Here is a 56505-nt window from a genome sequence, read left to right as displayed (position 1 = left end):
CAGGGGGCACTCCCGCATCGACAGCGCGTCCGCCGCCAGCTCCGGGTCGATGTAGCGGCCGCCCTCGTGCACCTGCCTGATCACCTTCGCCAGCGCGGCCGCCGGGTTGTCCTTGCCGACGAAGCCGCGCACGCCCGCCGCCATCGCCCGGCGCAGGTAGCCGGGCCGCCCGTGCCCGGTCACGATCACCACCTGGCAGCCGGGCGCCTCCTGGTGGATCCGCTCGGCGGCGGTGAGCCCGTCGAGTCCCGGCATGTCGATGTCGAGCATCGCCACGTCCGGCCGCAGCTCCACGGCGAGCCGCACGGCCTCGTCGCCGCGTCCGGTCTCGGCCACGACCTCGATGTCAGGCTCGGCGCCCAGCAGCGCCACGAACGCGCCCCGTACCAGGTGGTGGTCCTCGGCGAGCAGTAGCTTGATCACGCCGCCTCCAGAGGGACGGTCGCGCTGATCCGGAACCGGCCGCCACCCGACTCGGCGACCAGCGTGCCGCCGGCCGCCTTGACCCGTTCGGCCAGGCCGGTCAGCCCGTTGCCGTGGGCGAACCGGGCGCTGTTCGGCCCGCCGTCGTTCGCCATCTCCAACACCACGTTCCCCTCCTCGGTGTGCACGGTGACCTCGCACCAGGTGGCGGTGCTGTGCCGCAGCACGTTCGTGACCGCCTCCCGCGCCACCCAGCCGAGCGGTTCGTGCACGTGGCCCGGCAGACCGTCGGGGAGCTCGGGCTGGTCGCAGGCGATGCCGGCGGCCCGGAGTACGGCCGCGACCCCGTCCAGCTCGGTGGCCAGCGACGTGGCCCGGTAGCCGCGGACGACCTCCCGCACGTCGTGCACGGCGGTGCGGGCGATCCGCTGGATCTCGGCCAGCTCCGCGCCCGCGCCGCCGGGGTCCGTGGTGATCAGCCGCTCACCCAGCTCGGCGCGGAGCGCGATGGCGTGCAGCGTGTGGCCGAGCGTGTCGTGCAGGTCGCGGGCGAAGCGGACCCGCTCCTCGTCCACCGCCCCGCGCGCCAGCTCGGCGCGCGCCTCGCGCAGGTCGTCGATCACGTGGCAGAGCCAGGCCACGCCGTACGTCATCGGCGCGATGAAGGGCAGCACCCCGAGCCCGTAGAGCAGCGCCAGCGGCAGCGGCAGGCCGACGAAGAGCAGCAGCGGCGGCGCGGCGGCGATCGAGGCGAGCGTGACGGCCCAGGTGACGGCGGGTCTGGTGAACACGACCGTGGCCACGGAGATGAACGCCATCGGCAGCGCGATCCACTCCGGGCCCGCCATGAGCGGCATGCCGTAGGCGAAGACCCCGACCACGCTCACGTCGAGATAGTGCCGCCAGGTCAGCCGGCGCAGGAACGCCGCCCACAGCACCCGCGAGTAGCAGGCGGTGAGCAGCACGCCGAACACGCCTGCCATCGGCAGAGCCGAGCCCACTCCCGCCTCCATCGCAAGGGAGACGGTGGGCAGGGCGAGCGCCGTGACCATGGAACCGGCGAACAGGGCCACCGCCGCGGCGGCGATGACCCTGGTACTCACGACTGGTGCAGTCATTGGTCGCATTATGACGGTCATGCCCGGCGGGGATCCCACCGGAAGTACTGACGGGTCAGCCACAATCCCAGCCCTATCCAGAGCAGGCCGATCCCCACTCCCGCCGCCGAGACCTGGAAGGACTCCAGGAAGTCGATCGCCGGAGCGCCTTCCTGGGCGAAGTCGCGGCCCAGGAAGGCGGTCCGCAAGATCGACACGACCGGGGTCAGCGGCAGCCGCTCCGAGATCTGCTGCCCCCACTCGGGCAGCATCGACAGCGGGAACATGACCCCCGCGGCCACCAGGCTGATGAACAGCACCGGCAGCGCCACGAGCTGGGCGACCTCGTAATTGGGGATGAACCCTGCCGTTCCGATCGCCAGCGCCGCGAACACCGCCGCGCCCAGGAGGAAGGCCAGCAGCATCAGCGGGATGTTCCGCGGCATCGGCGCGTCCACCACGGCGACGGCGTACACCAGGATGACCACGGCCTGCACCGCGCCCACCAGCGTCGCGTGCAGGATGTCACCCGCGAAGATCGCGCTCGTGGGCAGGGCGCTGCCGCGCAGCCGCTTGTAGACGCGTTCCTCGCGTCGCACCACGATGCTCGTCGCGATCGTCATGTACGAGAACGGGAAGACCACCGCGATCGCCCCCACAGCCGCGAACGCCGTGGCGGGCACGCCGTTCACCAGGTCCTGCGACCGCGCGTTGGCCGTGTTGACGAACGCCAGGAACAGCGGCAGCAGCAGCACGCTGAACGCCATGCCGCGCTGCCTCAGCAGGACCGTCTGGTTGAGCCTCGTCTGCGCCCACACCATCGACAACCAGCTCATGCCGCGACCCTCTCCGTCTCCGCGACCTCCAGGAAGAGCTCTTCGAGCGACGGCCTGCGCACCTCTAGGCCGCCGAGCTCGAAGCCCTTGTCGTACGCCCACGCCAGCAGCGTGCGCAGGTCCTCCTGCGGCTCGTGGGTCTCGACGGTGAACGCCTCGCCGTCCTGCTTCACCGAGCGCGGGGCCAGGCCGGGACCGTACGGCAGCTCACTGGGCCGCACGGCGGGCAGCCGGAAGGTGATGCGGGTGCCACGCGCGGCGAGCACGTTCGCGAGGGTGCCCTCGGTGACGATCCGGCCCTCGTGCATGATCGCCAGGCGCTGCGCGAGCTGCTCCGCCTCGTCCAGGTAGTGGGTGGTGAGCAGCACGGTCGTGCCCTGGGCGACCATCGTGCGCACCAGCTCCCACACGTTACGCCGCGCCTCCGGGTCCAGGCCCGTGGTCGGCTCGTCCAGGAAGAGCACGTCAGGCTGCCCCAGCACCGCCAGGGCCAGGTCCAGCCGCCGCTTCTCCCCGCCGGAGAGCTGGGAGACGCGTACCGGCAGCCGGTGCGCCAGCCCCACCCGATCCAGCACCTCGCCCCGGTCCAGGGCGTGCGGCGTCCACCGCCGCCAGGCGTCCACGGTCTCGGCGACCGTGAGGTCCTTGTAGAAGCCGGCCTCCTGGAGCACGATGCCCATCCGGTGCCGCACCTCGGCCCGCTCGGTGAGCGGGTCGTGCCCGAGCACCCGCACCTGGCCGCTCGTCGGCGCGTGGTAACCCTCCAGGACGTCCAGGGTCGTCGTCTTGCCCGCGCCGTTGGTGCCCAGCAGCGCGTACAACTCGCCACGGCCGACCTCGAAGCCGATCCCCTTGACGGCTTCGAAGTCGCCGTACTTCTGGTGCAGATCCCGCACCTCGATCGCTGTCGTGTTCACCTGCCCCACACTGCCGGTGGGCCGCCACCCTCCGGCAGTGTGCGATCTCAGCTATGAGCAGGGAGGTTCGCAGCGTCGCGCCATGACATTCGTCACCGTTCAGCCGACCGTCGCGGGCTCGCGCAGCGGAACCGGCGGCGACGCCACCGGCTCCTCACGCGGCAGGAAGCGCGCGGCCGCCGCGATCAGCAGGCCCAGCACGACCGCCAGCCCGAGCGCGGTACGCAGCGACGTGGCGTCCGAAAGGAAGCCGATCACCACCGGACCCAGCAGCAGCCCCGCATAGCCCATCGCGCCCGCCTGCGCGATCGCCGGGCCGGGGGTGTCGGTGGCGGTGCCCGCCAGCGAGAGCGTCAACGGCGAGATCGTCGCCACGCCCAGCCCGACGAAGAACACCGCGCCCAGGGCCACCATCGGCCCGGGAGCGGCCAGCACGACCGCGAAGAACCCGGCCGTGGCCAGGCCGGAGACGGTCAGCATGCCCCGCACGCCGAACCGGGAGCGCAGCCGGTCACCGCTGAGCCGGGCGATCAGCATGCCCGCCTCGAAGATCGGGTAGCCGAGCGCGGCCAGCGCCTCCGGCGCGCCGAGCGTGTCCCGCATGAACAGGCCGTTCCAGTCCGCGACCGTGCCCTCGACCATGAACGCGAAGAACATCAGCGCGCCCAGCAGGTAGACGACCGGCGGCAGCCGGCGGCGAGCCGCACCGGCCGACCCCGCCACCGGGGCGTCCGGCAGGTAGGTGCGGCCGAGCATGACCATGACCGGCAGCGACACCAGGCCGATCAGCGCCACGTTGGCGGTGAACGACAGGCCCAGGGCGATGGACAGGCTGCCCGTCGCCCCCGCCGCGATCGCGCCGACGCACCAGCCCGCGTGCATGCCGTTCATCAACGGCCGGCCGTGGGCGCGCTCGACGGTCGAGCCCTGGGCGTTCATCGCGATGTCGATCATCCCGAAGGCCATGCCGAAGAGCGCCGCCGCGGCCAGCAGCAGGGGGAGGTTCGGCGCGAACGCCACGGCCACCAGGCCGATCGCGGTCGCCGGGCCGCCGACGCGCAGCACCGTCCTGCTCCCCGCCCTGGCCATGACACGCCGCATGGCCTGCATGGTCACCAGCGCACCCAGGCCCCAGACCAGCAGCACCGTGCCGACCATGGCCTCCGACAGGCCGAGCTTGTCGGTCAGAGCCGGGATGCGGACGGTCATCGTGCCGACCATCAGGCCGCCGAGGAGGAAGGTGAGAACGGCCCCGTTGCGGGCTGTCCTCAGGTCGCGCGTCATAAGGCACACCTCATTCGTGATCAGGATTCGTCAGGAGTCGTGAAGCGCCGCGCCGGGCGCAGCGGGACGGCCCGGCGGGTGGCCGGGGCGTCAGGGGGTTCAGGGTGCTCGGTCCAGAGGGCGGGCCGGCGTCGGCGGGCCCCTACCGGGTCCGTACGTCTCGGGAGGGTCGTGTTTCTTCCGGCGCGAGCCGTACGAACACGGAGTCGTGCGATCGTGTTCCCGTTCGGCACGGGTCGGCGTCGGCACGGGCGGCGCGTCGTAAGAGGCAGGCGGTCGGCCGGATCAGGCTTGCTGGATCAGGCGTCCGGATCAGGCAAGCCGGATCAGGTAGGCGGTTCGACCAGCGCCCGCAGCCTGGCCTCCAGGGCCTGCAGGTCCTTCTCGGTGTTGAGCTCCGGGTCGTGGCTCGCCACGTCCCACAGCCCCTCACACGCCAGCCGCGCGATCTGCGACGCCAGCTGGTCGGGCTCCTCGCTCAGTCCCTCGCGATGCCAGCGGGTCATCGCCTCGCGTAGCGGCGCGAGGAGGAACAGGTTGCCCGAGGCGCCGGTCACCACGGCCCATCGTCGAAGCCTGCCCGAGCGCACCGCGGCCAGCGTGGCCCCGATGTAACGCTCGGTGTAGGTGTCGTCGTGCTGGGCGGCCATGAGATCGTCGAAGTCGTCGATCAGACGCTCGACCATGGCCTTGATGAGGGCTTCCTTCGTCCCGAAGTGGTAAAGGAGGCCGCCCTTGCTCACGCCCGCCCGGTCGGCGACCGCGGATAGGGTGAGTGCGGCCGAGCCCTGGTCGCAGAGGAGATCCTCCGCGGCGTCCAGCAACTCGTCCCTTCTCATGCCACTACTGTACCGTCCGGACGGTACACCGGCAAACGAGATACCCTAGCCAGGTGAGCAGACCGTCGGCCTATCTTGATCACGCGGCGACCACGCCCATGCTTCCCGAGGCGATCGAGGCCATGACGGAGCAACTCGGCCGGGTCGGTAACGCCTCCTCCCTGCACGCCGCCGGGCGGGAGGTGCGCAAAGTGGTGGAGGAGTCGCGCGAGGCCATCGCCGGCGCGCTCGGCGCCAGACCCAGCGAGGTCGTGTTCACCTCGGGCGGCACCGAGGCCGACAACCTCGCCATCAAGGGCCTGTTCTGGGCGCGCAGACCCAGGAAACGCGTGCTGATCAGCTCCGTCGAGCACCACGCCGCCCTCGACCCGGCCGCGTGGCTGGCCGACAGCCAGGGCGCCCAGGTGGAGCTCCTCAAGGTCGACGAGCACGGCCGGGTGCATCCCGACACGCTGCGCGCCGCCATCGCCCGCGACCCCGGCGACGTCGCCATGATCAGCATCATGTGGGCCAACAACGAGGTCGGCACCGTCCAGCCCGTCCACGCCCTCGCGGCCGTCGCCGGCGACCACGGCATCCCCTTCCACACCGACGCCGTCCAGGCCATCGGCCAGCTCCCGGTGTCGTTCGCGGAGTCCGGCGCCGACGCCCTCACCCTGACCGGCCACAAGATCGGCGGGCCGATGGGCGCCGGCGCGCTGCTGCTGGCCAAGGGCGTGACCCCCGTCTCCGTGCAGCACGGCGGCGGCCAGGAGCGCGACGTGCGCTCCGGCACCCTCGACGCCCCCGCCATCGCCGGCCTCGCCGCCGCCGTCCGCACCGCCGTCAAGGAGCAGCAGGCCCAGCACCGCCACCTCACCGCCCTGCGCGACGAGCTCATCGACCGGGTGCGGCGGGCCGTGCCCGACGTGGTGCTCAACGGCGACCCCGTCGACCGGCTGCCGGGCAACGCGCACTTCTCCTTCCCCGGCTGCGAGGGCGACGCCCTGCTCATGCTGCTCGACGCCCGCGGCATCGAGTGCAGCACCGGCTCGGCCTGCTCGGCCGGCGTCGCCCAGCCGTCACACGTGCTGCTGGCGATGGGCGCCGAAGCCGCCGCCGCCCGCGGCTCCCTCCGCTTCACCCTCGGCCACACCTCGACCCACGACGACGTCGACCGCCTGATCGAAGTCCTCCCTGCAGTCGTGGAGCGCGCCCGCAGGGCAGGACTCACCTGAGGAACCCGCCGCCGCGCTCCTAACCGCTCAGCTGAGAAACGCTGCTACGGCGCTCCACGCTGGGTCGGTGGACACGTCCACCCGGGGTTTGCCCTCTCGCCAGTCGGCGGTCAGCTCCTTGGCGTGGCCGGCGCCGTCGCCGGACGGGTCGGCGTAGACGTGGATGACCCGGTGGCGCTCCGCGCTCAGCTGCGCGACCAGCACCGCGTCACCCCGTGGTTTGAGCAGCCGGGCGGTCAGTCGTTCCTCGAAGTCCCGCAGGGCTGCAAGGGAGTCGCCGGTGGGCAGGCCGTTCTCGTCGCGGTGCTTGTAGGGCAGGGTGATGGCGATGTGCTGGTCGAACAGCGGATAGTCGACCGGCCGCAGCGGATAGCGGGCCGTGGCGGCCAGCGCCGCGCCGCCGGCCGTCTGCCCTTCCAACTGCGCCCACTGCTCCTGGCTGAACTCGGAGGCCAGGTCGGCGACGATCGCCGGCAGGTGAACGGCGGGCACCGAGTCGATCGGCTGGAAGGTGGCCGGCGAGATCTCGCCCACCCAGCGAGCCACGTCGTCCTCGCCGAGCAGCCAGTCGAGGGCGAGCAGCGTGGCGTCCATCCGGGCGTCCTCGCCGAGCTCGCCGAAGATCGGATGGTAGGCCGCCACGTCGACCCGCGGCGCTCCCCGGGGCACCCGCAACCCCAGCGCCAGCTTGTCCAGCCCGAAGGAGAAGCCCTCCACGTCCAGCGAGAGCTCCGCGGCCTGCGGATGGGCCGGGCGTGAGGGGTGGAACTCCCATAGCAGGTCGGCCGGCGGCGCGGCCCTGGCCCACCGGTGCGCGCGCGGTCTCAGCTCGGCGTCGCCCGCGGCGGTCACCACCAGCGCGTGCGCCGCGTTCCGGCCCGGAGCCACCTCCCAGACCAGCCCCTCATGCACCGCGCTCACCGCCGGCCCGAGCAGGTCGGGCAGGCGCTCCGACTCCCCGGCCGCCACCATCGCGTCCAGCTGCGGCCTGGCGTCGTCCCACCACGCCCAGAATCCGGCGATGGCATCGTCGGCCCCGGCCGGCTCCTCATCATCGTCCTTGCGCCCGAACAGTCGCATGCCAGAATCCTCCCAGACGCCGCCCCCACTCGTGCCTCCTTACGCGCTCGGCGCACGCCCGACCGCGTCGCCCGCGCCCACGCCTCCTTGTAGGGCCGCCTGGCGCCCGGCCCCGCGAGGAGGCTTGCGGGTCCGGGCGCTCGGCACCGCCGGGTGGACAGTAGGGTGGAACGGTCATGAAACTGCGTGTGCTTGCCGCCATGTCGGGCGGCGTCGACTCGGCCGTGGCCGCCGCTCGGATCGCCGAGGCCGGGCACGACGTCACCGGTGTGCATCTCGCCCTGTCGGCCAACCCTCAATCCCACCGTACGGGCGCCAGAGGGTGCTGCACGGTCGAGGACTCGCGCGACGCCCGGCGGGCCGCCGACGTGATCGGCATCCCGTTCTACATCTGGGACATGGCCGAGCGTTTCCAGCGCGACGTGGTCGAGGACTTCGTCGCCGAGTACGCCGCCGGCCGCACGCCCAATCCCTGCCTGCGGTGCAACGAGAAGATCAAGTTCGAGGCGGTGCTCGACCGGGCGCTGGCCCTCGGCTTCGACGCGGTCGCCACCGGGCACCACGCCAAGGTGATCGACGGCGTGCTGTCCAGGAGCGTCGACCCGGGCAAGGACCAGTCCTACGTGCTGGGCGTGCTCACCCGCGAGCAGCTCAGCCACGCGATCTTCCCTCTCGGCGACTCCACCAAGGCCGAGGTGCGCGAGGAGGCCGCCAGGCGCGGCCTGACCGTCGCCGACAAGCCCGACAGTCACGACATCTGCTTCATCGCCGACGGCGACACGCGGGGGTTCCTGGCCAAGCGGCTCGGCTCGGCGGAGGGCCCCATCGTGGACGAGCGCGGCGACGTGGTCGGCAGCCACCAGGGAGCCCACGGCTACACCGTCGGCCAGCGCAAGGGCCTGCACATCGACCGCCCCGCCCCCGACGGCAGGCCCCGCTACGTGCTGTCGATCGAGCCGGTGTCCAACACGGTCACCGTGGGCCCGCGCGCGGCGCTCGAGGTCACCTCGATCACCTGCGTACGCCCCCTGTGGAACGGCCCGTCGGCCCAGCGGGACGTGACCGTGCAGCTCCGCGCGCACGGCGAGGTGTACGGATGCCGCTTCGAGGAGCGGGACGGCGCCCTGGTCATCGACCTCGACCGCCCGGCGACCGGGGTCGCGGCAGGACAGGCGGCGGTCCTCTACTCCGGCTCCACCGTGATCGGCTCGGCGACGATCGACTCCGCCGCCTAGGACCTTCTTTCCGAAGGCGACTCGCGGGTCGCTGTCCGGCCTGGGTGGCCGGAGAACAGCTCGCGGTTCCGCTCCAGGAATTCCCGCAAGGACGTCGCCGGACGGCCCGTCACCGCCTCGATGGTGCCGAAGACGCCGTCCGGCTCGATCAGGGAGCCGTTCCGCGTTCGTTCGAAAACGTTTCGGACACACGCCATGTAGACGGGGTCGGCGCCGGCCCGGACCATGGCGTCGTAGAACACCTGTGGTTCTGCCGACTCGTATCGCCACGGCCGCCGGAGTACGTCGCCCAGCAGTTCGGCGATCTCGCTCAGCGACGCGGCCTCGGCGGCCAGGTCGTAGGCCCGCCCGTCGTGCGGTCCGGGATCGCGCAGCACAGTGGCCGCGACCCCGGCGATGTCGGCGACGTCCACCCAGTTCGGCCGCGCTTCGCCGACGAAGTGCGTGAGCACGCCGGGCGTCCCGACGCTCAACCGCAGGTTCTGCATGAAGGAAGCGGGGCGCAGGTGCGTGTGGCCGAGCCCCGAACGTTCGATGTACGCCTCGACGAGTTGGTGCCAGGCGAAGTGGACGATGGTGGTGTCCTCGGCGGCCGACACCCCGACATGGACCACATGACCGACACCCTCGGCCTTGGCCGCGTCCACGGCCGCCTTGGCTTGCGCCAGCATCCGCACGTCGTATCCGGTGAGCAGGAACACCCGATCGACGCCCGCGAACGCGGGCCGCACCGCCTGTAGTCCGGCGGTCTCGGCCTCGTCCAGATCGAGATGGCGTACCTCGACCCCATGGTCCCGCATCCGGGCCGCGGCATCCGGGCGGCGGGTGGTGGCGGCCAGGCGCAGGCGCCCCTCCTGGTGATCAGGAAGGAGCGTGTCGACGAGCGCGGAGCCGATCGCCCCGGTGGCCCCGATGACCAGAACGGTGGCCGGTGACATGTTTCCTCCCACGTTGGGCTTGATGGGTTGACCTGGGGGAAACGTAAGGCCTCACGTCGGCGTGAGGGTCAAGCGCTTAGACTCCCGCGTATGCGGATCGGTGAGCTGGCGCGGCGCACCGGCGTGAGCGTGCGGGCGCTGCGCTATTACGAGGAGCAGAACCTTCTGGTGCCGGCGCGGGCCGCCAACGGCTACCGCGAGTACGCAGGGGCCGCCGTGGACGTGGTCGCCTGCATCCAGCTGCTGTACGCGGCGGGCCTGTCCAGTGCCAAGGTCGCCGAGGTGCTGCCCGCCGCGTGCCGCGACGCCGAAGGGGTCGTGCTGTCCGGCGAGCTGACCGGTGAGCTGGAGACGGTGCGGACACGGCTGGTCGCCGAGATCGAGGAGCGTCAGGCGTCGCTGAGCCTGCTCGACGAGGTGATGGCCGCCGCATGCTGGGACGGCGCGAACCGTTCTGGAGGAGAACCCCGTCCCACGCGGCAGGACCTCCCGCAGGCGCCCGGGTGGGGGCCGGCGGTCAGCCGAGTGTGACGGACTCGCCGATGGCGAGTCTGCGCATGTCGGCGCCCTGCTTCTGCGACTCCAGCCGCAGATAGTTGTCCACCAGCGAGAGGCCGTAGTCGTTGAGCAGGCCGTCGTGGGTGGAGAAGGCGCGGCCGGGCCGGACGGCGCGCACGTAGTCGACCATCTCCATGAGCTTGAGCCAGGGCGCGTTGGTGGGGAGAAGCAGGGTGTCGACCTCGACGTCGGGGACCGTCAGGGCATCGCCGGGGTAGAAGAGCTGGTCGTCCACCAAAAAGCCGATGTTCTGCACGATGGGGACGTCAGGGTGGTTCTTGGCATGCCATTCGCCGAACACCTTGATCGAGAAACCGGCGGCCTGGAATGAGTCCTCGAACTCCACCACCTCGACCCTGACGGGCAGGTCGGCGAGCTGCGCGGCGACGCCCTCGCAGGTGAACACCTCCAGGCCGGGGGAGGCGGCGGCAAGGCGGTCGATGTCGAAGTGGTCGCCGTGCTCATGAGTGATCAGGACGGCGTCGGCGCCGTCGAGCACCGGGTCGGCGGTGAAGACCCCCGGGTCGACGACCAGAGCGCGGCCGTTCTTCTCCAAGCGTACGCAGGCGTGGCCGTATTTGGTGAGCTCCATCTCAGACAGCCTACGCTGGTGCCCATGTTGACGTGGGAAGCCACCGGGGTCGGATCGCATCCGGGCGTAGATCATTTCGAGGCGATGCGGGTGGTGTTCGGGGAGGTGCCCGGGCTGCCCTATCTGCCGGAGCTGCCTGCCCGGGGAGTCGGGGCGGACATGGTGGGCCGGACCGCGGCGCTGCTGGTCGAGTTGCCGGTGGAGGTGCAGCCCTCCGGATGGCGGATGGCGGGGCGGCCGGGGCGTGACCATCAGCGGGCGGTCGACCATCTCCGGCGTGATCTCGACGCCCTGGAGGAGATCGGGCACGACTACGCGGGGCCGCTGAAGCTGCAGGCGTGCGGGCCGTGGACGCTGGCGGCGTCGATCGAGCTGCGCCACGGCGACAAGATGCTGTCGGACCCTGGGGCGGTGCGCGACCTGATCGGGTCGCTGGCGCAGGGGGTGGCCGATCACTGCGCCGAGGTGCGGCGGCGGCTGCCCGGCGTCACCGAGATCGTGCTCCAGCTCGACGAGCCGGGCCTGCCGGGGGTGCTGACGGGGACCGTGCCGACGGCCTCCGGGTTCGGGCGGCTGCCCGCCGTGGAGGGGTGGCGGGTGGAGGAGTCGCTGCGCAGCTTCGACGCTCCGGTGGTGCACTGCTGCGCGCCTTCGGTGCCGTTCAGACTGCTCCAGAGAGCGGGTGTACGCGGGATCTCCGTGGACGCGTCCCTGCTGCGGCGCCGGGATGACGAGACCATCGGAGACCTGGTCGAGGCCGGGGTCGGCCTGTTCCTCGGCGTGCTGCCGGGGACCGGTACGCGGCCGCCGGACGCGGGGGTGGTGGCCAAGCCGGCGCTGGAGCTGTGGCGGCGGCTCGGGTTCGCGCCCGAGCGGCTGGGCGGGCAGGTCGTGCTCACTCCGGCCTGCGGGCTGGCCGGGGCCACACCCGGTTACGCCAGAGCGGCGCTCGCGGCGTGCCGCAAGGCCGCCAAGGTGCTCCGGGAGGATCCCGAGCACACCTGAGCGATAGCGTTTTCCGCAAGGGGAAGGAGCATCTTCGTGAGCGAACAGGGGACCGACGCCGGGGGCGTCCCCGGCACCGCGTCGCAGCGGCACGCCGAGCTGAGCGAGCTGGTCGAGGACGCGCGCTATCGCTACTACGTCGAGGATCGGCCGACGGTCAGCGACGCCGAGTTCGACGCGTGGTTCAACGAGCTGCTGGCGCTGGAGCAGGCCTATCCGCCCCTCCAGACGCCCGACTCGCCGACGCAGAAGGTCGGCGCGCCCGCCTCGGGTGACTTCGCCAAGGTCGAGCATTTGGCCAGGTTGGAGAGCCTGGACAACGTCTTCGACGCTGAGGGGATGACGGCCTGGCTGGCCAGGGCGGAGCGGCTGGCCGAGCACGACCCGGGCCCCTACCTGTGCGAGCTCAAGATCGACGGGCTGGCCATCGCGCTGGTCTACCGCGACGGCAGGCTGGAGCGCGGGGCCACCCGCGGCGACGGGCGCGTCGGCGACGACGTCACGGCCAACGTGCGCACCATCAAGGGCATCCCGCACCGGCTCACGGGCGATGACGTGCCGAGCCTGGTGGAGGTGCGCGGGGAGGTCTACATCCCGGTCGAGGGCTTCAACAAGCTCAACGAGGAGCTCGTCGAGCAGGGCAAACCGCCCTTCGCCAACCCGCGCAACTCGGCCGCGGGCACGCTGCGGCAGAAGGACCCGCGCGTCACCGCGCGGCGGCCGCTGCGCATGCTGGTGCACGGCGTCGGCGTCTGGGAGGGCGCGGCCGAGCCGCAGGCGCAGTCGCAGGTGTACGACCGGCTGCGGGAGTTCGGCCTGCCGGTCAGCGACCTCTACCGGGTGGTCGGCGGTCTCGACGAGATCAACGACTACATCGAGCACTACCGCCGTCACCGGCACGACCCGGCCTACGAGATCGACGGCGTGGTGGTCAAGGTCGACCGGTTCCGCGAGCAGCGTGAGCTGGGCTCCACCTCGCGGGCGCCGCGCTGGGCGATCGCCTACAAGTATCCGCCGCAGGAGGTCAACACCAAGCTGCTCGACATCCAGGTCGGTGTCGGCCGCACCGGGCGGGTGACGCCCTTCGGGGTGATGTCGCCGGTCGTGGTGGCCGGCTCGACGGTCGTGCGGGCCACGCTGCACAACGCCTCGGTCGTGGTCAAGAAGGGTGTGCGTATCGGCGACACGGTGGTGCTGCGCAAGGCGGGCGACGTCATCCCCGAGATCATCGCCCCGGTCACGGACCTGCGCGACGGCAGCGAACGCGAGTTCGTGATGCCGGACACCTGCCCCGAATGCGGCACCACCCTGGCCTACGAGCGGGAGGGCGACGCCGACCTGCGCTGCCCCAACGCGCGCGGCTGCCCGGCGCAGATCCGTGAGCGGCTGTTCTTCGCCGCGCATCGCGACGCCCTCGACATCCGGGGTCTCGGCTACGTGGCGGCCACCGCGCTCAGCCAGCCGCTGCCGCCGCAGGAGCCGGTGGTGCGCACCGAGGCCGACCTGTTCGACCTCACCCTGGAGCGGCTCGTCCCCATCCGGTCCGTCGTCCGCGACCAGGACTCCGGCCTGCCCAAGCTCGACCCCAAGACGGGCAAGGAGAAGGTCGTCTCGCTCTTCTCCAACGCCGACGGCAAGCCGAGCCAGAGCGCCTACCGGCTCATCGAGCAGCTGGAGCTGGCCAAGAAGCGGCCGCTGGCGCAGATCCTGGTGGCCCTGTCGATCCGCCACGTCGGCCCGCCCACCGCCCGCGATCTGGCCGCCGCGATGGGCTCGATCGAGGCCGTCATGAACGCCTCGGAGGAGGAGCTGGCCGCCGTCGAGGGGATCGGCCCGCGTGTGGCGGCCACGATCAAGCAGTGGTTCGAGGCCGACTGGCACCGCGAGATCGTCACCCGCTGGCGGCAGGCGGGCGTCCGCATGCGGGACGAGCAGCCGGTCGGCGCCGAGCAGGTCGCCAAGACGCTGGAGGGGCTCACCTTCGTGGTGACGGGCACGCTGTCCCAGCACACCCGCGACCAGGCGTCCGCCGCCCTCACCAGCCGGGGCGGCAAGGTGACGGGCTCGGTGTCGAAGAAGACGTCGTTCCTCATCGCGGGGGCGGACGCCGGGTCCAAGTACGACAAGGCGGTCAGCCTGAAGATCCCGATCCTGGACGAGGAGGGCTTGCGGGTGCTGCTCGACCGGGGCCCGGAGGCCGCGGCGGAGCTGGCGGTCACCCCGGAGGAGTGAGCTGTCAAGCAGGCGGCGCCGTACACAACCGATTCCGGAACCCGGGAAGGTCTCGCGCACACGTAGCGTTCACCTAAGAGCTACACAGGGTGGGTATATCCGGAAAGCGACGTGACGCAACGTACGCGCTTGGTTTCGCGAAGTGGGGTTAAGGTCGTACCCTCCCATAGTGACCTAATGGGGGTTCTGTTACCGATGACTGACCCAACCGACACCCGCGACACAGGACCACGCGTCGGCACGCCCCTGTGGGCGTTCCTCGCGGGTGTCATCGTGATCGGCTTCACCGCGCTGGTCGTCGCCCTGCTGAGGCTGGACACGACCGGGCTCGTGGAGCTGGGCCGCACGGCGCTGTTCTGGGTGGTGACGGCGCTGGTCATCCTGGGGGAGCTGCGGCCCGTCATGGTGTCCTCGGCCGCCGCGGTGGGGGGCACCTATCCGTCGGCCATGTTCACCTTCGCCGTCCTGCTCCACTACGGGCTGCCCGTCGCCGTGCTCCTGCAGGCCGTGGCCATCGCCGTCAACGGGGTGGCCACCCGCAAGGCCTGGCACCGGGTGATGTTCAACGTCGCCCAGTCGACGCTCGCCCTCACGGCCGCCGCCGTGGTGCTCGGCGCTTTCGGGATCATGCCCAGCGCCGTGGCGCCCTGGGTGCCGTCCGGTGCGGACCTGCCGGCGATCGGCCTGGCCGGGGTCGCCTACTTCGCCACCCGCGCCATGCTCGTGTGCGGCGCCGTCGCGCTGCACGAGCGCAGGTCCATCGTGCGCGTGCTGCGGGCGACGGTGGGGCCGCAGAGCCTGGTGTACGCCGCGCTGCTCGGGCTGGCGCCCCCGGTCGTCGTCGTGATGGCGCACTCACCGGGGATCGTGCCGCTGTTCGTGGCGCCGCTCGCCGCCGTCTACTTCACCGCCACGCTGTCGATGCGCCGCGACCACCAGGCGCTGCACGACGAGCTGACCGGCCTGCCGAACCGCAAACTGCTCATCGTGAGCACCGAGGAGGCGCTCGCCGAGGCCCGCCAGGACGAACGGGTCGGCCTCTTCCTGCTGGACCTCGACCGGTTCAAGGAGGTCAACGACACGATGGGCCACCCGGTCGGCGACCGGCTGCTGCAGATGGTCGCGCACCGGCTCACCCACTCCGTACGGCCCGGCGACGTCGTGGCTCGGCTGGGCGGCGACGAGTTCGCCGTGCTGCTGCCCTCGATCAGGGACGCCCACGCCGCACGCGAGGTGGCGGCCAGGCTGCGTGCCGCGCTCACCGAGCCGGTGCGGCTCGAAGGCATGACGTTCGATCTGGACGGCTCCGTCGGCATCGCCCTCTACCCGGACCACGCGCCCGACTTCGAGATGCTGCTCCAGCGCGCCGACGTGGCCATGTACCTGGCCAAGGAGGGCCGTACGGGCGTGGAGCTCTACCAGGCGGACAAGGACCGTAACTCGCCCGAACGGCTCAACCTCCTGGGAGACCTGCGCCGCGGGCTCGACAACCACGAGCTCAAGCTGCACTACCAGCCCAAGGTGAGCCTGGCCGACAGCACCGTGCACGGCGGGACGGTGCATGACAGCACTGTGTACGGCACTGTGCACGGTGTCGAGGCGCTGCTGCGCTGGCGGCACCCGGTGCACGGGTCGATCGCGCCGTCGGAGTTCATCCCGCTGGCCGAGCAGTCCTACCTGATGCGCCAGCTCACCGAGTACGTCATCAACGAGGCGCTGGAGCAGGCCGCCAGCTGGTGGCACACCGGATTGCCGGTGCAGATCTCGGTCAACATCTCCGCCCGTGACCTGCTCGACTCGGCGCTGGCCGAGCAGCTCGAAGCCGGCCTGGCCCGGCTCCAGCTGCCGCCGACGGCGATCCAGCTGGAGGTCACCGAGCGCATCCTGACCGGCCAGCAGGCCTACACCCACGACACCATCAAGGCCCTGGCGACCCTGGGCGTCCCGCTGGCGCTCGACGACTTCGGCACCGGCTACTCCTCGCTGATCAGGCTCCAGCGCCTGGCGGTGTCGGAGGTGAAGATCGACGCCTCGTTCGTCCGCCGGATCGCCGAGTCCGAGGACGACGACCGGATCGTCCGCTCCATCGTGGACCTGGTGCGCTCGCTCGGCCTGCGCTCGGTCGCCGAGGGCGTCGAGTCGGACGCGGTGGCCGTCCGCCTCGCCGAAATGGGCTGCGACCTGGGCCAGGGCTGGCTCTTCTGCCAGCCGATGCCCGCCACCGAAGCCACGGCCTGGCTCCGCGAGCGCCACACCACCGGCCCGGAGGCCGCCTACGCCCTTCGCCCAGAGGTCACGACGGCCTGAGGCGACATCGAAGTACAGTTCTTGGAGGCGCTGATTGAGCACGCCGGTGCCGAGGTTCCGCATCGGTTCGCGAGCTGGGACGAGGCGGTGCGGCAACTCCTCGCGCTCAGCGCCGAGCGGCGCGAGATCATGGTGATCGACGAGTTCCCCTACCTGTGCAAGGTGTCCCCCGCGCTGCCCTCGATCATTCAGCGGGAGATCGACCGGGCCGTGTCCTCGAACACTCCCGTGTCACTGTTGCTCTGCGGCTCGGCGATGTCGGTCATGGGCCGGCTCCTGGCGGGCGACGCGCCGCTGCGCGGCCGCGCGTCGATGGAACTCGTGGTGCGCCCCTTCGCATACCGCCAGGCTGTGGACTACTGGCGTGTACGTGACCCGCGCCTGGCCGTGCGGACCCATGCCGTGGTCGGTGGCACGCCGGCCTACCTCCGGTTCGTCGGTGGCGCCGTGCCACAAGGCCCAGAAGACTTCGACGACTGGGTGCGCCGCACCGTGCTCGACCCGGGCACGCCGCTGTTCCGTGAGGCCCGCTACCTCCTCGAAGAGGAAGCGGACGTGCGCGACTCGCCCTCTACCACTCCGTGCTGGCGGCGGTGGCGACCGGCAACTCCACACTACAGCGGGGTGGGCTTCGACGGAGAGCTGAGTTCGGAGCCGGACGTGCGGGCCATCGGGCTCGCTGAGCTCTACGGGTGATGTTTCCAGGTGGTTAAGGGTTCGGGGGCGTTCCGTCAAGGCCCCTAGGATGTGAGTGTCCAAACTCCATCCACGAAACGGGTTCAACGACTCATGTCCGCCATAACCCGCGACGAGGTCGCGCATCTGGCCCGGTTGTCCAGGCTGGCGCTCACCGACGACGAGCTCGACCACTACGCCACGCAACTCGATGCCATCATCGAGTCGGTCGCGAAGGTGGCAGAGGTCGCCGCCGAGGACGTGCCGCCATCGTCGCACGCTCTTCCGCTGACCAATGTTTTCCGTCCCGACGAGGTGCGACCGTCCCTGACGCCCGAGCAGGCCCTGTCGGGCGCTCCCGCCGTCGAGGACGACCGCTTCCGGGTGCCGCGCATCCTCGGGGAGGAGGCATGAGCCTGATTCGTAAGACCGCAGCCGAGCTGGGCGCGATGATCGCCGCCGGTGAGGTGAGCGCCGCCGAGGTGGCCGGGGCGCATCTCGACCGGATGGCCGAGGTCGAGCCCAAGGTGAAGGCCTTCCTGCACGTTGACAGGGAGACCACCCTGGAGCAGGCGCGGGCCGTCGACGCCAGGATCCGGGCGGGCGAGAAGCTCGGCCCGCTGGCCGGGGTGCCGATCGCGCACAAGGACATCTTCGCGACCCGCGACATGCCGACCACCGCCGCGTCCAAGATTCTTCAGGGCTGGCATCCGCCGTACGACGCGACCGTGACACGCCGGTTGCGCGAGGCCGGGCTGGTCATCCTGGGCAAGACCAACCTGGACGAGTTCGCCATGGGCTCCTCCACGGAGAACTCCGCCTACCAGCTCACGCACAACCCGTGGGACCTGACCAAGGTTCCCGGCGGGTCGTCGGGCGGGTCGAGCGCCGCCGTCGCCGCCTACGAGGCGCCGCTGTCGACCGGCACCGACACGGGCGGCTCCATCCGCCAGCCCGCCGCGGTGACCGGCATCGTGGGCATGAAGCCGACCTACGGCGGCTCGTCCCGTTACGGCCTGATCGCCTTCGCCAGCTCGCTCGACACGCCGGGCCCGTTCGCCCGTAACGTGCTGGACGCCGCGATGCTGCAGGAGACGTTCTCCGGCTACGACCCGATGGACTCCACCTCGATCGACGCCCCGGTGCCGTCGGTCGTCGAGGCGGCCAGAAACGCCGACGTGTCCGGCATGCGGATCGGCGTCATCAAGGAGTTCGCCGGAGACGGCGCCCAGCCGGGCGTGCTGGCCCGCTTCAACGAGGCCGTCCAGCTGCTGGAGTCGCTCGGCGCGAAGGTCGTCGAGGTCTCCTGCCCGTCGTTCGAGACCGCCCTGCCGGCCTACTACCTCATCGCGCCGTCGGAGTGCTCGTCCAACCTGGCGCGCTTCGACGCCATGCGCTACGGCCTGCGCGTCGGCGACGACGGCACCCGCAGCGCCGAGGAGGTCATGGCGCTGACCAGGGCGGCCGGTTTCGGCCCCGAGGTCAAGCGGCGCATCATGCTGGGCACGTACGCCCTGTCGAGCGGCTACTACGACGCCTACTACGGCCAGGCCCAGAAGGTCCGTACGGTCATCTCGCGGGAGTTCGAGGCCGCCTTCCACCAGGTGGACGTGCTGGTCTCGCCCACGACGCCGACCACGGCGTTCCCGATCGGCGAGCGCGCGGACGACCCGATGGCGATGTACCTCGCCGACCTCTACACCATCCCGTCCAACCTGACGGGCAACGCGGCCATCTCGGTGCCGTGCGGCCTGGCGGACGAGGACGGCCTGCCGGTCGGTCTGCAGATCATGGCCCCGGTCCTGGGCGACGACCGCTGCTACCGCGTCGGCGCCGCCGTGGAGAAGGCCCTGGAGAGCCGCTGGGGCGGCGGCCTGCTGGCCAAGGCCCCGGCACTCTAGGAGAGGGAGGGGGATGGCGTGCTCACGCGGATGCTGGACGTGCTCGACTTCGTCGCGGCCACGGCGCGCTCGGGGCAGGACGCTTTGCTGACCGCCGAGCGTGGGCGCGCCCATCAGCCGTTCCACCAGGCCGTCGAGGGTGCTCGCCGACAGGCAGGTGTGGATGCGGTTCAAGCGCAGTGATCTTCGGCCGCTCCCGGCGAATCCCCGCGATGTGGAGAGGATCTCCGATCCGAAGCAGGTCCTGGACCAGGTGGTGCTTCGCCAGAACCAGCACGTCCGTGACTATTTCGAATCCATAGGCAGAATATCGATCTTGACGTCTTGGCGCAGATTCCCGCCTACGCGGCGTGGGCGGCCGAGACGGAGAGCGCACTGAAGGGACTTGGTTACTTGTGAGCACTGACACGCTCATGCCGTACGACGAAGCGCTCGATCGTTTCGAGCCGGTGCTCGGGCTGGAGACGCACGTCGAGCTGGGCACCCGGTCGAAGATGTTCTGCGGTTGCGAGGCGGTCTTCGGCGCGCCGCCCAACACGCACGTCTGCCCGACCTGCCTGGCGCTGCCCGGGGCGCTGCCCACGGCCAACGCCATGGCGATCGAGTCGACGATCCGCATCGGCCTGGCGCTCAACTGCTCCATCGCCGAGTGGTGCCGCTTCGCCCGGAAGAACTACTTCTATCCGGACATGCCGAAGAACTACCAGATCTCGCAGTACGACGAGCCGCTCTGCTTCGACGGCTACCTCGACATCGAGGTCGACGGCAAGCCGGTGCGGATCGAGATCGAGCGGGTGCACCTGGAGGAGGACACCGGCAAGTCCACCCACATGGGTGGCGCGACCGGCCGCATCCACGGCGCCGACTACTCCATCGTCGACTACAACCGTGCGGGCATCCCGCTGGTGGAGATCGTCACCAAGCCGATCCCGGGGACCGACCGGCTGGCGCCCGAGGTGGCCAAGGCGTACGTCACCGAGCTGCGTGAGGTGATGCGCTCGCTGGGCGTCTCCGACGTGCGCATGGAGGAGGGCTCGCTGCGCTGCGACGTGAACGTCTCGCTCATGCCGCGCGGCGCCTCCGAGTGGGGCACCCGTACCGAGACCAAGAACGTCAACTCGCTGCGCAGCGTCGAGCGGTCGGTGCGCAGTGAGATCGAGCGGCAGGCGGGGGTCCTGGCCGCCGGCGGCCGGATCGTGCAGGAGACCAGGCACTTCCACGAGGACACCGGCACCACCACGTCGGGCCGGTCCAAGGAGGAGGCGCAGGACTACCGCTACTTCCCCGAGCCCGACCTGGTGCCGATCGCGCCGGACCCGGCCTGGGTGGCGGAGCTGAAGGCGGCGCTGCCGGAGCTGCCGTCGGCCAAGCGTCAGCGGCTGAAGGCCGAGTGGGGGCTGTCCGACCTGGACATGCAGGCCATGCACAACGCCGACGCGATCGACCTGGTGGAGGCCACGGTCACGGCGGGCGCGCCGGCCGCGGACGCGCGTAAGTGGTGGATGGGCGAGCTGGCCCGCCGCTCCAACGAGAGCGGCGTCGCGCTGGCCGACCTGCCGATCACGCCGGAGCAGATCGCCCGGGTCACCGTGCTGGTGGCCTCCGGCTCGCTGAACGACAAGCTGGCCCGCGAGGTGCTGGAGGGCGTGCTGGCCGGCGAGGGCTCGCCGGACGAGGTGGTGGAGAAGCGCGGCCTGAAGATCGTGAGCGACGACGGCGCGCTGTCGTCGATCATCGACGAGGTGCTCGCGGCCAACGCCGACGCCGCCGACAAGGTCCGCTCCGGCAAGATCGCCGCCGCCGGTGCGCTGGTGGGTGGCGTGATGAAGGCCAGCCGGGGCAAGGCCGACGCCGCTCGGGCGCGCGCGCTGATCCTGGAGAAGCTGGGCGTCTCGGAGTAACGACGACGCACGCAGGGGCCCCGTCACGCTGGTGACGGGGCCTTTTCGCGGCACCCGCCGGTGATGGTCCTAGGTCTATTCTCGTGCATGGACCTAGGACCAGGGCGGGAGGCGCCGCGCCGGGGCCGTGTCCTAGCGTCGCAGGCATGACACGGAAAGCATTGACGGCAGGTCTGGTGGCGATGGTGTCGCTGGTGGCCTTCGAGTACGTCGCGGTCGCGATCGCCATGCCGGTGGTGGCGGACGATCTCGGCGGGATCGAGCTGTACGGGCTGGCGTTCAGTGGGGCGATGGCGGCCGGGGTGGTGGGGACCGTGCTGGGCGGCCGATGGGCCGATCTGCGCGGGCCGCTCGCCCCGTTGTGGACGGGTGTGGCCGCTTTCATCGCCGGGCTGACCCTGGCCGGGACCGCGCCGTCCATGGAGGTGCTGATCGCCGGCCGGCTGGTGCAGGGGTTCGGCGGGGCGCTGGTGAACGTGGCGCTGTACGTGGTGGTGGCCCGGGTCTACCCCGAGGAGCTGCACCCGAAGATCTTCTCGCTGTTCGCGACCGCCTGGGTGGTGCCGTCGATGGTGGGCCCCGGGATCGTCGGCGTCATCGTCGACGTGCTGGACTGGCGCTGGGTGTTCCTGCTGGTGCCGTTCCTGACGGTGGTGGGCGGCCTGCTGCTGCTGCGCGGGCTCGCGGGCCAGCCGGTCCGGGGCGGGCAGGGCATGCCCGCCCCCGGCTTCGGGGCGATGCTCGGGTGGGCGGCCGTCACCGCCGTCGCCGCGGGTCTCATGCAGTACGGCAGCAACGGGCAGGTCGTCCTGCTGGTCATCGGCCTGGTGATCCTGGCCGTGGCGCTGCCCAGGCTGTTGCCCGCCGGGACGCTCAGGGCCGCCCGGGGGCTGCCCGCGGTTGTGGTCGTGCGCGGCCTGGCCACCGGGGCGCTCTTCGCCGCCGAGGTGATCATCCCGCTCATGCTCATCAACGGGCGCGGCCTGTCGCCGCTGTGGGCCGGGATCGCGCTCACCGGAGGCGCGGTGACCTGGTCCTTCGCCTCGTGGTTGCAGGGGCGTGAGGTGTTCAGCCAGATCACGAACCTGCGGCTGGGCGGGGCCATGCTGGCGGCGGGCGTCCTGCTGATGGGGGTCGTGACGTTCGCGGCGGTGCCCGTCGCGCTGGCCTATCCGTCGTGGATCGTGGCCGGGTTCGGCATGGGGCTGATCTATCCGACGCTGTCGGTGCTCACCCTGGAGCTGTCCGAGCCCGGCGAGGAGGGGGCCAACAGCTCGGCGCTGCAGGTGGGGGAGTCGGTGTTCTCGGTGGTGGCCGTGGCCGTCACCAGCGCGCTGTTCATCGCCGTGGGCTCCGGCTACTGGGCGGTCTTCGCGGCCACGCTGGTCATGGCCCTGGCCGGGCTGGCGATCGCGCCGCGCGCCGTCAGGGTGGCCGTACCGGCTCTCAAGGGCGCGTGAACGGTCGTGAGGGGGTGCGTGAACAGACCTGAGGGGTGCGTGAACGGTCCGAGGGGGCGGAGGCCGCCCCCTCGGGGTCAGTCCTCCCGGGAGAGGGGCAGTGACGGCCCGCCGGTCCGCCGGGTCAGCGCCTTCCTGAACAGCGGCGTCAGCAGTGCCAGCGCCGACAGCACCAGCAGGGTCACCGCGATCGGGCTGCGCACCAGTACGCCGACGTCGCCCGCCCCGATGGCCAGGGCGCGCCGGAGCTGGATCTCCGCCATCGGCCCCAGGATCATCCCGATCACCGCCGGCGCGACCGGCAGCCCGAACCGGCGCATCGCGAACCCGAGCACGCCGAGCAGGTACAGCACCACCAGGTCCACCGCGCTGGCGTTGAGCGCGTAGACGCCCAGCGCCGCGAACATCACGATCCCGGCGTACAGGTACGGCCGGGGGATGCGCAGCAGTTTCGCCCACACCGGGGCAAGGGGCAGGTTCAGTACGAGCAGCATCGTGTTGCCGATGAACAGCGACGCGATCATGCCCCACACCAGAGCCGGGTTGTGGTCGAAGAGCTGCGGTCCCGGCTGCAGGCCGTACTGCTGGAAGGCGGCGAGCATGATCGCGGCCGTCGCCGACGTCGGCAGGCCCAGGGTGAGCAGGGGGACGAGGGTGCCGGCGGCCGAGGCGTTGTTGGCCGCCTCGGGCCCCGCCACGCCCTCGATGGCGCCCCTGCCGTACTCTTCGCGGGCCACGCCGCGCGCGAGGCGCTTCTCGGCGGCGTACGACAGGAACGTGGGGATCTCCGCGCCGCCGCCGGGCAGGGCGCCGAACGGGAAGCCCAGCGCGGTGCCGCGCAGCCACGGCCGCCACGAGCGGCCCCAGTCGGCGCGGCCCATCCAGGCCCGGCCCACGGGCACCACCTCGGGCGGCGCGTGGCGTAGCCGGGAGGCCACGTACAGCGCCTCGCCCACCGCGAACAGCCCCACCGCGACGATCACCACGTCGATGCCGTCGAGCAGCTGGTCGATGCCGAGCGTGAGCCGGGCCTGCCCGGTCTGCTGGTCGATGCCCACCAGCCCGATCATCAGGCCCAGCCCGAGCGAGGCCAGGCCGCGCACCACCGAGCGCGACAGCACCGACGACACCGCGGTGAACGCCAGGATCGCCAGCGCGAAGTAGTCCTCCGGCCCGAACGAGATGGCGAAGCTCACCACGGCCGGCGCGGCGAACACCAGCAGCGCGGTGGCGAGCGTGCCCGCCACGAACGAGCCGATGGCCGCCGTGGCCAGCGCCTGCGCGGCCCGCCCGCGCCGGGCCATCTTGTTGCCCTCCAGCGCAGTGATCATCGAGGACGACTCGCCGGGCGTGTTGAGCAGGATGGAGGTGGTCGAGCCGCCGTACATGCCGCCGTAGTAGATGCCCGCGAACATGATGAACGCGCTGGCCGGCGGCACGGTGAAGGTGATCGGCAGCAGCAGCGCCACGGTCATCGCCGGCCCGATGCCGGGCAGGACGCCGACCAGGGTGCCGAGTGTGACGCCGACGAGGGCGTACAGCAGGTTGACCGGGGTGAGCGCCGAGGCGAACCCGTCGAGCAGCAGTTGCAGCGACTCCACCTAGATCACCCCCTGCAGCAGCCCGCCGGGCAGCGTGACGCCCAGCCCCTTGACGAACAGCAGGTACGTCGAGACGCCCAGGACCACCGCGATCCCCGCCGCGCGCAGTTTGTGCTCGGCGCCGAGCACCGCCGCCACTCCGAAGAACAGCAGGCTCGCCGCGATGATCCAGCCGAGCACGTCCAGTACGGCGACGAAGGCCAGGAAGACGCCGCTCACCAGGCCGACGCTGCGCCAGTCCGAAGGCGCGTCGACGTCCACGTCCTCGCTCTCCTCAGGATCGCCCCGCCCGCCGCGCAGCACGTCGGCCACGTAGAACAGGCCCACGACGATCATGGAGCCGCCCACCAGCATCGGGAAGAACCGGGGGCCCAGCCCGAGCTGGGAGGCCGCCGTGGACACGTCCAGCGTGCCGAGCATGACGAAGGCGCCCAGGCCCAGCACGACCAGCGCCAGGCCGAGCTCGGGACGCCACCGCCGCCGCTTGCCGTCCGGCTGGACCTCGTCCGGCGCGATCCCGTCCGGCGCGGCCCCGTCCGGTGCGACCTCGTCCGGTGCCGGCATCAGGAGACGAGCCCCATCTCGGCGATGATGGCCTTGACCCGGGTCTCCTCGGACTTCAGGTAGCCGGCGAACTCCTGACCGGCCATGAAGGAGTCGATCCAGCCGTTCTTGGCCACCGCGTCCTTCCACGGCTGCGAGTCGTGCATCTTGGTCACCAGGTCGATCAGCGCCTTGTGGTCGGCGTCGCTGAGGCCGGCCGGGGCCACGAAGCCGCGCCAGTTGGCCAGCTCCACGTCCATGCCGCCCTCCTTCAGCGTGGGCGCGTCCAGGTCGGGCAGCCGCTCGGCGGAGGTGACCCCGAGCGCGCGGAGCTTGCCGGACTTGACGTGCTCGGCGAACTCGCCGACGCCCGAGATGCCGATGGTGACGTTGTTGCCGAGCAGCGCGTTGAGCGCCTCACCGCCGCCGGAGTGCGCGATGTAGTTGACCTGCTTCGGGTCCACGCCCGCGGCCTTGGCCATCAGGCCGGCCACGATGTGGTCGGTGCCGCCCGCCGAGCCGCCCGCGACGGAGACCTTGGCCGGGTCCGCCTTCCAGGCGGCGGTCAGGTCCGCCAGCGACTTCAGCGGCGAGTCGGCCGGGACCACGATGATCTCGTACTCCTCGGTCAGTTTGGCGATCGGCGTCGTCTCGGCCAGCGTGACCTTCGACTTGTTCTGCTCGATCGCGCCGACCATGACCAGGCCCATGGTCATCAGCAGGTTGCCGTTGCCCTTCTCGCCGGCGAGCTGGGCCAGCCCGATCGTGCCACCGGCGCCGGGCACGTTGAAGACCTCGACCTGGCGGTCGGGAGCGGCGGCCTTGATCGCCTGCTCGGCCACGCGGGAGGTCTGGTCCCAGCCGCCGCCGGGAGCGGCGGGAGCCATGATCCGCAGCGCGCTGGTGCCGCCGCCGGACCCGGTGTCGCCGCAGCCGGTGAGCACGGTGACGGAGAGCGCCGCGAGTGCGGCGAGTATGCGCAGACGCATGATCACTCCAAGGGTGGGGGGTTTCACATGATGAGAACTGGATGGTGATGTCCCCCTACCCTCACGGTCGAGTCTTTGTGGGTAGCCGTCGTAGTGGTCGTATTGGTCGCAATCCCCCCGTGACCTGGGAGTGTTTCCATGTGTCCCGTGAGACGGGTACGTGACCCCTCCCTGGGCACCCAGTTGTTCGTGCTCCAGATGGCGATCGTGCTGCTCGCTGTCGGCAGCACGGCCGGCGTGTGGGCCCAGCACACTCGCGCCCAGCTCGACTCCCTCTACCAGCAGCGCGCCCTGGCGATCGCGCAGTCCGTGGCGGGCCTGCCGGAGGTGCGCGAGGCGTTCGAGCTGCAGCGGCCCGAGGTGGTGCTGCAGCCGCTCGCCCTCAGCGTCCAGCAGACCACCGGCGCCGACTACGTGGTGATCGCCAACGACGACCAGATCCGCTACGCCCATCCCAACGCCTCGCTGATCCGCAAACGGCTGTCCACCGACGGCACCTACGTGCTGACCACCGGCAGGAGCTGGGTCGGCACCGAGAAGGGCACGATCGGCATCACGGTCCGGGGCAAGACCCCGGTCCTCGACGAGTACGGCACCGTCATCGGCCTGGTCTCGGTCGGCGTCCTGGAGACCACGGTCGTCGACGCGGTCGCCGGCGCGCTGCCGCCGCTGCTGTGGACCGCGCCTGCCGTGCTCATCGCCGGGCTGGCCGCCGCCGCGCTGATCACCGCGCGGGTGCGCAGGCAGACGTTCGGGCTGGAGCCGCGCGACATCGCCGCGCTGCTGGAGCAGCGCGAGGGTGTGCTGCACGGCGTCAAGGAGGGGGTGCTGGCGCTCGACCTCGACGGCAGGGTGACGCTGGTCAACGACGCCGCCCGCGAGCTGCTGGGCGACGTCGGCGACGACCTGACGCAGATGGCGGTCTCCGACCGGATGCGCGACGTGCTGGGTGGTGCCGATCCGGGCGAGGACCGGATCGTGCTGCACCGCGACCGGGTGCTGGTGCTCAACCGCACGCCGGTCTCCGTACGCGGCCAGCACCGCGGCTGGGTGATCACCCTGCGCGACCGCACCGAGCTGGTACGCCTGGCGCGCGAGCTGGACGACACCAGCAGCGCCACCGGGGCGTTGAGAGCCCAGGCGCACGAGTTCGCCAACCGCATGCACACGGTCGTCGGGCTGCTGGAGATGGGCGAGCACGAGGCGGCGATCAACTTCATCACCAGCACCACCCGCGGCACCTACGCCAGCGACCTGCACGAACGGGTACGCGACCCCACGCTCGCCGCCCTGCTGCTGGCCAAGTCGGCCGAGGCGGCCGAGCGTGGCGCCCGGCTGGTGCTGGCCGAGGACTCCGCCGTGCCCGAGGGCGTGCTCGGCGACCCACAGGACGCCGTCCTGGTCGTCGGCAACCTGGTGGCCAACGCGATCGACGCGCTCGACGGCAGGGGCGGCACCATCGAGGTGTCCGTCGCGGCCGACGAGCAGGGGTTGCGGGTCCGGGTCGGCGACTCCGGGCCGGGGATCACGCCCGAGCTGGTCGAGGAGGTCTTCAGGGAGGGCTTCACGACCAAGGCCGCGCGCTCCGGCACCCGCGGCCTCGGCCTGGCGCTCACGAGGCAGGCGTGCCTGCGCAGGGGCGGCTGGGTGAGGGTCCGCAACTCGGGCGGCGCCGTCTTCACGGCCCTGCTGCCGGCGGCGGAGGTGACGGTGTGAACGGTCAGAGCGGCGTGAACGGCATCCGTGTGCTCGTCGTGGACGACGACTTCATGGTGGCCCGCATCCACGGCGGCTACGTCTCGCGGGTGCCCGGTTTCCAGGTCGTCGCCACCGCGCACCACGGGGCCGGCGCGATCGAGGCGGTGACCGAGCACCGGCCCGACCTGGTGCTGCTCGACATCTACCTGCCCGACATGTCGGGACTGGACGTGCTCAAGGCGCTGACCGGCGTGGACGTGCTGATGATCAGCGCGGCCCGCGACGTGCCCACGGTCAGGGAGGCGATGCGCGGCGGCGCGGTCAACTATCTCATCAAGCCCTTCACCGCCGCCGCCCTGACGGAGCGGCTGCAGCAGTACGCCCGGACCCGCCGGACGTTCACCGCCATCGGGCCCGAGGCCCGCCAGGACGATGTGGACCGGCTCTTCGGCACGCCGACGACCACCTCGCCGCTGCCCAAGGGGCTGTCGGCGGCGACGTGCGCGCTGGTCGCCCAGACACTGCGCGAGGCGGGACGCGACCTGTCAGCCGCCGAGACGGCCCAGCTCGCGGGCCTGTCGCGGGTCAGCGCCCGGCGCTATCTGGAGTACCTCTGCGCCGACGGCAGGGCCGAGCTGCGCCCGCGCTACGGATCGGCCGGGCGCCCAGAACACCGATATCGATGGCTAGGCTGACACACTTCCGTAGTCTTTTCCCGTGACATATGTGGACCTGCGTGCCTTACTGTTGCCTGAGACTTGGCTGCGGAGCGGGAGGAGATTGAGGCGTGCGTAACGCCGGACCGATCGAATCACCGACCGACCCGTTCAGTTCGGTGCCCCTGCCCAGTCGTGGCACGTCCAAGAAGCCCAAGATCGAGGGCCTGCCACCAGGCGTGTCCCGCGACATCTTCGGCCCGCAGGGCCAGCAGCAGGAGACCCGCCGTCCCGCCGGCGCCGCCCCGGCCGCGCCGAACGGTGGCGCGCTGCCCCCGGCCGCGCCGCCGTCGCAGCCCTGGCCGGTGAACGGACATCCGCAGGAGCCGGGTTCCGCCCAGGCTCCCGCGTTCGGCGGGGCCCGGCCCGGCCCGGCCCTGATCGACCCGGATCCGCCCCGCCGCCGTCGTCTGCTGCCGGGCGTCGCCGTGCTTCTGATGATCGTCCTCGCCATGGCCTACCTGGTGCCCGCGGTGCTCATGTCGGGCTCGGTCCTGCGTGGCACCCGCGTCGGCGGCGTCGACATCGGCGGCCTGACCGTGACCCAGGCGGCCGAGAAGCTCCGCACCGAGCTCGCCGCCAAGCTCAACAAGCCCGTCGTGGTCGACATCGGCGCGCGCAAGGACACCATCCAGCCCGACGAGGCCGGCCTCCAGCTCGACGTGGTGACCACGATCGGCGAGGCCCCCAGCGGCTTCCCCACCCCCGTCGAGGTGTGGCGGGCGCTGACCGGCACGACCGAGATCGAGCCCAGGGTGACCGTCGACGCCTCCCAGCTCGCCAGGACGGTGGACGCCCTGGCCGAGACCGTCGACAAGCCCCCGCACGACGGGCGCGTGGCGTTCAAGGGCCTGCGCCCGGTCGCCACCCCGCCACGCGACGGCGAGCTCCTCGACCGGGCGAAAGCGGTCGTCGTGATCAGCGATGCGTTCCTGCGCGGCAGCGGCACCGCCGTGCTCTCGCTCGATCCCGCCCAGCCGACGACCACCCCCGAGGCCATCACCAAGGCCGAGGCGCAGGCCAAGAGGGCCGTGGCGGCACCGATCACGTTGACGCTCGGCGACAGGCAGGCGCAGCTCACCCCGGAGACGATCGCGGCCAACCTCACCTTCGCCACCGACGGCGAGGGCGCCCTGATCCCGCAGTTCGACGCCGAGAAAGCGCTCACCGGGGTGGAGAGCAGCCTGGTGGACGCGGCCCAGGTGCCGCGCGACGCGACGTACGACGTCGTGAACGGCAAGCTCGTGCTGGTGCCCTCGCGCCAGGGCAGAGGCGTCAACGCCAAGCTGCTCGCCCGCGACGTCGCCAAGCTGGTGCGCGGCGGCGGCGAGCGCGTCATCCCCGTCAGGCTCTCCGCCGCACCCCCCTCGGTCACCACCGACCAGGTGACCGGGCTCGGCATCAAGGAGAACGTGGCCTCGTTCACCTCGACCTTCGAGTGCTGCCTGCCTCGGGTGACCAACATCCGGCAGATGGCGGCCGACATCGACGGGAAGCTCGTGAAGCCCGGCGAGACGTTCTCGCTCAACGACGTGGTGGGGGAGCCCACCACCGAGGGCGGCTACGTGCAGGCCCCGCAGACCGTCGGCGGCAGGGTCCTCACCGTCACGGGCGGCGGCGCCTCGCAGCTCGCCACCACCCTCTACAACGCGGCCTTCTTCGGTGGGTTCGAGGACGTCGAGCGCACACCGATGGACTACCACTCCGCGCGCTACCCGGCGGGCCGCGACGCCTCGCTGCTCTACCCGAACCTGGACCTGAAGTGGCGCAACGACTCCGAACACGGAGTGCTGATCAAGGCCGCGTCCACCGCCACGACCGTCACGGTCGCGCTGTGGAGCACCAAGCGCTATGACAAGGTCGAGGCCGTGGAGTCGGAGAAGCGGGACTTCACCCCGTTCCGCACCGAGACCAGCGACGCCGCCGACTGCCGGTCGGTCGTCGGCCAGCAGGGCTTCACGATCGACGTCACCCGGGTGTTCTTCAAGGGCGACGACGAGCTCAAGCGGGACCCGAAGGTGACCACGAAGTACCGGCCGCAGGCGCAGGTGACCTGCACCGCCGCCGCGGGCTGAGCGCTACGACGGCGTGACGGCGAGGATCTTGTCGTCGCCGTCACGCTCGTCGCCCCGGCCGTCCTTGTTGCTGGTGCCCACCCACAGGCCGCCGTCAAGGGCGGTGGTCACCGCGCGGAGCCTGCCGTACGTGCCGGAGAAGTGCGCGACCGGCGTGCCGGGCGCGCCGTCGGCCGCCAGCGGGATCTGCCACAGGCGCTCGCCGCGCAACGCGCCCATCCACAGGGAGCCGCCGGCGTAGGCCAGGCCGGACGGTGAGGCCTCGGCGGTGTCCCAGGTGACGATCGGGTCGGTGAAGGCGGGATCGTCGCCACGGCCCTCGACCTCCGGCCAGCCGTAGTTGGCGCCCGGCTCGATCAGGTTGAGCTCGTCGAAGGTGTTGGCGCCGAACTCCGAGGCGTACAGCCGGCCCGAGCCGTCCCAGGCCAGGCCCTGCACGTTGCGGTGGCCGAGGCTGTAGACGAGCGTGCCGAACGGGTTGCCCGGAGCGGGGTCGCCGTCGGCCGTCATGCGCAGGATCTTGCCGGCCAGGGAGTCACGCCGCTGGGAGAGGTCCCGGTCGCCGGTCTCCCCGGTGCTGGCGTACAGGTGGCCGTCGGGCCCGAACGCCAGCCTGCCCCCGTTGTGGATGCTGCCCTTGGGGATGCCCTCCACGATGACCCGCGGCTGCGACAGGGTGTCGCCGCCGAGGTGGTAGCGGACGATCCTGTTGTCGGAGGCGGCGGTGTAGTAGACGAACACCTGCTCGTCCTTGACCGCCACGCCCATCAGACCGCCCTCGCCGTCGGGGACGACACCGTCGATCGTGCCCAGCGCGGTGACCTGCCCGTTCTGGCCGACTCGCAGCAGCCTGGCCGTGTCGCGCTCGGTCACCAGCGCGTCGCCACCCGGCAGGAAGGCGATCGCCCACGGCACGGCCAGGTCACGCGCCACGACCCTCGGCTCGCCCGGCGGAGCGGCGGACACCGACGCCGTCGGCGAGGCGTCCCCTCCGGCACTGGAGCAGGCCGTCAGCACCGCCATCAACATGATCGTCCATAGCTTCCTCATGTGTTCCATACTCGCCCCAGGGCCATAAAGTTTCCTGCATGGAAACCTGGGTCCCGTCCGGCGCGGTCGCCGAAGCCCTGTCCGCCCTGCCCGGTGTGCATTGCTCCGTCTATGACGGCACGGGGTCGGAGCCCGGCGGGATCGAGGACGTCGAGGTGTGGATCCCGCCGCTGATCCCGGTACCCGACGTGCCGGGGACACTGGCCAGGATGCGCTCGCTGCGCCTGCTGCAGACCGTCACCGCGGGCGTGGAGGCCTACCGGCCGCACCTGCCCGAGGGCGCGGTGCTCTGCAACGCGCGCGGCGTGCACGACGCCGGCACCGCCGAGTGGGCCGTCGGCGCGATGATCGCGGTGATCCGGGAGTTCCCCGGCTTCACCGACGCCCAGCGCAGGGGCGAGTGGACCTACCACCACACCGGCGCGCTGGCCGACTCCACCGTGCTGATCGTCGGCTACGGCTCCATCGGCGCGGCGCTCGAAAGGCGGCTCGACGGCTTCGAGGTCGAGGTCGTGCGGGTGGCCAGGCGGGCCCGCGACGGGGTGCACGGCATGGCTGAGCTTCCCGCGTTGCTGCCCGCCGCCGACGTCGTGGTGCTGCTCGTGCCCGCCACCGAGGCGACCGCCGGCATGGTGGACGCCGCGTTCCTGGCCCGGATGAAGGACGGCGCCGTGCTCGTCAACGCCGCCAGGGGCGGGGTCGTCGACACCGATGCCCTGGTCGCCGAGCTCAAGGACGGTAGGCTGCGGGCGGCACTCGACGTGACCGCGCCCGAGCCGCTGCCCGAGGGCCACCCCCTCTGGAGCGCCCCCGGCGTGCTGATCACGCCGCACGTCGCGGGCAGCACCCCTGCCTCGACGCGTCGCATGCTGCGGCTCATGCGCTCGCAAATGGCACGCCACCTCGCCGGTGAGCCGCTCGACAACGTCATCACCGAAGCGTATTGAGAGGAATCCGGACCGTGGCTGGTCCGTGACCTTAAGTGCGTACGGTGGCGTCTAAGCAGGATTTCCTGACTGCCTGTCAAGGAATTCCTGGCGGCAATGGGTCGGTGTGGTTATCAGATCGGTGACGACATCGGCATTGTCACCACCCGCGCACCCACGACCGCACACACTGGCGATGTGCGCCGCCGGGCTTCGGCGGTCACGGGAGCAGGGTTCGAGACGGGATGGGCAACGACTGTGATCCGCTGGCGTGATCCACGGGCACCGCTGACCGCTGCGGTGGCGATCGGTGCGGCGGGTTTCGCGGCTGCGCTCCTTGTGGGCGGCCCGGCCCTCCTCACCGGCTCCGTCGCCGGATTCCTCGCGGCCCTGCTGGCCGCCGCCTCCCTGCTGATCGCCTCGATCCAGCCGGTCGAGCATCGGACCATGGCGATGGGCACGCGCTGGATGGGCGGTGGCGCGGCCGTCTGGGCGGTGGGCATGGCGGTGCGCCCGTTCGCCGTGAGCTCCAGCTTCATGTCCAGCTTCGCCGACCTCCTCGTGCTGCTCGGCACGGTGCTGACGGGCGGCGGCGCGCTGATCGCCGCCGGTCGCAAGCTGCCCGCGATGGCGGTGTTACGGCATCTCGCCGGCTCCTACCTCTGCGCCGCCTCGCTGTTCCTGATCGCCTGGGTGGCCGTGCTGCGGCACGTCTACGACGAGACCGCCGACCCCGCGCTGTTCACCTTCGCGCTGCTGCCGCCGATGCTCGCGCTGGTGGTGACCTGCGCGGTCATCCCGTCCGTGGTCACCGGCAGGTCCGCCGCCTGGCCGCTCGGCATGGCGGGCGTCGCCGTGCTCGCCACCACGACGGTGGCCGGCATGGCCAGCGCCATGGCCCGGCTCGACGGCGGCCCGCCGCCGGCCTGGAGTCTCACGCTCGCGCCGCTGGCGTTCCTGCTCCTGGCCGCCATCCCGTGGACGCGCCCGCGCGAGATGCCGGCCGTTCCGCTCGTCGGCGCCCTGATCTCGCTGGTCCCGTCGGTGCTGGTCGCCGTGGCGACCTGCACCATGCTCGTCCACCTGGCGAGCGGCACCCGCCAGCAGCCCGTCACCGGCGTGGTGGTGGTCGCCGCCTCCGTGGTCCTGCTCCTGCTGCTGCGCGTGTTCGTGCTGTCGGGGGCCAACCTCCGGCTGCGCACGCTGGTCTCGCTCGGCGACAAGCAGCTCAGGGACCTCGCCGAGAGCACCGGCGACGTGGTGCTGATCTGCGACTACGACGGCAAGGTGCACGAGATCGGCGCGGGGGTCGAGGCCACCTACGGCTACCACCCCGACGAGCTGGTCGGCGGATCGATCTTCGACTACATCCACCCCGAGGACGTGCCGCAGATCAAGTCCTCGCTGCTCGCGATGGGCCTGGACGACGACGAGAGCGCCGACTCCGGCGCCTGCATGATCGCCTGCCGGGTGCGCGGCGCGGACGGCACCTGGCGGCCCACCGAGTCCGTCGCCACCCGCCATGCGAGCGGTGAGGACCAGCTGCTGGTCACCACCAGGGACGTGAGCGACGAGGAGGCGCTGCGCAACCAGGTGGCCCACCTCACCTTCCACGACGGCGTGACCGGCCTGCCCAACCGCTCCTACTTCGAGGAGCGCACCCGCGAGGTGCTCACCGGGCACGGCTCGGGGCACAGCACCGGCCATGTGGCCGTGATCTTCCTGGACCTCGACGGATTCACCTCCGTCAACGACTCCGTCGGCCACGCCAGCGGCGACTACCTCCTCGGCCAGGCCGCGCGCAGGCTGCGCGGGGCCGTGCGTCCCGACGACACGCTGGCCCGGTGGGGTGGCGACGAGTTCGCGGTGCTGGTGGAGACGGGGGGCGAGGCGCAGCACGCCGTCGACCTGGCCGAGCGGCTGGTGCGGGCGGTCTCGCAGGAGCCGTTCCGGGTGGCCGACCGCGACGTGGCGCTCACCGCGAGCGTGGGCGTGGCCTTCGCCGAGGACGAGCTGCCCGCCGGCGACCTCATCCGCAACGCCGACGTGGCCATGGCGCGCGCCAAGGAGCTGGGCGGCCGCCGGGTCGAGGTGTTCGCCGCGCAGATGCACGCCGACGTGGTGCGCAGGCTGGAGCTGGCCGCCGACCTGCAGCGGGCGCTCATCGAGCAGCAGTTCGCCATCGAGTATCAGCCGGTGGTGGACCTGGCGACCTCCCGGGTGACCGCCGTCGAGGCACTCGTGCGCTGGTGGCGCGGCTCGGTGTTCGTGCCGCCCGACCAGTTCCTCGGCCCGGCCGAGGACACCGGCCTCATCGTGCCGCTGGGCGAGTGGATCCTGCGCGAGTCCTGCCGTGAGGTGGCCGCCTGGCGCGCCTCCTCCTGGGACATCGGGCTGTCGCTCAACCTGTCGGCGCGCCAGATCACCGCGCCGAGGTTCGTCGAGACCGTCGAGGAGGCGCTGGAGGAGAGCGGCCTGCCCGCCTCCGCGCTCACCCTTGAGGTCATCGAGGAGATGCTCGTCGAGGACGCCGAGGAGACGATCAAGCGCCTGTCGGAGCTGCGCGCCCTCGGCGTACGACTGGCCATCGACGACTTCGGCACCGGCTACGCCTCGCTGGCGTTCCTCCGGCAGCTGCCGGTCGACATGATCAAGATCGATCCGTCCTTCGTGTCGGGTCTCGGCCGGGACGATACGCTGACCCTGCTCACCCGCACCATCGTGCGGCTCGGCCACGACCTCGGGCTCGTCGTGGTGGCCGAGGGGATCGAGCGGCCCGAGCAGCTCGAACTGCTGCGGGAGATGGGCTGCACCAGAGGACAGGGTTTCCTGGTGGCCAGGCCCATGGCGGCCAGGGGCGTGGACTCGCTCATGCGGACGAGTCTCACCGTGTGAGACAAGTGTCCACTGAGTTGACACCTGGGCATTCGGAGCGGCTATGGTGTAAGGCATGCTTCGCAGTGAGATTCTCGTAGTACTTCGCCGGCGCGCAGGCCGTTAGCGAAGCACTTCGACCTGCGCGCCGCCCCAGTCCCACCGCCCGTGGGGAGGGGCATTTTTTATGTCCTTAAGTGAGTAGCCACGCAAGGAACGAGCCGATGACCGAACGGATGACAGGTGCACAGGCCCTGGTCAGGGCGCTGGAGCACGTGGGAGTCGACACCGTTTTCGGGATCCCGGGCGGCGCCATCCTGCCCGCCTACGATCCCCTTTACGACTCGGCCAAGGTCCGGCACGTGCTTGTACGCCACGAGCAGGGTGCGGGGCACGCGGCCGAGGGGTACGCCCAGGCGACCGGCCGGGTCGGGGTGTGCATGGCGACCAGTGGCCCCGGCGCCACCAACCTGGTCACCCCGATCGCCGACGCCTACATGGACTCGGTCCCGATGGTGGCGATCACCGGGCAGGTCGCCAGCACGGCCATCGGCACCGACGCCTTCCAGGAAGCCGACATCTCCGGCATCACCATGCCGATCACCAAGCACAACTTCCTGGTCATCGATCCTGACGACATCCCCCGCACGATCATGGAGGCGTTCCACATCGCCTCCACCGGCCGCCCCGGCCCGGTGCTCGTGGACATCGCCAAGGACGCGCTGCAGAAGGAGACCACGTTCGTCTGGCCGCCCACGATGCAGCTGCCGGGTTACCGGCCGGTGACCCGGCCGCACTCCAAGCAGATCCGCGAGGCGGCCAAGCTGATCGCCGAGGCCCGGCGCCCGGTGCTCTACGTCGGCGGCGGCGTGCACAAGGCGGGCGCCTCGGCGGACCTGCTGACGCTCGCGGAGCTGACCCAGATCCCGGTCGTCACCACGCTGATGGCGCGCGGCACCTTCCCCGACAGCCACCCCCAGCACATGGGCATGCCCGGCATGCACGGCTCGGTCTCCGCGGTCGGCGCGCTGCAGCAGTCGGACCTGCTCATCGGCCTGGGCGTCCGCTTCGACGACCGCGTCACCGGCCAGTTGTCCTCCTTCGCGCCGTACGCCAAGATCGTGCACGCGGACATCGACCCGGCGGAGATCTCCAAGAACCGCCACGCCGACGTGCCGATCGTGGGCGACTGCAAGGACGTCATCCGCGACCTGATCGGCGCCGTCGAGAGCTCCGGCCAGAAGGGCGACTACACCGACTGGTGGACCACTCTCAACGGCTACAAGGAGACCTACCCGCTGGGTTACGAGGAGTTCGCGGACGGCTCCCTGGCTCCGCAGTACGTCATGCAGCGGCTGAGCGCGATCGCCGGGCCGGACGCCTACTACGTGGCGGGGGTCGGCCAGCACCAGATGTGGGCCGCCCAGTTCATCCAGCACGAGCGGCCGGGCGCGTTCATCAACTCGGGCGGCGCCGGCACGATGGGCTTCGCCGTCCCCGCGGCGATGGGCGCCAAGATGGGGCAGCCCGACGCGGTCGTGTGGGCCGTCGACGGCGACGGCTGCTTCCAGATGACCAACCAGGAGCTCGCCACCTGCGCCCTGGAGGGGGTGCCGATCAAGATCGCCGTCATCAACAACGGTAATCTCGGCATGGTCCGTCAGTGGCAGACCCTCTTCTACGACAAGCGTTACTCCAACACGAACCTGCAGGCGACGCGCCGCATCCCGGACTTCGTCAAGCTCGCGGAGGCCTATGGTTGTGTTGGCCTGCGATGCGAGCGCCCCGAGGACGTGGACGCGACCATCAAGAAGGCCATGGAGATCAACGATGTGCCGGTCGTGGTCGACTTCGTCGTCCACCAGGACGCGATGGTCTGGCCCATGGTCCCGTCCGGGACGAGCAACGACAGCATTCAGATCGCCCGTGACATGGCGCCTAAGTGGGAGAACGAAGAATGAGCAGGCACACGCTCTCTGTGCTCGTGGAGAACAAGCCGGGTGTCCTGGCCCGGGTGTCGGCCCTCTTCAGCCGGCGGGGCTTCAACATCGACTCGCTGGCCGTCGGGCCCACCGAGCACGACGACATCTCCCGCATGACGATCGTGGTCAGCGTCGAGGAGCTTCCGCTCGAACAGGTCACCAAGCAGCTCAACAAGCTGGTGAACGTCCTCAAGATCGTCGAGCTGGACACCTCGCACGCCGTGCAACGGGAGCTCATGCTGATCAAGGTGAAGGCCGACGCCGACAACCGGTCGAGCGTGCTGGAGCTCGTGCAGCTCTTCCGCGCCCGCTGCATCGACGTGGCGGCCGACGCCGTGACCATCGAGGTCACCGGCACCACGGACAAGCTCGAGGCGTTCGTCAAGATCCTCGAGCCGTTCGGCATCAAGGAGCTCGTCCAGTCGGGCATGGTGGCCATCGGCCGCGGAGCCCGTTCCATCACTGACCGGTCCCTCAGGGCACTGGACCGTACCGCCTGAAAGGTTTCAGCAAGTGACCGAGATTTTCTACGACGACCAGGCCGACCTGTCGATCATCCAGGGACGTCGGGTGGCCGTGCTGGGGTACGGCAGCCAGGGCCACGCCCACGCGCTCTCCCTGCGTGACTCCGGCGTGGACGTGCGCGTCGGGCTGCCCGAGGGCTCCAAGAGCCGCGAGAAGGCCGAGAACGACGGCCTGCGCGTGCTCACGCCCGCCGAGGCGGTGAAGGAGGCCGACGTCACCATGATCCTGGCGCCGGACCACATCCAGCGCCACCTCTACGCCGAGCACGTCGCGCCCCACCTCAAGCAGGGCGACGCGCTGTTCTTCGGCCACGGCCTCAACATCCGCTACGGCCTCATCGAGGCCCCCGAGGGCGTCGACGTCTGCATGGTCGCCCCGAAGGGCCCCGGCCACCTCGTCCGCCGCCAGTTCGAGGCGGGCCGTGGCGTGCCGGTGCTGGTGGCCGTCGAGAAGGACGCCTCCGGCAAGGCTCTCGACCTCGCGCTGTCCTACGCCAAGGGCATCGGCGGCACCCGCGCCGGCGCGCTGAGGACGACCTTCACCGAGGAGACCGAGACCGACCTGTTCGGTGAGCAGGCCGTGCTGTGCGGTGGCGTCTCCGAGCTCATCAAGGCGGGCTTCGAGACCCTCATCGAGGCCGGCTACCAGCCGGAGGTCGCCTACTTCGAGTGCCTGCACGAGATGAAGCTCATCGTCGACCTCATGTACGAGGGCGGCATCTCGAAGATGTACTGGTCGGTGTCCGACACCGCCGAGTACGGCGGCTACACCCGCGGCCCGCGCGTCATCAACGACGAGACCCGTCAGGAGATGCGGCGCATCCTGGGCGAGATCCAGGACGGCACCTTCGCCCGGCAGTTGGTCGAGGAGTTCGACGGCGGCCAGAAGGAGTTCTCGAAGTACCGCAAGGACCTTGAGGAGAACCCGATCGAGAAGACGGGCGCCACGCTGCGCCCGATGATGAGCTGGCTCAAGGCGTAACACCGAGTCCGGCGGGCGGCGGCGCGGCGACGAACCCCGCCCGCCGCCCCGCCGTTCCCCCGCGCGGACGCCCCGCTGCGCAGACAGCGCAGGCGGCGTGATCGTCGTTCGCGCTACGGTCGCCTTTCCCCGCAGCGTGCCCCCGTCTTCCTTCCCGTGGCGCCCTGTCAGGCGAGCACCAGCGGTGCGAACGGCCGTTGGCCGGACTCCAGGGACGAGTGCCCGCCACCACGAGGATGCGCATAGCGTCGAATCTCCCGGGTTGCCCGCCCAGCATGCCCGATCTGTGTATTCATGCTCGGATTTCCACTGACATGCCCCAGTTTGAGGCAATGGCGAGCTTGCGCCATGGTCGCGAACAGGTAATGCGGGGCAAGAGCGCCTCCCAATCGGACGTAACTATGCGTCAAGCAGGGCGATCTTCGGCACTGCTTCCCCCATGTGGCCTGTCATCCCAGGTCAAGAGTGAAAATGCGCGAGTTTGTGGAAAGAAGGCGCAGGGCAGATCTTCTTCCGATAGCTACGGAGAGTAGTCGATCGGTAACAAGGAGACTCAGTATGTACAGAAAAGGGCTCATCCTCGCCGGGATCGTCGGTGGGATGGTCATGTTCGGCGGCTCCGCGCTAGCTGCGATGCCCACCACCGCCCACGCGGAGACGGCCTCATACGGCGACCCGGACGACCACAGAATCCTGATCTGCGGTGACGACGCCATCTGGACGCTCGGCGACGTCCACGTCAACAGAAGCAAGAACGGACTCGTCATCGATGTCGATGACACCCTGAACAACCTCCTCGGCCTCGGCAGCTCCTTCAGCAAGGACAAGAAGTGCGTGAGCAACTGAAGCTCGCCCTCAGCGGCTGCGACGCGTAAACTGGGGCCCGCCAGGAGGCGGGCCCCTCCGCGTTGCTCAGCCTCCGAGGTGTCGGCGGACCTGCGGCCGCTGGAGGACGATCCGGGACCGCCGACCGCGGCCAAGCCTCCCCGGCGGGACCGTACGACCCGTATCCGGCGCTCGGATCAGGGCAGGTCGCCTGCGGCGAGGTGACCCCGTGACACCACGGCGACGATGTTCGCCACGGACAGGTCCTCGATCCGCTCCCACGGGCGGCCGCGCAGCACGACGAAGTCCGCCCCGAGGCCGGGCGCGATGCGCCCCACCGGCATGCCGATGGCGTCGGCGGCGTCGGAGGTGGCCGCGCGCAGCGCCGCCTGGGCGTCCAGGCCCAGGACCTCGGCCATGTAGACGACCTCGGCGCACTGGTCGCCGAAGCGCACGTGGAAGCCGTTGGCGTCGGTTCCCAGCACGAACCGGACCCCCAGCCGCGCGGCCTCGGCGAACAGCCGGTCCCGCTCGGCCACCAGCTCGGCGGCCTTTTCCATGGCGTCCGGAGGCACCGGGACCCGGCCCTCCGCGATGACCCTGCTGATCAGCAAGGTCGGGGCCACCGGGGTGCGACGGTCGGCGAGGGTCTCGGCCAGGTCCGCGCTCATGAGCGTGCCGTGCTCGATGGAGTCGACGCCCTCCTCGACGGCGACGCGGATGCCGTCCTCGGAGTGGGCGTGCGCGGCGACGAGCATGCCGAGCGCGTGCGCCTCGTCGACGATGGCCCCGATCTCCGCGCGCGTGTGGTTGCGCCAGGCGTGGCGGTCGCCGATCGACAGCACGCCGCCGCTCGTGGTGATCTTGATCCCGTGGAGGCCCGCCCTGGCCCAGGTACGCACCAGCTTGCGGCACTCGTCGGGACCGTCGGCGGTCGGCTTGCGCAGCGGGTGCGCCGGCGGCACGAACAGGTCGCCGTGCCCGGCGGTCATCCCCACCATGCCGTGCACCCTGATCCGGGGGCCGGACAGCAGCCCGGCGTCGAAGGCCCGGGCCAGCGCCACCTGCGCCTCGTCGCCGGCCATGTCGCGCAGGGTCGTCACACCGTGCCGCAGGGCGCGCTGGGCGTGCGCGGCGCCGTGCAGCACCTGCTCCTCCCGGGTGGTGACCAGCGGCCAGGTGCTGAAGTCGGATCGGCCGTCGCCGGCGTCGCCGATCAGGTGGACGTGCGTGTCGACCAGGCCCGGGATGACGCAGAGGTCGTCGTGCCGCCGCTCGGCGGGCCGCAGGCCGGTGATCCGGTCGGGCTCCCAGGTGAGCTCGACCGGGCCGCGTGGTTCTGTGCCGTCCCAGAGTGGGATTCCGTCAAGTCTCAGATCGTTAAGCCTCATATCAAGGGACGACGCTACCGGACAGGCCCTTGACCTGCGTGGATATCCGGTCTCGCGCGGCGGGGGCGATGCGGGTCCGCTGGCGATCCGGTGCAAAGCATGCGGGCCCGGCCACGGTCCGTTGCGGGGGGATTCGCGGCCGGGCCCGCCGGAGGGGAGCGGCGCGGGCGTGCGGTGGGAACCGGCTCGGGTGGGGCCGGTGTGCCCGCGTGCTCCCTGGCTTCAGTGGGAGGCGAAGACCTGAGTCCAGTGTGGACCCGTTGAGTGCTGGCCGACCCCTATGTGAGTGAATTTGCAGTTCATGATGTTCGCCCGGTGGCCCGGACTGTTGAGCCAGCCCTGAACCACGGAGGCGGCGGTGCGCTGCCCCATGGCGATGTTCTCGCCCCAGGCCCGGACCGGGGCGAAGCCGGCGGCTGCGATGCGGTCGCCGGCGGAGCTGCCGTTCTTGGCGGTGTGGTCGAAGTAGCGCTTGGCCGCCATGTCCGCCGAGTGCCTGTCGGCGGCGGTGCGCAGCTTGGCGTCGTGGGTGAGCGGCCGGCAGCCGCCCGCCGCCCTGGCCTTGTTGGTGAGCCTGACGACCTCGGTCTCGGCGCTCGACGCACCGGCTGTACGGGTGGCGCCCGTGCGGGTGGAGGACGGCTTCGCGCAGGACAGCAGGACGCTGTCCGAGGTGTGCTCCTCGCCCTGATCGTCGAGGGCGACGACCTGGTAGCGGCGCGGGGTGTCCGAGCAGGGGAGCGTGGCCGTGATCCGGCCGTTGGTGAGCTGCCGCGAGCCGCTCTTGAGCGTGCGCTCCGGGCCGGCGACGACCTGCTGGACGCGCACCCTGAGCAGGGCCTTCTGTACGCAGCCGGACCGGGAGGCGGTGCCCCTGATCGTGCCCGAGGAAATGGACGGTTCGGCGGCCTGGACGCGGCAGGCCTGGGCCGAGCCGCCCTGCGTGCCCTCCAGCGACGTCTCCGGCGCGCCGCCCGCTGCTGTGCGTGCGGCGGCGGGGGAAGCCGGGAGGGAGCTCAATGCCGCCAGACTGCCGATGCAGGCCAGCGCCTGGAGCCGTCTGCGCATTTCGTCCTCCGGTTGCGGCCTAGACACTTGCGTCGATCCCGCATTCTGGTGCCCAATCGTCGCCTTTGTCACGAAAAACGCCGATATATCTGGAGCTCCATGTGTCTCAATCGTAACAAATGTAGCGACTGCCTCGGTAAACCTTTCGGAAGATCTATGCGTCTAAGGCCGCAAAAAGCGGGCGCGCCGCGTGGAGAACCACACGACGCGCCCCCTCGACGGCTCTCCGGCTAACACTGCACCGGCTTGAGCCAGGAGCACTCGAGGTCCCCCGGCTGCTCGGCGGCGGCGCGCTTCCGGTTGACGGTGTCGTCCACCGCCGCCGCCCTGGTGAACTGCGCCAGGCGGATCGCGATCTTGTCCTCGATGTCCTTGGGCGAGCCCGACAGATACTGGTTCAGCATGATGGAGAAGACCAGCGGCTCGCCGTCGGCGCTGGTGACGTAGCCCGACAGCGCCGTGACGCCGGTCAGCGAGCCGGTCTTGGCGCGCACGTTGTCCGTGGCCGCCGTGTCACGCATCCGGCTGCGCAGCGTGCCGCCCACGAAGCGGTCCGGGTTGCCCGCGATCGGCAGCGAGTCGTACCAGGTCCTGAACCACGGCTTGCCGCGCACCGCGGTCAGCAGTTGCGCGATCGAGGCGGGCGTGAAGCCGTCGCGGCGCGACAGCCCCGAGCCGTCACGCATGTTCAGCACCTCGACGCCGTTGGCCCTGGCGAATTCGGTGCTCACCTTGAGCCCGGCGGCCCAGGTGCCCTGGCCGGCGACCTTGCGGCCCATCGCCTTGGTGAGGATCTCGGCGTGGATGTTGTTGCTCAGCTTCATGAACGGCACCAGCAGCTCGCTCAGCGGCATCGACTCGCGCGCCGCCAGCTGTCGGGCGTCCTGCGGGGCCGCGCCGCTCACCGTCCTGCCGAGCACCTTCACGCCGTGCGCGGCCAGCGCGTCGCGGAACAGCGAGGCGGCGTACGCGGTCGGGTCGTCCACGGCCACCCACTCGGAGTACGTGGACGCCACCGTGCCGCTGATGACCACCGTCCTGGTGCCGTGCCGCCGCTCGATGAGCACGTCGTTCGACGCGCCCACCGTCGCCTTGTTGACGATCTCCAGGTAGTCGCTCTCCGGCGTGGTCGACACCTTGACCTTGCCGCCGTCGGCCGCGACGGACACGATCATCGAGCCGGCGTCGTAGTCACGGTCGGGCGAGGCGGTCAGGGCGGAGATCGGGGCCGCGTAGTAGGCGGTCTCGTCGTCCCACGCCCAGTCCTGGCCGAGGCGTACCGAGTCGAACCAGGTGTCGTCGGCGACCAGCTTGCCGGTCACCACCTTGACGCCCGCCTTCGCCACCTCGGCGGCCAGCGCGTCGTAGTCCCCGGCGAGCATCGTCGGGTCGCCGGTGCCGCGCAGCACCAGGTCGCCCCTGACCACGGAGCCGGCCTTGCGCCCGGTGTGCAGCACGGTGGTGGCGAAGCGGTAGTCGAGGCCGAGCGTCTCGGCGGCCGCCGCCGAGGTGAACAGCTTGGTGTTGGAGGCGGGGAGCATGAGCTTGCCGGCGTCGGTCGCGTACAGCTCCTCGCCGGACTCGGCGTTCCTGACGACCACGCCCGCCCTGGCGATGGTCAGGCGCGGGTCGGCGAGGATCTGGTTGAGGTCCTGGGCCAGGTCGGCGACGCCCGGGGAGGGGTCGAGCGCGATGGCGGGGGAGGAGGGGCCGGACGACCACGCGAGGGCCGCGACGAGCGCGCCCACGACGAGGGATGCTGAGGTGCGCCGCATGAGATCTCCAAGGGGGATGCGACTGGGGTCGCCTGGATCATCGAGCAGCGCAGACGCCCTGTAATCCGCAAATATTCGTATCTTTCAGTGTGACGGCAGGCCCGAGCTGACCAGGAAGCCGCAGTCGCCGAAGGAGACCTCGTCGCCCGACTTGACCCTGGCGGGCCCGACCAGCCGCCAGCCGTTGAGCCGGGTGCCGTTGAGCGAGCCCAGGTCGACCAGTGTCCACCCGCCGTCGTCGCCCTCGCGCCGCAGCTCGGCGTGGACCCGGGAGACCGTCAGATCCGCCAGTACGAGGTCGCAGGAGGACCCGCGACCGACCACGTAGCGGCTGCGATCGTCGTCGGGCAGGGCCAGCCGCGGCAGCCGGGGCTTGCGCCAGGCCGCCTGCAGGTTGGTGGTGAAGTCGGAGGCGGCAGAGACCACGCCGGTCAGCATGCCGGTCACCCGCTGGCGGAGCGTCGCGCGGCGCGGCAGGTCGGCGACGAGCGCGTCGAGCTCCTGCTGGTTACGGGCACGCAGCGCCTGGTCGACGCGTCCCACGAAGGTGTCGTGGGAGATCCGGCCCTCGACCGCGCGGTCACGGAGCTCACCGATCGCACGGTCACGCTCACCGTCGGAGGCGCGGAACGGCGGGTGCGTCGAGCTCATCTCCCGAGTATCGGCCTGAAGAGCGTTCCCTGTCCAGAATACGCGGATCTGTTGCGAGGAGAATACTGAGTATGCATACTCAGTATCCATGTCGATCAGACACGGAGGGCAGGACGGTCGTGTTCGACGGCAGGATGGTCAGGGACGGCATGCTGACCGTCGACCTGTCGGCCGGGGAGTCGGAGCTCAGGTCGCTCCGGATTCCCGCGGTTCACGTCACGGCGGCCGACCCCCGGCAGATCGGCGCCGTGCTTCCGCCGTCGGCCTTGGCGCCATGGGGATCGCGGCCAGTTGGCCGATGTCCAGGCACGCCCGCACGTCGGGCGGTGCTCTGGACTACGACGCACTCTTCGTCGTCGTCCCGTGGTCGTTCACCGCCGCGATCGTGGTGGGCCTGCCCCTGATGGCGGCGCTGGCTGCCGGGCTGGTCACACGGGCTCGTCCGATGACGGCCCGGCGGCCGGCGTAGGGACCGTCAGCCGGTACTTCAAGGTCATCAGCACCGACAGCAGGATGATCAGCGCGGGGACCGCGGTCTGACCGATGAGGACCGCTGTCACCGCGCTGTCCGGCTGCGCCACCGGTGTGTCCGGCTCCGAGGAGATGAAGCCGCCGATCGACAGGATGGTCCCGAAGACCAGCGCGCCGAAGGCGCTGACCCCGCTCTCGATCGCCGTCCACAACCCGGTGAACACCCCGGCCCGCCGCTTGCCCGTCGTCTGGGCGTCGACGGCGATCACGTCCGCCAGCATCGAGAACTGCAGCAGCTGCACCCCGGCGATCCCGGTCCCGACCAGCAGGATCATCACGTGGGCGTACCAGCCGCCGAAGATCGGCGTGGCCAGGGCCGCCGCCGTGCCGCCGCTGAACATCAGCGCGGCCAGGATCATCGCGCCGCGCTTGTCGAACCGCTTGGACAGCCACACCCACAGCGGCATCGTCAGCAGCATCGGGCCGACCAGCGCGGCGAAGAGCGTCGTGACTGCTCTGGGGTCACCGATCGTGTAGGTGGCGAAGTACGGCGCGGCGGCCAGCATCATGGCGACCGCCAGTTGCTGGGTGCAGGCCAGCACCAGCAGCCAGACGAACGCCGGGTTGCTCCTGGCGGAGGCGAACTGGGCGCGCAGCCCACCGTTGTCCGCCTGGGGCGCGCCGGTCATCGGGGCGCGGGCCGTACCGAAGAAGGCGCCGAACATGGAGGCCGCCAGGATGACGGCGATCACCACCGCCATCAGGCGGTAGCTGCCCAGCGTGCCGTTGTCGCCCTCGCTGTTGACGAGCGCCGGGGCCGCGATGCCGCTGATCGCGGTGGCCGCGCCGATGAAGATCATCCGCCACTGCAGGAGCGAGGTCCGCTCGTGGTAGTCGCCGGTCATCTCGGCGGGCATCGTCTTGTACGGCACCTCGAACAGGGCGTAGGCCGTGGCGGCGGCCAGGAAGCAGGCGCCCACGTACAGGGCGGCGGGGGTGCCGGTCAGCGGCGGGCCGGCGAACACCAGGAAGAACGCGATCGGCAGGGTCGCCGCGCCGGCCAGCATCCATGGGCGTCTGGGGCCCATGCGCGACACCGTCCGGTCGGACCAGCGGCCCACCAGCGGGTTGATCACCAGGTCCCAGACCTTGGGCGCGGTCACGACCACCCCGGCCAGCCACGCGGGCACGGCCAGGAAGTTGGTCATGTAGTAGAGCAGGAGCAGACCGGGCACGGCGCCGAAGGTCGCGGTGCAGAAGGAGCCGACGCCGTAGCCGAGGCGCACGCCTCTGGACACGGGGAACGAGGTCGCGGCCGGTGCGGTCATTGGCTCATTCAAGCCGACCAAGGGCTTGTTCGGTAAGCCCCAAAAATAGTCAGTCGCTCACGTTCGCGCAGACGACGTGCGCGCCGATTTCGATCATCCGGCGCTCACTGCGCGAATCAGCCACCCTGGCCATGAGGATCGGCGCCCCGCTCGCCGCGAACTGCGGCAGCCTGGCCCGAGCCCCGCGATGCAGGTCGCGCACCACGTCCTCGGCCGCCGACATGTGCACCTTCACGTGCAGCATGATCCCGGTCGCGCCCGAGGCCGTGCGGGCCTCGGAGATCCACACGTGGTGCACCAGCGGGAAGTCCATGAGCAACTGCGCGATCGCCTGCCGCAGGGCGGGCAGGATCGGATGCGTGCACCGCCGGTAGCCGGGGTCCACCTGCTGCATGGGACCTGACAGGTGCGGGCGCGGCGCCGGGATCCAGGGCATCGGCGGCGCCTCGGGGGACGGCGGCGCCACCTGGGCGAGCGGGCCTCCCCGCGAGATCGTCGCCATCGCCCCCGTCGCGTAGGCGGCGGGGACGGCCCCGGACATGACCGGCGTCGGTCCCGTACGGGTGGATGTGAGGAAGCGCTGGAGATCCTCGATGGGAACGGCGGCCGCGGCGGGACCCGCGGCGTCGATCACGATCTCTCGCACGCCGGTGACGCGCTGGATGTCCAGGACGGTGTCGGGGTCGCACGCCGACAGGGAATGGCCGCCACGGTGACGGGCATACGTCACCGTGCTGGTGTACCCGAGAAGCACTCGGTCACCGGCCTGTGTCGTCCCGAGGACGACTGATCGGTCTGGTCGCACGGCCACCAGGACTCCACCGTCAGCGAGAGCCGCCAGCAGACGGTGCGGACCGCCATGCTGGGCGAGCACGTCGGCAAGCGCAGGATTCCCGATGCTCATATGACGAACCATAGGTAGTTGGCCACGGCTTAGCAGGTTAATGGCGAATAAATCTCCCGATCAAGACAAAGACGGGAGCAGTGTGGATGAGTTTGCCCTGAAGGGGTAACCGGCGTCTCAGATGCTGGGTCCTTCGTGAATGCGTTCACAAGCCCGGATAGACTCTGTGGGACCGGAGGGGCCCGTCGCCGTGTCCCTCACACTCGCCGCACGCTCGAAGGATTCACACTCGTGAACAAGCCCGTCGTTCTGGTCGCAGAGGAGCTGTCCGAAGCCGGCCTCGCCGTGCTCGGCGCCGATTTCGAGGTCCGCCACACCGACGGCGCCGACCGTTCTCAGCTGCTGCCCGCGCTCGCCGGCGTGGACGCGCTGATCGTCCGCTCCGCCACCCAGGTGGACGCCGAGGCCCTGGCCGCCGCGCCCAAGCTGCGCGTCGTCGCCCGCGCCGGTGTCGGCCTCGACAACGTGGACGTCGAGGCGGCCACCAAGGCCGGCGTCATGGTGGTCAACGCGCCCACGTCCAACATCACCAGCGCCGCCGAGCAGACCATAGCGCTCATCCTGGCCAGCGCCCGCAACACCGCGCAGGCCCACGCCGCCCTGAAGAACGGCGAGTGGAAGCGGTCCAAGTACACCGGTGTCGAGCTCGACGAGAAGGTCGTCGGCATCCTCGGCCTCGGCAAGATCGGCCAGCTGGTGGCCCAGCGGCTGCAGCCGTTCGGCGTCGAGCTGATCGCCTACGACCCCTACCTGCCGCCGGCCCGCGCCGCGCAGATGGGCGTCAAGCTGCTCAGCCTCGAAGAGGTGCTCAAGCAGGCCGACTTCATCACCGTGCACCTGCCCAAGTCCAAGGAGACTCTTGGGCTCATCGGCGACAAGGAACTGCACGAGGTCAAGCCCTCGGTGCGGATCATCAACGTGGCCCGCGGCGGCATCGTCGACGAGGGCGCCCTCTACTCCGCGATCAAGGAAGGCCGCGTCGCCGGCGCCGGCCTGGACGTGTTCGCCAAGGAGCCCTGCACCGACAGCCCGCTGTTCGAGCTGGACCAGGTCGTCGCCACCCCGCACCTCGGCGCTTCCACGCACGAGGCCCAGGAGAAGGCCGGCACCCAGGTCGCCAGGAGCGTGAAGCTGGCGCTCGCGGGCGAGTTCGTGCCCGACGCCGTCAACGTCCAGGGCGGCGCCGTGGCCGAGGACGTCAAGCCGGGCCTGCCGCTGGCCGAGAAGCTGGGGCGGGTCTTCACCGCGCTGGCCGGCGAGGTCGCCACCAAGCTCGACGTCGAGGTGCGCGGCGAGATCGCCGCGCACGACGTGCGGGTGCTGGAGCTGGCCGCGCTCAAGGGCGTCTTCACCGACGTGGTGGAGGACTCCGTCACGTACGTCAACGCGCCGCTGCTGGCCAAGGACCGGGGCGTCACCGTCGAGCTGGTCACCAGCTCCGACAGCCCCGACTGGCGTAACGTCATCACCGTGCGCGGCGTCCTGGCCGACGGCCGGCAGGTCTCGGTGTCCGGCACGCTGTCCGGCCCCCGGCAGATCACGAAGATCGTCGAGGTGAACGGCTACGAGATGGAGATCGAGCCGACCGCCCACCTGTCGTTCTTCACCTACACCGACCGCCCCGGGGTCGTCGGCGTGGTCGGCAGGATCCTCGGCGAGCGGAGCATCAACATCGCCTCCATGCAGGTGTCCCGCGACGTCAAGGGCGGCAAGGCGCTCATGGCGCTGACCGTCGACTCGGCCATCCCGGCCGACGTGCTGGAGCAGATCGGCGCGGAGATCGGCGCCGAGACCGGCCGCTCGGTGGACCTGGAGGACTGATCCGGCGCGATGGCGCGACGGCGGCCGGTTGTCTCAGGATGTGAGATAGTAGGACATCCAACGAGACAGCTCGGCCGCCGCCAGGTAATCTGGCGAACGATGCGCCAGGTTCTCGTACTCATTACCTGCCGCGGCGGGGCCTGTTAGGGCAGGTCGGCGACCCGTCGCGGTGAGCGGCGTCCTGTCGGCCGGTAAGTCCCTCCGGGTGGTCCGTGATCCGGACCCCGAGAGCAGGCCCGGTCGGATTCGCGACCGGGATCCGACTGCATGTTCCCGACGCCTCGCGAAATGAGCTGAACACATGTACGAGATGTATCCCTGGAACCGCGCCGACGAGCACGAGGACGAGGCGGCCCAGGCGCTGCAGATGGCGCTGGACCGCCGCGACAACGGCGGCGCCCCTCAGAACTCCAGCCGGTAGAACGCCGCCGTCTTCGCCATCCCGGGCACCGCCTTCATCAGGCGGGTCGCCACGCGAAAGCCCACCGGCAGCCCGGGGTCCGTCATGTCGAGCGCGCTCAGCATGGTCGTGCAACGGAGCCGCGGATGGATGGACAGCAGATCCTGCGGTCCGTCGATGGCCCAGTGCATCTTCGCGTGCGCCTGGCGTACCGGCTTGTTGAGGACCTGCAACCGCAGGCCCAGCTTGCCCAGGGCGTCGAAGACGAGCTCCCCTCCGGCGAACCGGTCCACGATCCGCCGGACGAGCTCCCGGCCGAGGGTCGCGTCGAGGTAGTAGAACAGGCCCTCGGCGATCACGAGCACCTGCCGGCCGTCGGCCGGCACCTGGTCCAGCCAGGCCAGGTCGGTGACCGACGAGCCGATCGTCGTGCAGCCGGGCCGCTCCGGGAACAGGCGCCGGCGCAGCTCGACGACCTCCGGGTAGTCGACGTCGTACCAGTCGACGCCGGGCGGCGGGTCCAGCCGGTGCACGCGGGTGTCCAGCCCGCAGCCCAGATGCAGCACGACGGCGTCGGGGTGCGCGGTCAGGAACTCGGCGGCCCACCCATCGAGGAAGCGGGCCCGGTACGCGACCGAGGCGGCGCTGCGCCGGGTGATGCCGGTGCTGGAGAAGTCGTGGTCGATCCGCTCGACCACCTGGGCGGCCAGCGTGTCGCCCAGGATCGGATGGGGTGAGCGGGCGTCCAGGGCCCTGCCGTACAGGGTGGCGAGAAGGGTGGCCTTCTCCTCGGTGAGATGAACTCGCTCGGCTGCCATACGCGCCACGCTACGCTGGTCGAGTGGGATGACATGTCCGAATTGTGAGATCGAGTGTTCGTCAGCCGAGACGAACGGGTAGGGTACCGCCCATGGAGTCGCGCAATATTCGTCTGGCCGTCATCCCCGGTGATGGCATCGGCACCGAGGTCGTGGCCGAAGGTCTCAAGGTCCTCGAAGCGGTCGGGACCAAGATCGAAGCCACCCATTACGACCTGGGCGCCGCCCGCTATCACCGCACCGGTGAGACGCTGCCCGACGCCGTTCTCCAGGAACTGCGCGGTTATGACGCGATCCTGCTCGGCGCCGTTGGCGACCCCAGCGTGCCGCCGGGCATCCTGGAGCGTGACCTGCTCCTGCGCATTCGCTTCGAGTTCGACCACTACGTCAACCTGCGCCCGGTCAAGCTCCTCCCCGGTGTCGAGACGCCCCTCGCCGACACCCCTGCGGAGGACATCGACATGATCGTCGTCCGCGAGGGCACCGAGGGCCTCTACGCCGGCACCGGTGGCGTCATGCGGCGCGGCACCCCGTACGAGATCGCCACCCAGGAGTCGCTCAACACCGCCCACGGCGTCGAGCGCGTGGTGCGTTACGCCTTCGACAAGGCGATGTCGCGCCCCCGCAAGAAGCTGACCCTGGTCCACAAGACCAACGTGCTGGCCTACGCCGGCGACCTCTGGCAGCGCACCGTCAACCGGGTGGCCGAAGAGTTCCCCGAGGTCACCACCGACTACAGCCACATCGACGCCGCCTCGATGTTCTTCGTCAGCCAGCCCGAGCGGTTCGACGTTGTCGTCACCGACAACCTGTTCGGCGACATCATCACCGACCTGGGCGCCGCCATCGCCGGCGGCATCGGCCTGGCCGCCAGCGGCAACATCAACCCCGAGCGCACCACGCCCAGCATGTTCGAGCCGGTGCACGGCAGCGCGCCCGACATCGCCGGGCAGGGCAAGGCCGACCCGACCGCCACCATCCTGTCGGTCGCCATGCTCCTCGACCACCTGGGCCTGGCCGCCGAGGCCGCCAAGGTGGAGCAGGCCGTCGCCGACGACATCGTCGAGCGCCTGGCCGGCTGGACCGGTCGCACCACCCACGAGATCGGCGACGACATCGCCGCGCGAGTATCGAGCTAGGGCCGCCCAAGCTCAGCAAGCGCCTGGCGGTCCGTGAGCGGACCTGCCAGGCGCTTTTGCGCGTCTAAAAGGTCAAATCACCCATCCAGCCCTTGCCATCCCAAATGACGAGACAATAGGAAGTACGGGCTGCCCCTTCGGCAGCGCCGGCCGGAATCAGAGAGAAGGACCGTCGTCATGACCATCGCTCAGAAGCTCAGCTTCGACGTGCAGCTATCCGACCACGCTCGCACCGCGGCCGAGCGGGAGCAGGTAATGGCGAGCCCCGTGTTCGGCCAGGTCTTCACCGACCATATGATCACCATCGACTACACCGAGGGCGAGGGCTGGCACGACGCGCGACTGCGGCCCTACGGCCCGCTCTCGCTCGACCCCGCCACTTCGGTCTTCCACTACGCCCAGGAGCTGTTCGAGGGTCTCAAGGCCTACCGTCAGATCAACGGCTCCATCGTCGCCTTCCGCCCGTACGCCAACGCCGCCCGCTTCAACCGGTCGGCCGTCCGCATGGCCATGCCCGAGCTGCCCGAGGAGACCTTCGTCGAGTCGCTCGACCTCCTCGTCCGCACCGAGCAGGACTGGGTGCCCACCACCGAGGGCCACAGCCTCTACCTGCGGCCCTTCATCATCGCCACCCAGGTCGGCCTCGGCGTCAACTACCCGTCGCGGACCTACACCTACCTGGTCATCGCCTCGCCCTCGGCCTCGTACTTCACCGGCGGCATCAAGCCCGTCTCCGTCTGGCTGTCCACCGAGTACACCCGCGCCGCCCCCGGCGGCACCGGCGCGGCCAAGTGCGGCGGCAACTACGCCGCGGCCTTCGTCGCCCAGCGCCAGGCCGTCGAGCAGGGCTGCGACCAGGTGGTCTGGCTGGACGCGCACGAGCACCGCTACGTCGAGGAGATGGGCGGGATGAACCTGTTCTTCGTCTTCGGCGACAAGCTCGTCACCCCCGCGCTGACCGGTACCCTGCTGCCCGGCATCACCCGCGACTCCATCCTCGCCCTGGCCGCCGACCTGGGCCTGGAGACGGAGGAGCGGCTCATCAGCGTCGACGAGTGGCAGGCCGGCTGCGAGTCGGGCGAGCTCACGGAGGTGTTCGCCTGCGGCACGGCCGCGGTCGTCACCCCGGTCGGCTCGGTCAAGGGCGCCGACCGCGCCTGGACCATCGCCGACGGCGCACCGGGCGCGGTCACCATGCGCGTGCGCGAGGAGCTGGTCGGCATCCAGTACGGAGCCCGCCCGGACACCCACAACTGGATCCACAAGATCGTCTAGTGGTACGGGACGCCGGGCGGCAAGGCCCACGCCGCCCGGCGCCTCCACCCCCTGCCCGATCCGTGGGCGGCCTCCACCCCCTGCCCACGCCGCCCATCCGCCGACACGTCCGTGCGGATTGCCGTGTTCGCCGGCCCGGCAATACGATCAGTCATAGATCGATTGCGAACAGTGAGGGCGATGGCGTGATCAGGCCTGTGGAAGAGCGTTACCGTACGGTCCGCGAGCTGTTTCCCGAGCTCCGGATCGAGGTGTTCGGCGGCCGTGTCGTGGTGAACGACACCGGCACCTGGCAGCACAACACGATCCTGGCGCAGGCGCTCTTCCAGCTCATGCCCGTGGCCGCCGAGCGCGGGTGGGAGGTGTGGCCCAACATCACGGTCTTCCTCGGCGACGAGGCCGACCGCTATGTGCCGGATCTGACGGTCGTGCCGCCGGCCCCGGTGATGGAGTCCGACGAGGCGGTGCGCGGCGACAGCACCCTGCTCATCGTGGACGTGGTGGCAGCCGGGAACGCCTACGACGACCACGTCGTCAAGCCGATGGGCTACGCCCCCGCCGGAGTCCCTCTCTACCTGGTGATCGACCCGTGCCAGCGCATCGTCAAGCTGCACAGCGAGCCGGGGCCGGACGGCTACGCCAAGGAGACGGTCGAGCCGGTGGGCGCCCCGCTGACGCTGCCGGACCCGTGGAACCACCCGCTCGACACCGGCAGGCTGCTGTGCGTCTGACCGTCCCCGCCAGGCCGCCTCGATCCTGACGGCGATCGCAGGTCATGCCGGCGTGTTCCCGACCGGGTACGCGCTGGCGGACGCCGGCGTGGCGGCTTGTTCCTGACCGAGCACGGGCTGACGGACGCCGGCGTGGCGGATTCACGTACGGCCTGGGGGTCCGGCTCCCCGTCGAGGGGGAGAGGGTTCCCCGTGGCGGGGGAGGCGACGCCCGGGGCGAATGCCGAGACTCGGGCGTATGCCGAGAATGTCGCTGGCCGCGGTCTGCTGGCTGGCCGCCTACTGTGCCGTGCACGTCTGGTGGGCGGTGGCCGGTGCGCCGGTGTTCGCCTCCTTCGGCGAGTCGTTCATCCCCGGACGCTGGCCCCCGGTCGCGCTGTCTGCCCTGGCGATGCTCGCCTGCCTGCTCATGGCCCGACCCCGCGCCGTGCCCCGCGCCGTGCCCAGCGCCCTGCATCCGTGGCCGCCGGTGGTGCTCGGCTGGGTGGCGGGCGTCGGGATGATCGCGTACTCCTTCATGTTCGCGCTGGACATCGTGGGCATGCTGTTCGCGAACCCGCTCGACCGGGTCGGCTTCCTGATCCGGGGCGCCGGGGTGGCGGGCGGCGTGCTGACCCTGCTGTGCGCGATCGCGGCGCAGCGCCGCGCCCGCCGGGCCTGTCCGCGGTGCGGGCGTGTCCACGGGCGCACCCCCGAGCGCCGTACGGACCCCTCCCCGGCCTGGGCGTTCCTCGCGGCGTACGCGGCGGTGGCAGGTTGCTCGGCCCGGCTCGTGGCGCAGGTCGGCGAGTGGCCGTGGGACGTGACCGAGCCCGCCGTCGTCGTCTTCCTCGTGCTGTACGCCGCGGCCGGCACGCTGCTGCCACTCGCGCTGGTCCACCGGTGGGGGCGGATCTGGCCGCGCTGGGTGCCGCCGCTGGCCGGGCGGGAGGTGCCCAGATGGCTGGTGCTGGTGCCCGCGTTCCTGGTGGGCGGGGGTCTGGCCGGGTACTTCGGTGTCGTGGGCCTCACCGAGACTCTCAACGGCGGCCTCGGTGCGGACCTGGGCTGGGCCCTGGCGGTGATCTCCGGCTACACGGTGTGGGGCGCCGGTCTGCTCGTCGCGGCGACCTCGTACGTCATCATGACCAAGCCGCCGTGTCCGGATTTTTCCTGATCATGGTGAGGCCGTCCGCGAGCGGCAGGATGACCGCGGTGACCCGAGGATCCTCCGCCACCAGGTCGTTGAACTCGCGCATCCGCACCGTAGAGGCGTCGTGGCGGTCCGGGTCGGCCACATGGCCCGTCCACAGCGTGTTGTCCACCATGAGCAACCCGCCGGGCCGCAGCTTGCCGACCAGCAGTTCGTAGTAGGCCGGGTAGCCGGTCTTGTCGGCGTCCAGGAAGGCCAGGTCGATGGGCTCGTCGAAGGCGCTGAGCGTGTCCTGGGCGGGCCCCAGCGTGAGCGTGACGCGGTCGGCCAGCCCGGCCTTGTGCCAGTAGCGCCGCGCGATGGACGTCCACTCCTCGCTCACGTCGAAACAGTGCAGCGTGCCGCCCGACAGACCACGCGCGATGCACACCGACGAGTAGCCGGTGAACGTGCCCACCTCCACCGCCACCCGCGGCGCGACCAGCTGAGTGATCATGGTGAGGAAGGTGCCCTGATCGGCGGAGATCTGCATCTCGGCGCTCTCCCCGGTCGCCGCCGCCGTCTCGGCCGCGAGCTCCTCCAGCAGCGGATCGGGCCGGGTGGAGTGATCGAGGATGTAACGGGCCACGGACTGAGTGAGAACGTACGCCTTCATGAGGCCATTGTGTGCGAAGTGACCATCGGGCACACCCGCTGCGTGGCAGGACTCCGTGCATAGATGACCGGGTAACTCCTGGTGTTCCTGGGTCCGGTAAGGTCGCGGCGATAATCGGGCAAGGGGCGGGGCGGGATGAAGAAGAGGATGGCGGCCATCGGGGTCGCCTGCGCGGTGCTGGTCGTGCTCGCTGTGGTGACGTTCTCCGAGCCCGGGCGGTCGTCGCCGGGCGAGGTCCGGCTGACGCGCCAGCCGGACGGATCCATGGTGCTGGCCGACCGGGGGAGCAAGGCCCCGGTGCTCGACGTGTACGAGGACTTCGACTGTCCCGTCTGCAAGGACATGCACGCGCGGGTGGACCCGACGATCGAGCGGCTGGCCAGGGCGGGGAAGGTCAAGGTGGTCTTCCACTCGGTGACGATCTTCCGGGACGAGCCGATGCGGTCCAACTCCATCCGCGCCGCCGCGGCGGCCCGCTGCATGCCCGAGGCGAACTGGCTGGCCTTCAGGAACGAGCTGTACGCCATCCAGCCGGCGCCGCACGGTGTGGCGTCGGGCTTCACCGTGGCGGAGCTGGCGGCGGCGGCCAGGAAGGCCGGGGCGCCGGCGGCCGAGCAGTGCGTGACCGCGCAGTCGTACGCCGAGACGCACCTGGCGGAGAGCGCGAAGATCCGGATCGAGGGGACGCCCACGCTCGTGCTCAACGGCCGGATGCTGGGCCAGGAGGCGTTCGACCCTGCCGCGCTGGAGCGGGCCGTCACGGGTGGCGACGGAGTCACGGTATGACCAAGAGGTCGTCCAGGGAATGAGACCGATGTGCCAGACGGCCGGTGACTGTGGCAGACTCGCAAGCACCATGTTCTACGGTCTGCTCATTATCGGCAGGCGCGCTGGCTAACGCAGGGACACCGCCAGCGCGCAGACCTCTCACGTCCGTGAGGGGTCTTTTTGTTTTCGTAAAGTCGAAAAAGAAAGAAGAACCATGGCCGACGACCGCTTCCACGTCTATGACACGACGCTGCGTGACGGAGCACAGCAGGAGGGGCTCAACCTCACCGTCGCTGACAAGCTCGCCGTCGCGCGCCATCTGGACGGGCTGGGCGTCGGTTTCATCGAAGGGGGCTGGCCGGGCGCCAACCCCAAAGACACAGAGTTCTTCAGGCGGGCTCAAACAGAGCTCGACCTGAAGCACGCGCAACTGGCCGCGTTCGGTGCGACCCGCCGAGCCGGTGTGAAGGCAGCCGACGACCCGTTGGTGGCCGCGTTGCGCGAATCCGGCGCGCCGGTCGTGACCCTTGTCGCCAAGAGTCACGACCGGCACGTGGAGCTGGCCCTCCGCACGACTCTCCAGGAGAACCTCGCGATGATCCGCGACACGGTCTCTCACCTTCGTGCGGAGGGACAGCGAGTCTTCCTCGACGCCGAGCACTTCTTCGACGGTTATCAGTCCAATCCAGCCTACGCTCTGGAAGTCATCCGGACCGCCGCCGAGGCGGGCGCCGACGTCATCGCGCTCTGTGACACCAACGGCGGCATGCTGCCCGAGGAGCTGGCCGAGATCGTGTCCAGGGCTGCCGAGACCAGCGTCCGGGTCGGCATCCACTGCCACGACGACACCGGCTGCGCGGTGGCCAACACGCTGGCCGCGGTCAAGGCGGGCGCGA

At 70.7% G+C, this 56505-nt stretch carries 49 protein-coding genes and 1 pseudogene (1 of these 50 only partly in view); 29 read left to right on the top strand and 21 right to left on the bottom strand.

Translation table 11 applies throughout. The annotated features are described in order from the left end of the window. From ACTMTF_RS29855 to ACTMTF_RS29830, 6 genes are all read right to left on the bottom strand, one after another. Nucleotides 1–423: the 5' portion of a response regulator gene (locus tag ACTMTF_RS29855; RefSeq protein WP_441113653.1), read on the bottom strand. It extends 183 nt beyond the left edge of the window; only the first 423 of its 606 coding nucleotides appear in the window; it begins with the start codon at nt 421–423; the stop codon falls past the left edge of the window. After that, nucleotides 420–1541, bottom strand: coding sequence for a sensor histidine kinase (locus tag ACTMTF_RS29850; protein ID WP_441113652.1), 1122 nt, complete (start codon nt 1539–1541; stop codon nt 420–422). Before ACTMTF_RS29850 ends, ACTMTF_RS29855 begins: the two co-directional genes overlap by 4 nt. Before the next feature lie 17 nt (nt 1542–1558). Continuing rightward, a complete protein-coding gene (locus ACTMTF_RS29845; protein ID WP_441113651.1) occupies nt 1559–2356 on the bottom strand; it encodes an ABC transporter permease in 798 nt (265 codons plus the stop codon). Further along, a complete protein-coding gene (locus ACTMTF_RS29840; RefSeq protein WP_441113650.1) occupies nt 2353–3273 on the bottom strand; it encodes an ABC transporter ATP-binding protein in 921 nt (306 codons plus the stop codon). The genes ACTMTF_RS29845 and ACTMTF_RS29840 overlap by 4 nt, the downstream gene beginning before the upstream one ends. Before the next feature lie 99 nt (nt 3274–3372). After that, entirely contained in the window at nt 3373–4557 is a 1185-nt protein-coding gene (locus tag ACTMTF_RS29835; RefSeq protein WP_441113649.1) for an MFS transporter, read from the bottom strand. Nucleotides 4558–4883: 326 nt separating this feature from the next. Next, entirely contained in the window at nt 4884–5396 is a 513-nt protein-coding gene (locus ACTMTF_RS29830; protein ID WP_441113648.1) for a TetR/AcrR family transcriptional regulator, read from the bottom strand. Between the two features lie 53 nt (nt 5397–5449). Between ACTMTF_RS29830 and ACTMTF_RS29825 the strand changes: the two genes are divergently transcribed. After that, nucleotides 5450–6613: a cysteine desulfurase family protein gene (locus ACTMTF_RS29825; protein WP_441113647.1), complete on the top strand. Its 1164-nt coding sequence runs from the start codon at nt 5450–5452 to the stop codon at nt 6611–6613. 27 nt (nt 6614–6640) lie between these two features. Here the strand turns inward: ACTMTF_RS29825 and ACTMTF_RS29820 are convergent, their stop codons facing one another. Beyond that, complete coding sequence (locus ACTMTF_RS29820) at nt 6641–7693, bottom strand: DUF695 domain-containing protein (protein ID WP_441113646.1); 1053 nt, start codon at nt 7691–7693, stop codon at nt 6641–6643. A gap of 176 nt (nt 7694–7869) precedes the next feature. Here ACTMTF_RS29820 and mnmA point away from each other — a divergent pair, with 176 nt between their 5' ends. Further along, on the top strand, nt 7870–8928 hold the full coding sequence (mnmA, locus tag ACTMTF_RS29815; RefSeq protein ID WP_397005073.1) for a tRNA 2-thiouridine(34) synthase MnmA: 1059 nt from the start codon (nt 7870–7872) through the stop codon (nt 8926–8928). Here the strand turns inward: mnmA and ACTMTF_RS29810 are convergent. Beyond that, nucleotides 8925–9866 carry an NmrA family NAD(P)-binding protein gene (locus ACTMTF_RS29810; protein WP_441113645.1) on the bottom strand — a complete coding sequence of 314 codons (942 nt, stop codon included), beginning with the start codon at nt 9864–9866 and terminating at the stop codon, nt 8925–8927. The two genes, mnmA and ACTMTF_RS29810, sit on opposite strands and share 4 nt — an antisense overlap. A 90-nt stretch (nt 9867–9956) precedes the next feature. Here ACTMTF_RS29810 and ACTMTF_RS29805 point away from each other — a divergent pair, with 90 nt between their 5' ends. Beyond that, nucleotides 9957–10397 carry a MerR family transcriptional regulator gene (locus tag ACTMTF_RS29805; RefSeq protein ID WP_441113644.1) on the top strand — a complete coding sequence of 147 codons (441 nt, stop codon included), beginning with the start codon at nt 9957–9959 and terminating at the stop codon, nt 10395–10397. On the opposite strand, the gene ACTMTF_RS29800 is transcribed toward ACTMTF_RS29805, so the two are convergent. Beyond that, nucleotides 10384–11016: an MBL fold metallo-hydrolase gene (locus ACTMTF_RS29800; protein WP_441113643.1), complete on the bottom strand. Its 633-nt coding sequence runs from the start codon at nt 11014–11016 to the stop codon at nt 10384–10386. The genes ACTMTF_RS29805 and ACTMTF_RS29800 overlap by 14 nt on opposite strands. Before the next feature lie 24 nt (nt 11017–11040). Here ACTMTF_RS29800 and ACTMTF_RS29795 point away from each other — a divergent pair, with 24 nt between their 5' ends. The 9 genes from ACTMTF_RS29795 to ACTMTF_RS29755 all read left to right on the top strand — a co-directional run bounded on the left by ACTMTF_RS29795 (nt 11041) and on the right by ACTMTF_RS29755 (nt 22497). Further along, nucleotides 11041–12021: a methionine synthase gene (locus ACTMTF_RS29795; RefSeq protein WP_441113642.1), complete on the top strand. Its 981-nt coding sequence runs from the start codon at nt 11041–11043 to the stop codon at nt 12019–12021. Between the two features lie 36 nt (nt 12022–12057). Further along, on the top strand, nt 12058–14253 hold the full coding sequence (gene ligA, locus ACTMTF_RS29790) for an NAD-dependent DNA ligase LigA (protein WP_441113641.1): 2196 nt from the start codon (nt 12058–12060) through the stop codon (nt 14251–14253). A 195-nt stretch (nt 14254–14448) separates the two neighbouring features. Continuing rightward, nucleotides 14449–16560 (top strand): putative bifunctional diguanylate cyclase/phosphodiesterase, encoded by a 2112-nt coding sequence (locus tag ACTMTF_RS29785; protein ID WP_441113640.1) that lies wholly within the window; start codon nt 14449–14451, stop codon nt 16558–16560. Nucleotides 16561–16581: 21 nt separating this feature from the next. After that, the gene (locus ACTMTF_RS29780) at nt 16582–17256 is read left to right on the top strand and encodes an AAA family ATPase (RefSeq protein ID WP_441113639.1); all 675 of its coding nucleotides are present in this window, start codon (nt 16582–16584) and stop codon (nt 17254–17256) included. Nucleotides 17257–17349: 93 nt separating this feature from the next. Beyond that, complete coding sequence (gene gatC / locus ACTMTF_RS29775) at nt 17350–17649, top strand: Asp-tRNA(Asn)/Glu-tRNA(Gln) amidotransferase subunit GatC (RefSeq protein WP_189136523.1); 300 nt, start codon at nt 17350–17352, stop codon at nt 17647–17649. Then, on the top strand, nt 17646–19136 hold the full coding sequence (gene gatA / locus ACTMTF_RS29770) for an Asp-tRNA(Asn)/Glu-tRNA(Gln) amidotransferase subunit GatA (RefSeq protein WP_441113638.1): 1491 nt from the start codon (nt 17646–17648) through the stop codon (nt 19134–19136). The genes gatC and gatA overlap by 4 nt, the downstream gene beginning before the upstream one ends. A gap of 18 nt (nt 19137–19154) precedes the next feature. Continuing rightward, entirely contained in the window at nt 19155–19319 is a 165-nt protein-coding gene (locus ACTMTF_RS29765; RefSeq protein WP_441113637.1) for a hypothetical protein, read from the top strand. Between the two features lie 230 nt (nt 19320–19549). After that, nucleotides 19550–21037, top strand: a complete 1488-nt coding sequence (gene gatB / locus ACTMTF_RS29760) for an Asp-tRNA(Asn)/Glu-tRNA(Gln) amidotransferase subunit GatB (RefSeq protein WP_441113788.1) — start codon at nt 19550–19552, stop codon at nt 21035–21037. Between the two features lie 146 nt (nt 21038–21183). Beyond that, complete coding sequence (locus ACTMTF_RS29755) at nt 21184–22497, top strand: MFS transporter (RefSeq protein ID WP_441113636.1); 1314 nt, start codon at nt 21184–21186, stop codon at nt 22495–22497. Between the two features lie 77 nt (nt 22498–22574). Here ACTMTF_RS29755 and ACTMTF_RS29750 read toward each other — a convergent pair whose 3' ends face one another. Genes ACTMTF_RS29750 through ACTMTF_RS29740 form a run of 3 tightly spaced genes read right to left on the bottom strand, consistent with a single transcriptional unit; the run spans nt 22575 to nt 25630 of the window. Next, entirely contained in the window at nt 22575–24098 is a 1524-nt protein-coding gene (locus ACTMTF_RS29750; protein WP_441113635.1) for a tripartite tricarboxylate transporter permease, read from the bottom strand. Next, nucleotides 24099–24662, bottom strand: a complete 564-nt coding sequence (locus tag ACTMTF_RS29745) for a tripartite tricarboxylate transporter TctB family protein (protein WP_441113634.1) — start codon at nt 24660–24662, stop codon at nt 24099–24101. Continuing rightward, the gene (locus tag ACTMTF_RS29740) at nt 24662–25630 is read right to left on the bottom strand and encodes a Bug family tripartite tricarboxylate transporter substrate binding protein (protein WP_441113633.1); all 969 of its coding nucleotides are present in this window, start codon (nt 25628–25630) and stop codon (nt 24662–24664) included. The genes ACTMTF_RS29745 and ACTMTF_RS29740 overlap by 1 nt, the downstream gene beginning before the upstream one ends. Nucleotides 25631–25768: 138 nt before the next feature. On the opposite strand from ACTMTF_RS29740, the gene ACTMTF_RS29735 reads away from it, so the two are divergent. The 3 genes from ACTMTF_RS29735 to ACTMTF_RS29725 all read left to right on the top strand — a co-directional run bounded on the left by ACTMTF_RS29735 (nt 25769) and on the right by ACTMTF_RS29725 (nt 30119). Next, on the top strand, nt 25769–27346 hold the full coding sequence (locus tag ACTMTF_RS29735) for an ATP-binding protein (RefSeq protein ID WP_441113632.1): 1578 nt from the start codon (nt 25769–25771) through the stop codon (nt 27344–27346). After that, nucleotides 27343–28023, top strand: coding sequence for a response regulator (locus ACTMTF_RS29730; protein WP_441113631.1), 681 nt, complete (start codon nt 27343–27345; stop codon nt 28021–28023). Before ACTMTF_RS29735 ends, ACTMTF_RS29730 begins: the two co-directional genes overlap by 4 nt. Nucleotides 28024–28115: 92 nt before the next feature. Next, complete coding sequence (locus ACTMTF_RS29725; protein WP_441113630.1) at nt 28116–30119, top strand: VanW family protein; 2004 nt, start codon at nt 28116–28118, stop codon at nt 30117–30119. 3 nt (nt 30120–30122) lie between these two features. Here ACTMTF_RS29725 and ACTMTF_RS29720 read toward each other — a convergent pair whose 3' ends face one another. Next, nucleotides 30123–31169: a PQQ-dependent sugar dehydrogenase gene (locus ACTMTF_RS29720; RefSeq protein WP_441113629.1), complete on the bottom strand. Its 1047-nt coding sequence runs from the start codon at nt 31167–31169 to the stop codon at nt 30123–30125. Nucleotides 31170–31207: 38 nt separating this feature from the next. Here ACTMTF_RS29720 and ACTMTF_RS29715 point away from each other — a divergent pair, with 38 nt between their 5' ends. The 6 genes from ACTMTF_RS29715 to ACTMTF_RS29690 all read left to right on the top strand — a co-directional run bounded on the left by ACTMTF_RS29715 (nt 31208) and on the right by ACTMTF_RS29690 (nt 39303). Further along, complete coding sequence (locus ACTMTF_RS29715) at nt 31208–32116, top strand: 2-hydroxyacid dehydrogenase (protein ID WP_441113628.1); 909 nt, start codon at nt 31208–31210, stop codon at nt 32114–32116. A 237-nt stretch (nt 32117–32353) separates the two neighbouring features. Next, nucleotides 32354–34990 (top strand): putative bifunctional diguanylate cyclase/phosphodiesterase, encoded by a 2637-nt coding sequence (locus ACTMTF_RS29710; RefSeq protein ID WP_441113627.1) that lies wholly within the window; start codon nt 32354–32356, stop codon nt 34988–34990. Nucleotides 34991–35193: 203 nt separating this feature from the next. Beyond that, on the top strand, nt 35194–36930 hold the full coding sequence (locus ACTMTF_RS29705; RefSeq protein WP_441113626.1) for an acetolactate synthase large subunit: 1737 nt from the start codon (nt 35194–35196) through the stop codon (nt 36928–36930). After that, nucleotides 36927–37451 (top strand): acetolactate synthase small subunit, encoded by a 525-nt coding sequence (gene ilvN / locus ACTMTF_RS29700; RefSeq protein ID WP_397005031.1) that lies wholly within the window; start codon nt 36927–36929, stop codon nt 37449–37451. The genes ACTMTF_RS29705 and ilvN overlap by 4 nt, the downstream gene beginning before the upstream one ends. A gap of 22 nt (nt 37452–37473) precedes the next feature. Further along, on the top strand, nt 37474–38457 hold the full coding sequence (gene ilvC, locus ACTMTF_RS29695) for a ketol-acid reductoisomerase (protein ID WP_441113787.1): 984 nt from the start codon (nt 37474–37476) through the stop codon (nt 38455–38457). 558 nt (nt 38458–39015) lie between these two features. Continuing rightward, a complete protein-coding gene (locus ACTMTF_RS29690; protein ID WP_441113625.1) occupies nt 39016–39303 on the top strand; it encodes a hypothetical protein in 288 nt (95 codons plus the stop codon). A gap of 176 nt (nt 39304–39479) precedes the next feature. Here ACTMTF_RS29690 and ACTMTF_RS29685 read toward each other — a convergent pair whose 3' ends face one another. The 4 genes from ACTMTF_RS29685 to ACTMTF_RS29670 form a co-directional block, all read right to left on the bottom strand. Next, entirely contained in the window at nt 39480–40673 is a 1194-nt protein-coding gene (locus ACTMTF_RS29685; protein WP_441113624.1) for an amidohydrolase family protein, read from the bottom strand. Nucleotides 40674–40895: 222 nt separating this feature from the next. Continuing rightward, nucleotides 40896–41741 (bottom strand): CAP domain-containing protein, encoded by an 846-nt coding sequence (locus ACTMTF_RS29680; RefSeq protein ID WP_441113623.1) that lies wholly within the window; start codon nt 41739–41741, stop codon nt 40896–40898. A gap of 230 nt (nt 41742–41971) precedes the next feature. Then, nucleotides 41972–43516, bottom strand: coding sequence for a D-alanyl-D-alanine carboxypeptidase/D-alanyl-D-alanine endopeptidase (dacB, locus tag ACTMTF_RS29675; RefSeq protein WP_441113622.1), 1545 nt, complete (start codon nt 43514–43516; stop codon nt 41972–41974). Between the two features lie 84 nt (nt 43517–43600). Further along, nucleotides 43601–44167: an FHA domain-containing protein gene (locus tag ACTMTF_RS29670; RefSeq protein WP_441113621.1), complete on the bottom strand. Its 567-nt coding sequence runs from the start codon at nt 44165–44167 to the stop codon at nt 43601–43603. Nucleotides 44168–44465: 298 nt separating this feature from the next. On the opposite strand from ACTMTF_RS29670, the gene ACTMTF_RS29665 reads away from it, so the two are divergent. Then, a complete protein-coding gene (locus ACTMTF_RS29665; protein ID WP_441113620.1) occupies nt 44466–44636 on the top strand; it encodes a hypothetical protein in 171 nt (56 codons plus the stop codon). Here the strand turns inward: ACTMTF_RS29665 and ACTMTF_RS29660 are convergent. Then, entirely contained in the window at nt 44596–45966 is a 1371-nt protein-coding gene (locus ACTMTF_RS29660) for an MFS transporter (protein WP_441113619.1), read from the bottom strand. The genes ACTMTF_RS29665 and ACTMTF_RS29660 overlap by 41 nt on opposite strands. 49 nt (nt 45967–46015) lie before the next feature. Then, on the bottom strand, nt 46016–46870 hold the full coding sequence (locus ACTMTF_RS29655) for a hypothetical protein (RefSeq protein WP_441113618.1): 855 nt from the start codon (nt 46868–46870) through the stop codon (nt 46016–46018). Between the two features lie 231 nt (nt 46871–47101). Here ACTMTF_RS29655 and serA point away from each other — a divergent pair, with 231 nt between their 5' ends. Further along, complete coding sequence (serA, locus tag ACTMTF_RS29650) at nt 47102–48691, top strand: phosphoglycerate dehydrogenase (RefSeq protein ID WP_397005015.1); 1590 nt, start codon at nt 47102–47104, stop codon at nt 48689–48691. 402 nt (nt 48692–49093) lie between these two features. Here the strand turns inward: serA and ACTMTF_RS29645 are convergent, their stop codons facing one another. Further along, the gene (locus ACTMTF_RS29645) at nt 49094–49909 is read right to left on the bottom strand and encodes a class I SAM-dependent methyltransferase (RefSeq protein ID WP_441113617.1); all 816 of its coding nucleotides are present in this window, start codon (nt 49907–49909) and stop codon (nt 49094–49096) included. A 92-nt stretch (nt 49910–50001) separates the two neighbouring features. On the opposite strand from ACTMTF_RS29645, the gene ACTMTF_RS29640 reads away from it, so the two are divergent. The 4 genes from ACTMTF_RS29640 to ACTMTF_RS29625 all read left to right on the top strand — a co-directional run bounded on the left by ACTMTF_RS29640 (nt 50002) and on the right by ACTMTF_RS29625 (nt 54210). Continuing rightward, nucleotides 50002–51048 (top strand): 3-isopropylmalate dehydrogenase, encoded by a 1047-nt coding sequence (locus ACTMTF_RS29640; protein WP_441113616.1) that lies wholly within the window; start codon nt 50002–50004, stop codon nt 51046–51048. A 177-nt stretch (nt 51049–51225) separates the two neighbouring features. Then, the gene (locus ACTMTF_RS29635; RefSeq protein WP_441113615.1) at nt 51226–52323 is read left to right on the top strand and encodes a branched-chain amino acid aminotransferase; all 1098 of its coding nucleotides are present in this window, start codon (nt 51226–51228) and stop codon (nt 52321–52323) included. Nucleotides 52324–52508: 185 nt separating this feature from the next. Next, nucleotides 52509–53054: a Uma2 family endonuclease gene (locus tag ACTMTF_RS29630; RefSeq protein ID WP_397005007.1), complete on the top strand. Its 546-nt coding sequence runs from the start codon at nt 52509–52511 to the stop codon at nt 53052–53054. Between the two features lie 238 nt (nt 53055–53292). Next, a complete protein-coding gene (locus ACTMTF_RS29625) occupies nt 53293–54210 on the top strand; it encodes a hypothetical protein (RefSeq protein WP_441113614.1) in 918 nt (305 codons plus the stop codon). Here ACTMTF_RS29625 and ACTMTF_RS29620 read toward each other — a convergent pair. Beyond that, the gene (locus ACTMTF_RS29620; protein WP_397005003.1) at nt 54176–54841 is read right to left on the bottom strand and encodes an O-methyltransferase; all 666 of its coding nucleotides are present in this window, start codon (nt 54839–54841) and stop codon (nt 54176–54178) included. The genes ACTMTF_RS29625 and ACTMTF_RS29620 overlap by 35 nt on opposite strands. A gap of 135 nt (nt 54842–54976) precedes the next feature. Here ACTMTF_RS29620 and ACTMTF_RS29615 point away from each other — a divergent pair, with 135 nt between their 5' ends. Together ACTMTF_RS29615 and ACTMTF_RS29610 are read left to right on the top strand one after the other, a co-directional pair. Beyond that, nucleotides 54977–55627, top strand: coding sequence for a DsbA family protein (locus ACTMTF_RS29615; RefSeq protein ID WP_441113613.1), 651 nt, complete (start codon nt 54977–54979; stop codon nt 55625–55627). Between the two features lie 196 nt (nt 55628–55823). Continuing rightward, nucleotides 55824–56505: pseudogene (locus tag ACTMTF_RS29610) on the top strand (citramalate synthase); the annotation flags it as partial.

Origin of the sequence: Nonomuraea sp. ZG12 (assembly GCF_052068115.1) — a bacterium.
Taxonomy (GTDB): Bacteria; Actinomycetota; Actinomycetes; order Streptosporangiales; family Streptosporangiaceae; genus Nonomuraea.
Note: the sequence above shows the minus strand (reverse complement) of the source record. Positions and strands in the feature narration are given on the sequence as shown.

Excerpts from the sequence above, each read along its gene's own strand:
- ACTMTF_RS29850 (WP_441113652.1), bottom strand. The coding sequence starts at position 1,541 with ATGACTGCACCAGTCGTGAGTACCAGGGTCATCGCCGCCGCGGCGGTG.
- ACTMTF_RS29845 (WP_441113651.1), bottom strand. The coding sequence starts at position 2,356 with ATGAGCTGGTTGTCGATGGTGTGGGCGCAGACGAGGCTCAACCAGACG.
- ACTMTF_RS29835 (WP_441113649.1), bottom strand. The coding sequence starts at position 4,557 with ATGACGCGCGACCTGAGGACAGCCCGCAACGGGGCCGTTCTCACCTTC.
- ACTMTF_RS29830 (WP_441113648.1), bottom strand. The coding sequence starts at position 5,396 with ATGAGAAGGGACGAGTTGCTGGACGCCGCGGAGGATCTCCTCTGCGAC.
- ACTMTF_RS29820 (WP_441113646.1), bottom strand. The coding sequence starts at position 7,693 with ATGCGACTGTTCGGGCGCAAGGACGATGATGAGGAGCCGGCCGGGGCC.
- mnmA (WP_397005073.1), top strand. The coding sequence starts at position 7,870 with ATGAAACTGCGTGTGCTTGCCGCCATGTCGGGCGGCGTCGACTCGGCC.
- ACTMTF_RS29810 (WP_441113645.1), bottom strand. The coding sequence starts at position 9,866 with ATGTCACCGGCCACCGTTCTGGTCATCGGGGCCACCGGGGCGATCGGC.
- ACTMTF_RS29805 (WP_441113644.1), top strand. The coding sequence starts at position 9,957 with ATGCGGATCGGTGAGCTGGCGCGGCGCACCGGCGTGAGCGTGCGGGCG.
- ACTMTF_RS29800 (WP_441113643.1), bottom strand. The coding sequence starts at position 11,016 with ATGGAGCTCACCAAATACGGCCACGCCTGCGTACGCTTGGAGAAGAAC.
- ACTMTF_RS29795 (WP_441113642.1), top strand. The coding sequence starts at position 11,041 with ATGTTGACGTGGGAAGCCACCGGGGTCGGATCGCATCCGGGCGTAGAT.
- ACTMTF_RS29785 (WP_441113640.1), top strand. The coding sequence starts at position 14,449 with ATGACTGACCCAACCGACACCCGCGACACAGGACCACGCGTCGGCACG.
- gatC (WP_189136523.1), top strand. The coding sequence starts at position 17,350 with ATGTCCGCCATAACCCGCGACGAGGTCGCGCATCTGGCCCGGTTGTCC.
- gatA (WP_441113638.1), top strand. The coding sequence starts at position 17,646 with ATGAGCCTGATTCGTAAGACCGCAGCCGAGCTGGGCGCGATGATCGCC.
- gatB (WP_441113788.1), top strand. The coding sequence starts at position 19,550 with ATGCCGTACGACGAAGCGCTCGATCGTTTCGAGCCGGTGCTCGGGCTG.
- ACTMTF_RS29755 (WP_441113636.1), top strand. The coding sequence starts at position 21,184 with ATGACACGGAAAGCATTGACGGCAGGTCTGGTGGCGATGGTGTCGCTG.
- ACTMTF_RS29745 (WP_441113634.1), bottom strand. The coding sequence starts at position 24,662 with ATGCCGGCACCGGACGAGGTCGCACCGGACGGGGCCGCGCCGGACGGG.
- ACTMTF_RS29740 (WP_441113633.1), bottom strand. The coding sequence starts at position 25,630 with ATGCGTCTGCGCATACTCGCCGCACTCGCGGCGCTCTCCGTCACCGTG.
- ACTMTF_RS29735 (WP_441113632.1), top strand. The coding sequence starts at position 25,769 with ATGTGTCCCGTGAGACGGGTACGTGACCCCTCCCTGGGCACCCAGTTG.
- ACTMTF_RS29720 (WP_441113629.1), bottom strand. The coding sequence starts at position 31,169 with ATGAGGAAGCTATGGACGATCATGTTGATGGCGGTGCTGACGGCCTGC.
- ACTMTF_RS29715 (WP_441113628.1), top strand. The coding sequence starts at position 31,208 with ATGGAAACCTGGGTCCCGTCCGGCGCGGTCGCCGAAGCCCTGTCCGCC.
- ACTMTF_RS29705 (WP_441113626.1), top strand. The coding sequence starts at position 35,194 with ATGACCGAACGGATGACAGGTGCACAGGCCCTGGTCAGGGCGCTGGAG.
- ilvN (WP_397005031.1), top strand. The coding sequence starts at position 36,927 with ATGAGCAGGCACACGCTCTCTGTGCTCGTGGAGAACAAGCCGGGTGTC.
- ACTMTF_RS29690 (WP_441113625.1), top strand. The coding sequence starts at position 39,016 with ATGTACAGAAAAGGGCTCATCCTCGCCGGGATCGTCGGTGGGATGGTC.
- ACTMTF_RS29685 (WP_441113624.1), bottom strand. The coding sequence starts at position 40,673 with ATGAGGCTTAACGATCTGAGACTTGACGGAATCCCACTCTGGGACGGC.
- ACTMTF_RS29680 (WP_441113623.1), bottom strand. The coding sequence starts at position 41,741 with ATGCGCAGACGGCTCCAGGCGCTGGCCTGCATCGGCAGTCTGGCGGCA.
- dacB (WP_441113622.1), bottom strand. The coding sequence starts at position 43,516 with ATGCGGCGCACCTCAGCATCCCTCGTCGTGGGCGCGCTCGTCGCGGCC.
- ACTMTF_RS29670 (WP_441113621.1), bottom strand. The coding sequence starts at position 44,167 with ATGAGCTCGACGCACCCGCCGTTCCGCGCCTCCGACGGTGAGCGTGAC.
- ACTMTF_RS29665 (WP_441113620.1), top strand. The coding sequence starts at position 44,466 with ATGTCCAGGCACGCCCGCACGTCGGGCGGTGCTCTGGACTACGACGCA.
- ACTMTF_RS29660 (WP_441113619.1), bottom strand. The coding sequence starts at position 45,966 with ATGACCGCACCGGCCGCGACCTCGTTCCCCGTGTCCAGAGGCGTGCGC.
- ACTMTF_RS29655 (WP_441113618.1), bottom strand. The coding sequence starts at position 46,870 with ATGAGCATCGGGAATCCTGCGCTTGCCGACGTGCTCGCCCAGCATGGC.
- ACTMTF_RS29645 (WP_441113617.1), bottom strand. The coding sequence starts at position 49,909 with ATGGCAGCCGAGCGAGTTCATCTCACCGAGGAGAAGGCCACCCTTCTC.
- ACTMTF_RS29640 (WP_441113616.1), top strand. The coding sequence starts at position 50,002 with ATGGAGTCGCGCAATATTCGTCTGGCCGTCATCCCCGGTGATGGCATC.
- ACTMTF_RS29635 (WP_441113615.1), top strand. The coding sequence starts at position 51,226 with ATGACCATCGCTCAGAAGCTCAGCTTCGACGTGCAGCTATCCGACCAC.
- ACTMTF_RS29625 (WP_441113614.1), top strand. The coding sequence starts at position 53,293 with ATGCCGAGAATGTCGCTGGCCGCGGTCTGCTGGCTGGCCGCCTACTGT.
- ACTMTF_RS29620 (WP_397005003.1), bottom strand. The coding sequence starts at position 54,841 with ATGAAGGCGTACGTTCTCACTCAGTCCGTGGCCCGTTACATCCTCGAT.
- ACTMTF_RS29615 (WP_441113613.1), top strand. The coding sequence starts at position 54,977 with ATGAAGAAGAGGATGGCGGCCATCGGGGTCGCCTGCGCGGTGCTGGTC.